This window comes from Arthrobacter sp. Y3221160 (assembly GCF_059092585.1).
This window is the reverse complement of sequence record NZ_JBNHHU010000002.1, coordinates 399793-456853: the sequence shown is the minus strand read 5'-3', so window position 1 is coordinate 456853 and position 57061 is coordinate 399793. Positions and strand designations below refer to the sequence as shown.

The following is a 57061-nucleotide window of genomic DNA, read 5'->3' as shown; positions in this document are numbered from 1 at the left end:
CCGTGGGCGGCCCACAAGTGGGGGTTGAAGCAGCCGGGACACCGGATGGAGCAGCCTTGCAGCCAGAGCGCGGCCCGCCGGCCCGGTCCCTCGGCCTCGGTGGCCGGGAGGAACCGCGCGTGCCGAATGAGGCCGGCATCGGCCGGCGCCGGAGCGCAGCCGTTGTGGATGCGGGGCTCCGGGGCCGGGCCGCGCGGCTGGCCGGGCGCTCCGGGGCTATCGGTCTGCGGACTCATTGTGGACGTAGTCGCTGGTGGTGACGGCGGTGCGGTGGTAGTCCTCCGTGTAGGAGCTGGAGACGCTCTCGGCCTCCAGCAGATCCTCCAAAACCGTGATGTATTCCAGGCACTCGGCGCCGAAGATGTTGCGGGTCTCGGCCGATACCGCGCCGTCGGGCCTGACCGTGACGATCAGTTGTTGCTGGTCCATCGCTCTTCCTTCGGGGGAGGTCGGGTGTTGTCTAAAAGTCCACGGTGCGGCCGCCGCGTACCGGCTGCCCGGCGGCTGCTGCGGGCAGGCCACCGGCAGGTGGCGCCGGGTCGATCGGCTGTCGAATGTCCGCGTCCAGATCCTCGCTGCCGGTGGCACCGACGGCACGCAAGGCAGCCCACTGCCGGATGGCGCCCACTTCCTCGGCCTGCGTGATGGCCAACGGAATCATGTTGGCGACGGCCCGCTGCAGGTCGTTCAGGCGGACCGGGCGGTCTTCGGCATAGGCATCGAAAAGCGCGGCGACGACCGCCTGTTCGATTTCCGCACCGGAATAGTTTTCCGAGGCATCGGCGAGGAGTCCGACGGCGGCCGGATCGTTGGCGACGGCGTGCAGCTGGTTGGCGGCGGTGCCCTTGCCGGCCATCTGGATCTGCCAAATCACCCGGCGTTCGGCGTCGCTGGGCAGATCGACGAAGAAAATTTCGTCGAACCTGCCCTTGCGCATGAACTCCGGGGGCAGCCGGTCGATGTTGTTGGCGGTGGCGACCACGAAAACCGGATGGCGCTTTTCCTGCATCCAGGTCAGGAACGAGGCGAACACGCGGGCGGAGGTTCCGGAATCCCCCTCGCCGCTGGTGCCGGAGAAACCCTTTTCGATCTCATCGATCCACAGGATCGCCGGCGAGATGGCTTCGGCGGTGGCGATGGCGTTGCGCATGTTCTGTTCGCTGGAGCCGACCAGGCCGGAAAAGACCCGGCCGATGTCCATCCGCAGCAACGGCAGCCCCCAGGCCGACGCCATCGCCTTGGCCGTTAGGGACTTGCCGCAGCCGGGCACGCCGGTGATCAGCACGCCCTTGGGCGCGGGCAGGCCGAAGTCGGCAGCGGCATCCAGCCAGGATCCCTTTCGCTTGGCCAGCCACCGCTTGAGGTTGTTCAGCCCGCCGACCTCGTCCAGGCTGATGTTCACGTCCACGTAGTCCAGCAGCCCGGACTTGCGGATGGTCTGGCGCTTCTCGTCCAGCACCACGTGCACGTCGTGCGCGGTCAGCTCGCCGTCGTCGACCATCGCCCGCGCGAAGGCGTTCTCGGCTTCGGCCATGGTCAGGCCCAGGGCCGCCTGCACCATGTTCTCCTGGTCGGCTTCACCCAGGCTGACCTTAATCCGTCCGCCGTCGGAATTCTGGCTGATCATGTGCGCCAGCATGGCCTTGATTTCGTCATGACTGGGCAGCGGAAAGTCGACCAACGTGACGGCCTTGTCCAGTTCGGGCGGAATGCGCAGCACCGGGGCGACGATGATCAGCACCCGACCGGTGGTGCCCTGCCGGAAGGCGGCAGAGACCTCGCGGACCTTCCGGACCACCTCGGGGTCCGCCGGGCGCTGGTCGGTGCCGAAGTAGGCGTGCAGGTCGAAGAAGATGAAGACGCCCGGATCGTGCGCGCCGAGCACCCGGTCCAGGGCACGCGCCGGGGCCGTGGTGTTGGACTGCTGGCCGTCGCTGGGGGAGAGGAGCCCGCTGCTGGCGTTCCACGTCCAGACGGGGCGCGGGGTGCGCAGCGCGGCGGCGCACTTGAGCACTTCGGCGTGCACGCGTGCTTCTTCATGGCTTTCGACATACAGCACGGGGATGCGGGCCTTGAACGCTTGGTCAAGCGTTTCAGCAAAAGACATGGTCTCTCCCCTTAAGGAACGGATCGGGATCTGGCTCTACTTTAGGCACAGTTGCAGGGACTGGGCGCTTTGGCCGCGGGTTTGGCGCAGTTCTCAGCGCCCGATGTCCAGGCTCCAGCTGCCCTCGCTGGTGTCCACCAGGAAATACGTCACCGGGTACGGCTGCCAGGAGAACCGTGTGGTGCTGGTGCCGATCTTGTTGACCACCAAGTTTCGACGCGATTCCTGCCAGGTGTAGACGGCGATGTTGGCGTCACCGGTGTAGGTGAATTCGGCCAGTACCTCATCGCCCTCGTAGCGCACCAGGGCAGGGCCGGAGCCGGCGACCCTACCGTCTTCCGGTACGGCGTAAGCGACCGGGCGGACCTCCAGGCGCCAGTCGCCGTCCGCCTCGACATGCAGTGAAAATTCTTCCCGCGCGGTGGCCAGGAGACCGGCCGAGGGTTCGTCCCGGTCGCCGGACTTGTAGAGGAAGTGGACCGGCCAGTCGGGGTTCTCCGGGTCGTCCACGGCTACGCTGGCATCCACGCCGCTGTCGATGACGATCTCGAACGGACCGTCGTAACCGGCCGGCCGCTGGTAGCCGAGGACCGCGTTGCCGGATCCTGCATAGCTGCCGGGGCCGCCGGCTTCTGCCACGGTTCCCTCCCCGGCCGCCGCCGACGCCGTGCCGGTCGCTTCCCCGGCGCCGGGCGCCGGATCCGCTGCGTTCCCTGCCGCCGGTCCGTCCGCCGGACCGGGGTCAGCACCCGTGGCGGCCGCGGCGGTGAAAAGGTGAGGCAGCAGCCGGGGGACGGCGAAGCCGAGCGCGCCGCACAGAACCAGGAGACCCAGCAGCCAGACCACGAGCGAAAAACGACCGATCCGCAGTGCCGCGTCCTCAGTCATCGGTGCCGACATGTTGTGCTGTTCTCCTTTGTATGTCCCCATGAGGTTACCCACACCGCGGATCCGCTTCACACTCGGTGCCCGGCAGTAGCCCGACGCTAGACTTGGAGCATCCCCGAATCCATTCTTCCTTGGAGATTTGTGTGAGCCTGAAGCAGCTTGACCGTGTTCCCATCCGCCGCGCGTTGATCTCGGTGTACGACAAGACCGGGCTGGAGGAGCTGGCGGAAGGCCTGCACAGCGCCGGGGTCGGCATCGTTTCCACCGGCTCGACGGCCAAGAAGATCGCCGCCGCAGGCATCCCCGTCACCGAGGTTTCCGAAATCACCGGCTTCCCCGAGTGCCTGGACGGCCGGGTCAAGACGCTGCACCCGCGCGTTCACGCCGGCATCCTGGCCGACCGCCGCCTCGATGACCATGTCCGGCAGCTCACCGACCTCGAGATCGAGCCCTTCGACCTCGTGGTGGTCAACCTCTACCCGTTCGTGCAAACGGTGCGTTCCGGCGCCAGCCAGGACGAGGTCGTGGAGCAGATCGACATCGGCGGCCCTTCGATGGTGCGGGCCGCGGCGAAGAATCATCCGTCCGTGGCGGTCGTGGTGGATCCCGCCTCGTACGCGGACGTGGTGAAGGCGGCGGGTTCCGGCGGATTCGACCTGAAGACCCGCCGCCGGCTGGCGTCGTTGGCCTTCGCCCACACCGCCGCTTATGACACCGCCGTGGCCAAGTGGACCGCCGAGCAGTTCGGCGACGACGCCGAGGCCGTCGAGGCGGCGCCGGCGCTCCCGCCGTACGCCGGCCTGGCACTGGAGCGCTCGGAGTCGCTGCGCTACGGCGAGAACCCGCACCAGGCCGCCGCGCTGTATGCGGAGACCGGCGCCGAGCCGGGCATCGCGCAGGCCGAACAGTTGCACGGCAAGGCCATGAGCTTCAACAACTACGTCGACGCCGACGCCGCCGTGCGCGCGGCCTTCGACTTCGCCGAGCCGGCCGTCGCGGTGGTCAAGCACGCCAACCCCTGCGGCATCGCCGTCGCGTCCCCGGGCGCCGCCGATCCCATTGCGGATGCGCATGCGAAGGCCCACGCGACCGACCCCGTGTCCGCATTCGGCGGCGTCATCGCCGCAAACCGCACGGTGACCGCGGGCATGGCCAACACCGTCAAGGACATCTTCACCGAGGTGGTTGTCGCCCCGGGCTTCGAGCCGGAGGCCGTCGAGATCCTGTCGAAGAAGAAGAACATCCGGCTGCTGGTCCTGCCGGACGGCTTTGCCCGGGACACGGTCGAGTACAAGCAGGTCTCCGGCGGCATGCTGCTGCAGGCCTCCGACCGGATCGACGCCGACGGCGACGACCCTGCCAACTGGACGTTGGCCGCCGGCGAGGCCGCCGACGAGGGGACCTTGGCGGATCTGGCCTTCGCGTGGCGCGCTGTCCGGGCCGCGAAGTCCAACGCCATCCTGGTCGCGGCCAACCGCGCCGCGGTGGGCATCGGCATGGGCCAGGTTAACCGGCTGGATTCCTGCCGCCTGGCCGTCGAGCGGGCCAATACGCTCGGCGTGGCGGTCGACGGCGGGGCGGACGCTGCCGGGGGAGCGGCCAATGTGCAGGGCTCCGGGGCGCCCGAGCGGGCCCGCGGTGCCGTGGCGGCATCGGACGCGTTCTTCCCGTTCGCCGACGGCTTGCAGATCCTCCTCGATGCCGGCATCCGTGCCGTAGTGCAGCCCGGCGGTTCGGTCCGGGACGAAGAAGTGGTGGCAGCGGCAGACGCCGCCGGCATCACCATGTACTTCACCGGGGCACGCCACTTCTTCCACTGACCGGTCCCCCCGCTGGGCAGCGGGGCCTCGTCAACGGGCGAAAATCCTTGCCGGCAGGGTGCCGGGGGCGCAGGTTCAAGGGAACCTGCGTGCCCGGCACCGGCCGCCAGGCGTCGCGCCCCTCGGGAGTCGGTGCACCGCCGTCGTGCCGGGCGCGGGACCGGTCCGGACGCGTGTGGCTTCTGCGGCACGGCGGCTTCCCGTCGTCCTCGCGATCTGCGGTGTGCGCGTCTTCAACCGGCGCCCGGCTGCCCTCCTCGGGTAAATTGGAGGAGTTGAGTAACCAAAGAGACCCACTTTTGCAGGGAGACGCCTCACCCATGGCCAAGATTATCTATACCCACACCGACGAAGCGCCGATGCTGGCCACCTATTCGTTCTTGCCGATCGTTGAGGCCTACGCCTCCACGGCTGGTGTGGAAGTGGAGACCCGCGACATCTCGCTCGCCGGCCGTATCATCGCCGTCTTCGGCGACTACCTCACCCCCGAGCAGCGGATCGGCGACGCCCTGGCCGAACTGGGCGAACTGGCCAAGCAGCCGGAAGCCAATATCATCAAGCTGCCGAACATCAGCGCCTCCGTGCCGCAGCTGAAGGCTGCCATCAAGGAGCTGCAGGGCCACGGCTACGCGCTGCCCGACTACCCGGACGATCCGTCCTCCGACGAGGAGAAGGACATCCGCGCCCGCTACGACAAGATCAAGGGCTCGGCGGTCAACCCGGTGCTGCGCGAGGGCAACTCGGACCGCCGCGCGCCCCTGTCGGTGAAGAACTACGCGCGCCAGAACCCGCACAGCATGGGCGCCTGGACCGCCGACTCCAAGACGAACGTGGCCACCATGGGCGCCGATGACTTCCGCTCCAACGAGAAGTCGGTCGTCATGCCGGCCGACGACAAGATCAAGATCCAGCTGGTGGCCGAGGACGGTACCGTCACGGTCCTGAAGGAGGCCTTCCCGGTGCTGGTCGGCGAGGTCATCGACGGCACCGTCATGCGCGCCGCGGCGCTGGACGAATTCCTGGCGGCCCAGGTGGCCCGCGCCAAGGAAGAAGGCGTGCTCTTCTCGGCGCACCTGAAGGCCACCATGATGAAGGTCTCCGACCCGATCATCTTCGGCCACGTGGTCAAGGCCTACTTCTCCGAGCTGTTCGCAACCTACGGCGACAAGCTGGCCGCTGCCGGCCTGAGCCCGAACAACGGCCTGGCCGCCATCCTGAACGGGCTGGCGGCGCTGGACCCCGAAGACCGCAAGGGCGTCCAGGAACTGATCGACAAGGGCCTGGACGAGGGCCCGGCCATCGCCATGGTGGACTCCGACAAGGGCATCACCAACCTCCACGTTCCCTCGGACGTGATCGTGGACGCCTCGATGCCGGCCATGATCCGCACCTCCGGCCACATGTGGGGGCCGGACGGCCAGGAAGCCGACACGCTGGCAGTGCTGCCGGACAGCTCCTACGCCGGGATCTACCAGGTGGTTATCGACGACTGCCGCGCCAACGGTGCCTACGATCCGACCACCATGGGCACCGTCCCCAACGTCGGCCTGATGGCCCAGGCGGCGGAGGAATACGGCAGCCACGACAAGACGTTCGAGATCCAGACCGCCGGCACCGTGCAGGTAGTCGACGGGGCCGGCACCGTGCTCATCGAGCACCAGGTGTTCCCGAACGATATCTGGCGCGCCTGCCAGACCAAGGACCTGCCGATCCGCGACTGGGTGAAACTGGCCGTCACCCGCGCCCGCGCCAGCCAGACCCCTGCCGTGTTCTGGCTCGACGAAACCCGCGCCCACGACGCCAACCTGATCGCCAAGGTGAACGAGTACCTCAAGGACCACGACACCGACGGCCTGCAGATCGAGATCATGGCCCCGGAGAAGGCCACCGCCTTCACCCTGGAGCGCCTCCGCAAGGGCGAGGACACCATCTCGGTGACCGGAAACGTGCTGCGCGACTACCTCACGGACCTGTTCCCGATCCTGGAGCTCGGCACGAGCGCCAAGATGCTCTCGATCGTCCCGCTGATCAACGGCGGCGGCCTGTTCGAGACAGGTGCCGGCGGCTCCGCTCCGAAGCACGTCCAGCAGCTGCTGGCCGAGAACCACCTGCGCTGGGATTCGCTCGGCGAGTTCCTGGCCCTGGCCGTGTCCTTCGAGCACCTGGCCACCTCCACGGGCAACGCCCGCGCGCAGATCCTGGCCGACACGCTGGACGCCGCCACGGGCACGTTCCTGCTGGAAAACAAGTCGCCCAAGCGCAAGGCCGGCGAGCTGGACAACCGCGGCAGCCACTTCTACCTGGCCCTTTACTGGGCGCAGGAACTGGCCAACCAGACCGCCGACGCCGAGCTGGCCGCGGCCTTCTCCGGCATTGCCTCCGAGCTGGCCCAGAACGAAGGGGCCATCGTCGGCGAGCTCAATGCCGTGCAGGGATCCCCGGTGGACCTGGACGGCTACTACCGGCCGGATGCGGCCAAGGCCGCTGAGGTCATGCGCCCGTCGGCCACGCTGAACAGCATCGTGGCCACGCTGACCGAAAAGAAGTAGGCCGCGCCGGGCGCCCGTCCGGCAGCAGCCACCCGTTGCGACGGCGGACGGCGCACCTCCCGCGGGAAGGTGCGCCGTCCGCCGTCGTGCTGTCCGGGCCGGTCCGCTGCCGCCGTGTCGGCCGCTGCTCTTCGGCTCAGTCCGTCACCGGCACCGCACGGTCATTGGCATAGCTGACCCCCAGCTGGGCGCGGACCCCGTCGAAGAGCCGCATGGTGTCCACGGTGTCCGCCCAGGGCATGGTGGGGCTCTGCTGCAGGCCGGACTGGACGCAGCGGGTGACTTCACGCAGCTCGAAAACGTAGCCGCGGCCGACGCTCGGGAAGGTTTCCACCCGGGGCTGGCCCAAATGCGGTTGGACCGCCAGCTCGGTGGGGTTATGCAGCGGCGCGTTGCTGCGGAGCCACCCGCCGGTGCAGGCGACGGTGGCCGTGCGCGGCGAGGCGGCCTGCAACGAACACGCGAGCTGCGCCTGGGCACCCGAACGGTAGCTGAGCGTCATGGCGTTCTGCGCGTCGATGCCGTCGTCGTTGACATGGCCGGAGGCGGCCACCGTCTGCGGGAAACCCAAGGTCCCCAGCGCCCAGGTCAGCGGATAGACCGCCAGGTCCAGCAGCGCTCCGCCGCCGGCTGCCGGATTCCACAGCCGGGCGGCCGGGTCGTAGACCGCCGGAAATCCGAGGTCGGCCTGCAGCCAGCGGACCTCGCCGAGTTCGCCAGACGCGAGGATGTCCCAGACGCGGTTGATGATCGGCAGGAAGCGCGTCCAGACCGCCTCCATCAGGAACAGTCCCCGCGCGGCCGCCAGTTCCGTCAGCTCCAGGGCTTCCCGGGCGTTGATGGTCAGGGACTTTTCGCACAGCACGTGCTTGCCGGCCTGCAGCGCCCGTCCCGCGATCTCGTAATGCTGGCCGTGCGGAGTGGCCACGTAGACCACGTCGACGTCCGGGTCGGCGAAAAGCTGGTCGTAGCCCTTGCCGGCGTCGCCGTCGAAATAGGCGGTCGCGAAGCCGAAACGCCGTTGGAAGGCCACCGCGTTGGCCTGGTTGCGGGAACTGACCGCCTGCAGCACGGCATCCTCCAGCCGGGCGATGTCCTCGGTAACCCGGGTGGCGATGGTCCCGGTGGCGACCACGCCCCAGCGCAGCGTCCGGCCGGTGGCTGCGCGCGGATCCGGGGCGCCGGGCCGGGCGCAGGGCGGGGTGACGATCCGGGGCGGTTGTCCCATGGCTCCATCTTGGCGGCCGGCGGCCGGGACGTCCATGGGCACCGATTGCCCTTTGTCCCGTCCTGACGCGCGCCTCGCTGCCCTACCGATGTGGACCTATCGATGGTACAAAGTAAGCAGGCTCAGTAATTCACAACGAGGAGGAGCCCGCACCATGGATACAGGCATGATCGTCGGAATCATCATCGCGATAGTTGTACTCCTGATCATCATCGGAGTCATTGTCTTCTTTGCGCAAAAGCGGAACACCAAGCGGAAGTTCGAGAAGCAGGAGGAGAACCGCAGGGAGGCAGCGGAGTTGCGGCAGAACGCGCAGGTGTCCTCGGTGGAGGCGCGGGAACGCCAGGCGGACGCCACCCAGGCGCAGGCCGAGGCCCAGCGGGCGGACGTCGAGGCCGAGCGTGCCAAGATTGAAGCCGACCGCCTGCGCCAGGCTGCCGAGCAGCGGCAGGCCGACGCCCAGGGAATCCGGCAGGAGAGCGAAGAGCAGTTGCGCCGCGCCGATGACCTGGACCCCGACGTCAACACCAAGGACCGGGACGCCCGGAAAGACCGCAAGCACGACGGCGGCGCCCACCGCGGCGACGCCGACCCCGACCGCGGTGTAGACGCGGCCGCGGGGTACGGCGACGACGGCGGCCGGCATGTCGATGACGCGCGCAACGACGGCGCCCGGGCTGCCGACGACACCCGCCGCGGCGAGGGCGGCAGCCACAACATCTAGGCCCGATCACAACAACACCTGGCGCCTGCTTCCCCCGGGGAGGCAGGCGCCAGGTGTTGTTGGGGGAGCCGCTCAGCCCTTGACGGAACCGCTCATCAGGCCGCCGACGAAGTACTTGCCCAGGATGATGTAGACCAGCAGCGTGGGCAGCGAGGCGATCAGCGCGCCGGCCATCGACGCGGCGTAGTCGGTCAGCTGTCCGCCGGCCAGGAAGCTCAGCGCGATGGTGACCGGGCCGTTGGAGCCGGAGGAGAAGAACGCCGCGAACAGGTAGTCGTTCCAGGCGGAGGTGAACTGCCAGATGAGCACCACCACGAAGCCCGGGGCGGAGACCGGCAGGATCACCGAGGCGTAGGTGCGCAGCAGCCCGGCTCCGTCCATGCGCGCCGCTTCGATCAGCTCGGCCGGCACGGATTCGTAGTAGTTGCGGAAGATCAGGGTGCAGATCGGCAGGCCGTAAACGATGTGCAGCACCAGCAGCGAGGGGATGCCGTTGGGCACCCCGAGACCCTGCATCAGCTGGGTCAGCGGGATCATCACGGCCTGGTACGGGATGAACATGCCGAACAGGATGAGGGTGAAGACCACGTTGGCGTAGGGGAAGCGCCAGCGGGAGAGCACGAACCCGTTCATCGATCCGAGCAGGGCCGAGATGATCGAGGCGGGGATGACCATGGCGAAGGTGCGGCCCAACGCCGGGCCCAGGGTGTCCCAGGCCTTGGCCCAGCCCGCGGTTTCCCACGTCGTCGGGAAGAGCCACGCGGTGGAGGGATCGGCGTCGGACGGGCCCTTGAAACTGGTAATGAACAGGACGTAGGCCGGAATCAGCACCACAAACACGAAGAGCAGCAGGATGGAGTATTTGAGCGTCCGGTTCATCCTCTGCCGGCCGGTGCGGGGAGCCGCCGGCCGGGGCCGGGCAACCTCGACGGGTGGCGGGACAGTTGCAGTGGCCATCAGCGCTTCTCCTGCCGTGAGGTGTAGACGAGGTACGGGACGACCACCAGCGCGACCAGCACCAGCATGATGGTGCCGATGGCGGCCGAGTCGGCGTAGTCGCTGCCGATGTACTTGACCCACATCATGGTGGCCGGGACCTGGATGTCGTAGGTATTGGCGTCGGGAACGATCGCCCGGATCAGGTCGAACAGCTTCAACGACATATGGCCGATGATGATGACAGCCGAGAGCATCACCGGGCTCAGCTGCGGAAAGATCACGTGACGGTAGAGCTTCCACTCGCTGCAGCCGTCGATCCGCGCCGCCTCGCGCAGTTCTTCCGGGATGCCGCGGAATCCGGCCAGGAACAGGGCCATCACGTAGCCGGAGAGCTGCCAGATGGCCGGCACGGCGATGGCGGCAATGCCCCAGTTGGGATCGGACCACCAGCTGTTCTGCAGGAAGCCGAGCCCCGTGCTGTCCAGCAGCCGGTTCAACCCTGTGGCACGCTCACCGCCGGGCTCGCTGGTCTGCAGGCTTGACAGCAGCCAGCGCCAGACCACGCCCGAGGCGATGAAGGACACCGCCATCGGGAAGAGGTAGACCGAGCGGAACAGCCCCTCGCCGGCGCCGGGCCGCTCCAGGATCCAGGCCCAGAGGAAGCCGAAGATCAGCGTGCCGGCCAGGAACACCACCGTCAGCAGGAGCAGGTTGCGCAGTGCGTGCTGGAAATCTGCGTCCCCGAACAGCCGGAGGTAGTTCTCCAGGCCGACGAATTCCGACGACGGCCGGGCCGTGTGCTGGTTGGTCATCGAGATGCGGACGTTTTCCGCGATCAACGCGTAGACGAAGACCGCCAGCAGGATGAGGGTAGGGGCGATCAGGGCCAGCCCCGGTCCCCAGGTCTTCACTTTCTTGAACATGGACTTCTCCTAGTGCCGCCGTACACGCCGGTGTGACATGGAAGGGCGGGCGCGGTGGTGGTGCCGCGCCCGCCCTTCCGGGGCGTCCTGGCTACTGCATGAACTTCTCGGCGATGGACGCCAAGGATTCCTGCAGGGCAGCCACGTCCTGCGGGCCGCCGAACTTGCTGACGGCGGTGCTCAGCTCGTTCAGCCAGGCCACCGGCACGGCGGCGCCGTGGGCCAGCGAGGACACGATGGTGTCGGACGAGAAGTCCTCGATGGCGCTCTGCTGGTATTCGCCGAACTCGTCGGACGGCACGTCGGTGCGGGCCGGGATGGAGCCCTTCGCCGCGTTGAATGCCTGCTGGCCCTCAACGCTGGAGATGGTGGTCAGCCACGCCTCGGAACCGGCCGGGTTGGGAGCACCCTTGGGCAGCGTGAACGAATCGGCCAGGAAGTCGAAGACGCCGTCGGTGCCCGGGGTGGGGAAGTAGACGTAGTCCTCACCGGGCTTCTTGCCGTCCTGCGCGAACTTGGCTTCGGCCCAGTCGCCCATCACGTTGTAGGCGGCGGCGCCGTCCTCCACCAACTGGGTGGCAGGACCCCAGTCGCTGAGGGTGTCACGGTCGGAGTTGGTGTAGCTGAGGGTCTTCTTGTAGTTCTCGATGGCTTCGGTCACGTCGGGGCCGGACCAGTCGGTGGTGCCGTCCCAGAGCCCGTTGTAGCCCTCGGCGCCAAGGGTGGCGAGCAGGATGTTCTCGAACAGCTGGACCTGGGTCCAGGTGCCGGCCACGGCCAGCGGGGTCTTCCCCGCCTCCTTGATCTTGTCCATGTCCGCGAACCAAGCGTCGAGATCGGCCGGCGGGCTGTTCGGATCCAGGCCGGCGTCCTTTAACACGTCCACGTTGGCCCACACCACGTTGGCCCGGTGGATATTCGACGGCACGGAGTAGATCTTGCCCTCAACGGTCAGCCGGTCCAGCAGGTCCTGGGGGAACGCCTCGTTGAGCTGGGCGTCCTCGTAGAAGGAAGTCAGGTCCTCCAGCTGGTCGGCGGCGATGTAGTCCTGCAGCTCGGCTCCGGCATGCGCCTGGAACGAGTCCGGCGGATTGCCCGACTTCAGGTTGGCCGCCAGCACACTCTTGGCCTGGCTGCCGGCGCCGCCGGCGACGGCAAGGTTGTCGAACTTCAGCTCCGGATACTGTTCGGTGAAGATTTCCACCAGCGCATCCAGCCCGACCTTCTCGGAACCGTCCGCCCACCAGGTGAAGACTCCTACCGACCCCGACGCTTCCTCAGGGTTGGCTTCGTCCACCGCGCTTCCGCCGCCGCACGCGGACAGGAGCAAACCCGCGGCCGCAACGCCGGCGAGCAAAGATTTGCGTCGCATAAACGCCTCCATCAATCAGCAGTCATGGCCACGGGGTCGGCAAAAGACCCGCACACGGATGTGTGGCTTAGTACCGAAGTTAACTCCGTCACACACCTTGTCGTCAAGAGTTGAACGCAAACACGATCCCGGGAGGGTCCCGTCCGTGCTTAGGCGACGGGGAGTTCGGCCTGTTGAAGCACCAGCGTCGCGGCGCCCAACGCCTCGGCGCGGCTGCCCAAGGTGGACATCGCCAACTCCGTGGATTCTCCGACGACCGGAACCGCGTGGCGCAGCAGCCCGCGCCGTATCGGGTCCAGCAGGATGCTGCCGAGGCCCGTCAGCGAACCGCCGACCACGATGACCTCGGGATTGAGCAGGTTGCAGACGTTGGCGAGGGCGCGTCCCACGGCCAGGCCCGCATCATCGATCACGCGCAGGACGGCCGGGTCGCCCTCCAGCGCGATCCGGACGATGTCCTCGGTGCCGATGGGCTCGCCGCGGCCGCGGCTGAGCAGATCGATCATGGTGGAGGTGGAGGCCACCGTCTCCAGGCACCCGCGGTTGCCGCACCGGCAGATGATGCCGTGTTCGGCGACCGTGGCATGGCCTACCTCGCCCGTGACGCCGACATGGCCGTAATAGAGCTTGCCGTTGAGGACCAGGCCGGCCCCGATCCCGGATCCGATCTTCAGGAAGACCAGGTTCTGCGCGTGCTGGTAGGGGCCCCAGCTGACTTGGGCGAGGGCGCCCAGGTTTGCGTCGTTGTCCACGAAGACGTCGGTGCCGAACCTCTCCCGCAGCCGGGCCAGCAGATTGATGCCCACCCATTCGGGCAGGATGGCACCGTGGATCACGGTGCCGGTCCTCCGGTCGATCGGGCCCGGTATGCCTGCACCCACGCCTATCACGGCCCGGGGGGAGACGGAGTTTTCATCCAACAGCCGCTGCGCCAGCCGGGCGGCGGTGTCGATGCCCTGCTCGGCCCCGTGGCCGAGCGGCAATTCGACGGCGCCTTCGGCGAGCACCTGGTGGTCGAGGCTGACCAGCACCACGTGCACGTGCCGGCGGCCGAAATCCACTCCGACGGCAACCGCGCCACGGCCGTCGAGCAGGACCGACAGGGCGCGGCGGCCGGAACTCGTGGTGGGCGCGGTGCTGACCAGTCCGTCGTCGGCCATCGCCTTGACGATGTTGGAGACCGTGGCGGTGGACAGCCCCGTTTGCCGGGACAGTTCGGCCTGGGTAAGCGGACCGCGTGACATCAGCGCCTGCAGGACCCGTTGGCTGTTCCGCCGCCGCAGGGCGCTTTGGGACCCCGGCCGGAGCTGGGGTGTGCGCGGCACCGGAGGCTGCGGGGCCTCGAGGGTGGACGGGTGATCGGCTCGCATACAGAAAAGCGTGCGGCAGCGCCGCCTTGTAGTCAAGAAGTTAACGCAACTGCCTCACGCGGCACCGTGGGCGGCCGGGCCTTGCCACGGATCCGGCCGGCCTTTCCCGAGCGTAGACTGGCCGCAACGCGCGGAGGCGAATGACATGGAAGACCTCAGGCTCACTGTCAACGATCTGGAACGCAACGCACGGCTTCCCGCCGGCGACGACGAACGGTTCTTCGGTTACGTCGTGTCGGGGCTGACCTTCTCTTCCGGCCATGTGCTGGGGCTGCGGCGGTTTCCGGTCACCTCGGTCGGCCCCGGCTACACCTCCGTGTGGCTGCGTGACCCTGCCGAAAACTGGAGCATCTTCACCACGGTGCCGGCGGAAAAATCCTGTCCCCGGTATTTCGGCAGCGGACTGCGGCACACCTCGGTGCACGCCATCGCGGTTGATTGGACCGGGCCGCGCGGTTTCACCGTGTCCATCCCGGACATCGACTTCTCTTGGGACGCAACCGTCTCGGACACCCCGGTCACCCGGCTCATGTCCGGAATGACGGCCAAGACGCCGGACCGGCTGTGGCAGAGTGGCCCCTTCCTGGCCGCCATGGGCGGCGTGTCAGGCCCGGCACTGCGGCTGGGGCGGATGCGGCTGGCGGGGACCGCCCCGAACCGGCAGCGGTTCCGCGCCGCCCCGCGCCGGCTGTGGTTCATCGACAACAGCAGTGCACGGCTGGGGGCAACGGACTTCGGGCCGCCGGGACCGCTTCCCGAGCAGGCCAGGCTGGGCGGCTTCTGGGTCCCGCAGCGCGGTACGTTCATGATCGGCACGGCCGCGTTTGAGACCCTCGATCCGGCCAGGCACCTGCAGCAATCCACGGCCTGACCGGGCTCTCAGCGGCTATGCCTCCGCGGCGTCGTCGATCGCGTCGCGGTGCAAGGCGGCGATTTCCACGTAGCGGGCGGCATTGTCCAGCACCGACTGGTACTCGTCCTCGCTCAGTTCGCGGCGGACCTTGGCCGGGACACCCGCGACGAGCGAACGCGGGGGAATCTGCGTGCCCTCCAGCACGACGGCGCCGGCTGCCACCAGCGAACCCTCACCGACCACCGCGCCGTTCATGACCGTGGCGCTCATGCCGATCAGGCAGTTGTCCTCGACCGTGCAGCCGTGGATCACGGCGGCGTGGCCGACGCTGACGCCGGCGCCGACAGTGCAGGGGAAACCGGGGTCCGCGTGCAGGACCACGTTGTCCTGCAGGTTGCTGCGCTCGCCGACGCGGATGGGAGCGGTGTCGCCGCGGACGCTGACGCCGTAGAAGGCGCTGGAGTCGGCTGCCAGCGCAACGTCGCCGCTGAGCGTCGCCGTGGGGGCGACGAAGGCGGACGGATCGACGGTCGGCAGCATGCCGGAGATGGTGATGATGTGGGCCATCCCATCAGCCTAGCGACACCGGACCCGCCGCAGGAGCTTCGTGACGGACCTTCCGTGCCGCGGAGCCTGCCGCTCACGGCTTGGTCAGGATAAAGAACTGATAATGCCGGTCGGACTCCGGCCGCTCCCAGGTGGTGAAACCGGAGATCAGGCCGTGCTCCCCGAAGAGCCGCCGGACGGTTGCGTCGCTGCGGCGGCTGTAGAAGCGGCGCGGTTCGAAGTCGTCGTCGGCAACGATGCCCTCCTCGTCGTCGCCGGACCAGAGCCCGACCGCCAGCGGAGCGCCCGAGGCCAACACCCGCATGGTTTCGGCGAGAACATCCGGCAGGTCCTGGTCGGGGATGTGCAGCAGCGTGCTCATGGTCCAACCGGCGGAGAACGTTCCCCCGGCGAACGGCAACTCCCGGGCCGAGCCGACCACTGCCTCCAGGTGCTTCGTCCGGGCCAGCCGGACGTTCTGCTCGGACAGATCCACGCCGGTGTAATGGATTCCCGCGGCCTTGAACGCGAGCCCGTCCGTGCCGGTGCCGCAGCCGATCTCCAACACGCTGTGCCGCCGGGCTGCGACCAGGGAGGCAATGAATTCCTGCCGGGCTGCGTCCCTGCGGGGATCCCTCCAGCGCCGGTCGCGCTCGGGCGCCTGCCGGTCATAGAACGCCTTCAGTTCAGGCTCATGGTTGCCCATCCGATGAGAGTACGCCCTGCGCCGGGCCGGGCACAGGGGCGGACACCGCCGTCGTAAATGGACCACGGAGCGGGCCCCGACGAGAGGAGCCCGGCGCGTGGACGCCGGCGTCGAACTAGTTGAAGACGACGGTGCGGGTGCCGTCGAGGAGCACGCGGTGTTCGGCGTGCCACTGCACGGCGCGGGCCAGGGTGCGCGCCTCGCCGTCCCGGCCCAGGGCCACGAACTGCTCGGCGGTGTGGGCGTGGCGGACCGGAATGACTTCCTGGTCGATGATCGGGCCCTCGTCCAGGTCCCCGGTGACGTAGTGCGCCGTGGCGCCAATCAGCTTCACGCCGCGGGCGTGCGCCTGGTGGTACGGCCTGGCGCCCTTGAAGCTGGGCAGGAACGAGTGGTGGATGTTGATGGCCTTGCCGGCCAGTTCGGTGCAGAGCTCGTTGCTGAGCACCTGCATGTAGCGGGCCAGCACCACCAGTTCCACGTCGTGTTGCTCGGCCAGGTCCCGCAGGGCCTGCTCGGCCTGCGGCTTGGTGTCCGGAGTGACCGGAATGTGGTGGAAGGGGATGCCGTAGAACGCGGCGAGCTCGGCCAGGTCCTGGTGGTTGGAGACGATGGCGGGGATCTCGATCGGCAATGTGCCGGAGCGCTGCAGGAACAGCAGGTGGTTCAGGCAGTGCGCCGACTTGGACGCCATCAGCAGTGTGCGCATCTTCACGCCGTCGCGGCGCAGCTTCCAGTCCATGCCGAACTCCTGCGCGACCGGCTGCAGCCGGTCATGGAGTTCGGTGTAGGAGAGGTCCGTGGCCACAGCCACCCGCATGAAGAACCGGCCCGACTGCGGGCTGCCGTACTGCTGCGAATCGGTGATGTTTCCGCCGGCCCCGGCCAGGGCGCCGGCGACGGCATGCACGATGCCGGGGCGGTCCGGGCAGGAGAGGATCAGGGTGTAGGCGGTGGCGGCGGGGGCTTCAGTCACGCATCCTAGGCTACCGGCTGCGCTTCGGCTTCCGCGGCAAGGTACCTGCCCGCGGCCACGGCAGCCGCCCGGCCGGCGCGGGTGGCCCCGACCGTGGACGCGGATGCGCCGTATCCCACCAGGAACAGCCGCGGCTCCTTCACCACCGAGACGCCGTCGTCGCCCATCCTGATCCCGCCGCCCGGTTCACGCAGCCGAAGCGGCGCCAGGTGGTCCAGTGACGGCCGGAATCCGGTGGCCCAGAGGATGACGTCCACATCTTCGGCCGAGCCGTCGGCGAATTCGACGCCGTGCTCCGTGATGCGGGCCAGCTTTCCGCGCGAGACGAGCACGCCGTCGTCGATGCCCTTCCGGTACGTCTCGGTCAGCGGCAGCCCGGTGGCGGCAACCACGCTCAGGGTGGGCAGGCCCGCGCGCGTGCGCTCGCTGACGCGGCGTTCCACGTCGACACCCCATTCCATGTCGAACGGGGCGGCGGTAAAGTCGGGGTCGCGGCGGGTGGACCAGAGCGTGTCCGCGCCGGCCGCGTCCAGTTGGAGCAGGAACTGCAGCGCGGACGTCCCGCCGCCGATCACCAGCACCCGCTGCCCACGGAACTCGTCCGCCGACCAGAAGTTCCGGGTGTGCAACTGGCGGCCGCGGAACGTCTCCCGGCCCGGGTAGTGCGGCCAGTGCGGCTTGTCCCAGGTGCCGGTGCCGCTGATGACGGTCCGCGCCAGCCACTCGCCGCCGGTGGCGCTGCGCACGCGGAGGAAGGCACCGTCGTCGTCCACCGAGGTCACGCGCACGGGGCGGTGCACGGGGAGATTGAACCGCCGCTCGTAGGTGCCGTAATAACGGTGCACGACGGCGGAGGACGGCTCCTGCGGGTCCGGAACCCCGAGGGGCAGGCCGGGGAGGTCGTGCAGGCCGTGCGCCGCGTCGAAGGTCAGCGAGGGCCAGCGGTGGCGCCAGGCACCGCCGGGGCCGTCGTTGGCGTCGAGGACCACGAAGTCCTGGTCCGGGACCAGGCCGCGGCGGGCCAGTTGGTAGGCGGCGCTCAGCCCGGCCTGGCCCGCGCCGATCACCACCGCCTGCAGCGGCTGTTGCCCGGTGCCGATTGCCTGGTCCGTCACGATGCCCCTCCGATTTGTTGACACTTCAACTTCTGTCCGGTGCAACGATGGCCGCCGGCCTGGTATTCCGTGGCGGGCGGCCGGGACGCTGAGGCGGGCGGCGGTGGACCGTGGCGGGCGGGCACGGGAGTGCAGCGAACCAGCCGGGTATTCCGTCGCGGCCGGGTGAGGTTTCCGGAGGCGGGCGGCTGGGGAGCGTGGCGGGCGGGCCGAGAGCGCACCGGACCAGCGGGACGAGTGTCGCGTGCCGGATCCATCCGATGGCCGAAAGGCGTTTTCTGCCAATCCCGATGGGTCTAGGGTGGCAGAAGCGACGACGGAAGGTCCGGGCCATGACGCATTTGGAACGGGAGAAAACGCTCCGTAGTGCAGGGCGCGTGCTGCTGGCCGCCGCGCTCCTGGCTGGCCTGGCCGGGTGCACCGGCGAGACCGGCGGGGAGCCGGCCGCGACCGGCGGAGGGGACCCGGCCGCGACCGGCGGGACCACGCAGGCGCCGGGTGATGCAGGAGGACAGCCCGCGGGGGCCCAGCCTGCCGGCGGCATTCCGGAGATCGTGGAGAACGTGCAGCCGTCCGTGGTGACGGTCTTTACCGACAACGGCCTGGGCAGCGGCGTGGTCTATTCCGAAGACGGGCTGATCCTGACCAATGAACACGTGGTCGGCGACAGCACCACCGTCGAGGTTGGCTTCGCCGACGGGCAACGCAGCGCGGGCAAGGTCCTGGCGACGGATGCGGTGTCCGATCTGGCCTTGGTGCGGACCGAGCGCGACGGGCTCCCGGCCGCCGAGTTCAACACGTCGCTGCCGACGATCGGCGAACTTGCCGTGGTGATCGGTTCGCCGCTGGGCTTCGAGAATACTGCCACGGCAGGCATTATCTCCGGCCTGCACCGTTCCATCCCGGGCTCCGCCTCGTCGAGCCTGGCGCTGGTGGACCTGATCCAGACCGACGCGCCGATCAGCCCCGGCAACTCGGGCGGCGCCGTCGTCAATGCGCGGAGCCAAGTGGTGGGCATCAGCGAGGCCTACATCCCGCCGGAGGCCGGCGCGGTGTCGCTCGGTTTCGCCATTCCCGCCGCCACCGCCCGGGAAGTGGCCGAGGAACTGCTCGAAGACGGGACCGCCGACCACGCTTTCATGGGCCTGACTCCCGCCAGCATTACGGCGGCGATCGCCGAGCAGCTTGGCGTGCCCCAGGCGGAGGGCGTCCTGGCCCTGTCCGTAGGCGACGGCGGCCCGGCCGACGAGGCGGGAATCCGCGCCGGCGATGTGCTGCTGAGCGTGGACGGCGAGGCGCTGGCGAGCGCGGAAGACCTGCTGGCCGCAATCCGCCAGCACAACCCGGGCGACACAGTCAGCGTGGAAGTGCGCCGCGACGACGAGACCCGGAGCGTGCAGGTTGCGCTCTCGGACCGCCCGGTGCCGTGACCGGCTGCTAGGATTGGCTCGCCGCGACTGGCGTTAGGTGGGACACCACCAGGAAGCGGCAGCAGGGCCGGAGACCTTCGGTTACCGCTCCTGCATATACCGACCTCGGATCGCACGCCTGGGACGTAAGGTCACGTTCGGGCCGGAGTGTGTCCGGGGCAGGTCATGCGTCATGCGTGCGGGTGCCTGCAGCCGGTAATCTGGCCTGTAGCAGTGAGATAAGCCCCACCACCCAGGAGATTCTCCCTTGACTTCTACGCCCTCTGTGACCGATCTGCCGCTGTCCCAGGTGGATCCTGAAATCGCCGCCGTGATCGACGCCGAACTCGGTCGCCAGCGCGACACTCTCGAAATGATCGCCTCCGAAAACTTCGCGCCGCGTTCGGTGCTCGAAGTCCAGGGCTCGGTCCTGACCAACAAATACGCCGAGGGATACCCGGGACGGCGCTACTACGGCGGCTGCGAGCACGTAGACGTCGCCGAGAACCTGGCCATCGAGCGGGCCAAGTCGCTCTTCGGCGCGGAATTCGCCAACGTCCAGCCGCACGCCGGCGCCCAGGCCAACGCGGCCGCCCTCTCCGCCCTCATCCAGCCGGGCGACAAGATGATGGGCCTGTCCCTGGCCCACGGCGGCCACCTGACCCACGGGATGAGGCTGAACTTCTCCGGCAAGCTCTACCAGGTCGCCGCCTACGAGGTTGACCCGAAGACCTTCCGGGTGGACATGGATAAGGTCCGCGAGCAGGCGCTGGCCGAACGTCCGAACGTGCTCGTGGCCGGCTGGTCCGCGTACCCCCGCCAGCTGGACTTTGAGGCCTTCCGTTCCATCGCCGACGAGGTCGGAGCCTACCTCTGGACCGACATGGCGCACTTCGCCGGGCTGGTCGCCGCCGGCCTGCATCCGAACCCGGTGCCGCACTCGGACATCGTCACCTCCACGGTCCACAAGACCCTGTCCGGCCCGCGCTCCGGCGTGATCCTGGGCAAGGAATCCTTCGCCAAGAAGGTCAACTCGGCCGTTTTCCCGGGTCAGCAGGGCGGCCCGCTGATGCATGTGGTCGCTGCCAAGGCGGTGGCCTTCAAGATTGCCGCCGGCGAGGAATTCAAGCAGCGCCAGGAACGCGTGCTCGAAGGCGCCCGGATCCTGGCCGAGCGCCTGGCCGCCGCCGACGTGGCCGAGGCCGGCGTGTCCGTGCTGACCGGCGGCACCGACGTCCACCTGGTCCTGGTGGACCTGCGCAATTCCCAGTTGGACGGCAAGCAGGCCGAAGACCTGCTGCACGAGGCTGGCATTACGGTGAACCGCAACGCCGTGCCGTTCGACCCGCGCCCGCCGATGGTCACCTCGGGGCTGCGCATCGGTACGCCGGCGCTGGCCACCCGGGGTTTTGGGGCGGCCGAATTCACCGAGGTCGCAGACATCATCGCCACCGCGCTCAAGGGCGGCGCCGATACCGCCGCCTTGCGGGCCCGCGTGAAGAAGCTCGCCGACGACTTCCCGCTCTACCCCGGCCACGAGGAGTGGTGACATGAACCTCTACACGACCCCGCCGACCGCCCGCGTGCTGGACGGCAAGGCCACCGCGGCGCAAATCAAGACCGAGCTCACGGAACGGGTAGCGGCGCTCAAGGCCAGGGGCATCGTGCCCGGCCTGGGGACTGTGCTCGTCGGTGAGGACCCGGGCAGCAAATGGTACGTCGGCGGCAAGCACAAAGACTGCGCCGAAGTGGGCATCGAGTCGATCCGGCGCGACCTGCCCGACTCCGTTTCGCAGGAGGAACTCGAAGCGGTCCTCGATGAGCTCAACGCCGACCCGGCCTGCACCGGTTACATCGTGCAGTTGCCGCTGCCCAAGCACATCGACACCAACCGCGTCCTGGAGAAAATCGACCCGGCCAAGGACGCCGACGGCCTGCACCCGATGAACCTGGGCCGGCTGGTGCTCAACGTGGGCGAGCCGCTGGACTCGCCGCTGCCCTGCACCCCGCACGGCTGTGTCGAGCTGCTGCTGCGCCACGACGTCCAGTTGGCGGGCAAACGCGTGCTGGTCGTCGGCCGTGGCGTCACCGTGGGGCGCCCTTTGGGCCTGTTGCTGACCCGCAAGGAAATCAACGCGACGGTGATCCTGGCCCATACCGGAACGCTCGACCTGGCGGCGGAACTGCGCGAGGCCGACGTCGTGATTGCCGCCGCCGGGATGCCGCACATGATCAAGGCATCCGACCTCAAGCCCGGCGCCGTCGTGCTGGACGTCGGGGTCAGCCGCGTCGAGGACGAGGACGGCAAGGCCCGGGTGACCGGCGACGTGGAGCCCGAGGCACGCAACGTCGCCAGCTGGCTCTCGCCCAATCCGGGCGGCGTCGGCCCGATGACGCGCGCCATGCTGCTGGCCAACGTCGTGGGAGCCGCCGAGCGCCAGGCCGGCTGAACCTTGCGCTGAACGTCAAGAGGGCGGTGTCCGGACTCCGGACGCCGCCCTCTGACGTTTCCGGCCACGCTGCTTGGTACAGGTGGCCTTTTCGGGTAAAGCCGGCGGCCGGGGATTGGCCCCGCGCGCGATGGACAGTCAGCGGTGGCCGGGGGTTACCTCGTGCGCGGCCGGAGAATCAGCGGCGGCCGGGCTCTTGGGCTCACCGGCCGGGCGCTTGGCCTCCGCGCGCGATAGACAGTCAGCGGCGGCCGAAACTGTTACGGCGGCCGGGGGTTGGCCTCGCGCGCGGCGGAGAGTTAGGGGCGGCCGGACTGAGCCGGCGGCCAATCATGAGCGGCGGCCGAAACTGTTACGGCAGCCAATCGTCAGCAGCCCCCGGGGCGGCGGCAAGTTTGGCGACAATCGACTGGTGGAAAGTTGCAGCGACACGCCGACGTTCGCTGCAGCTTTCCGCCACTCGATGACCCTGTGAATAACTTCCGCACACCCTAGCGCCGGCTGTAGATAATGTCCGGATGAGCCCAGCACACCGACCGGGACCGGAACAGCGCCTGCCACGGCTGAGGCCGCTCCCGCCGCACCTGCAGGCCGCCGCGTTCACGATTGAGGACGGCCTGAAATCGGGGCTGAGCAAGAGCCAGTTGCGTCACCCACGCCTCATCCGCCTAAGCCGGGGCATCTGCACCGTCCAGCCGGCCGGCCTCGACCTTGCGGCCCGCGTGCGCCCGTTCACGCGGATCAGCGATTCAAGCGCTGCCTCACATGACACCGCGGCACGCCTTTGGGGCTTTCCCGAACCTGCCGCCGGCTTCGATCGGCGGGTTCATATCTCGCGTCCAAGCGACCGCGCACGGATGCAACGCCCGGGCGTGGTCGGCCACCGGTCCCGGCTCGTTCCGGATGAAGTGGCTTGGGTGGATGGACTGTGCCTCACGACGCGCACGCGGACATGGCTGGACCTGGCGGAAACCCTCGATCTTGCTGACTTGGTGGTGATAGCCGACTACCGCCTGCGCATTCCGCGGCCGGACTTCGAAGGGCGCGTGGCTCCATTCGCCACCCGGGAAGATCTTCAGGCCCTGCTGAGCCGCCACCCCGGAAAGCGGGGCCTGCGCAAGGCTCGTGCAGCCTTGGCGTTGGCCCGGGTCGGAGCGGACTCTCCGCCCGAGACCAGGCTTCGGCTGGCCATGCTCAGCGCGGGATTGCCGGAACCCGAGGTGAACAAGCCGATCAGGGACGACGACGGCGCTATTCTGCACAGCCCCGACCTGTCGCTGCCTGAATACCGGATCGCCATCGAATACGAGGGCGAAGGCCACGGCCAGGCCGACCAAATCGCGCGGGACATCGAACGGGCGGAACGGGCCCGGGCAGCAGACTGGGACGAAGTCCGGATCTCCAGGCGGCACATGGCCAACGGCGCAGACCGCGCGATCCGAAAAATCACCGCGGCACTGCAGCGGCGTGGTTGGTCCGCGGAGCAGGCTGCCTGAGCTCACAATCAGCCCCCGCAGCATGTTCTGGTGCAAAAAGACGACGCCGGTCGGGGCGCCGAAGAGGTCGACGGACCGGCCGGACACGACCGAGGCGGGCGTCCGGCCGGAATAGCTCCGGCAGGACACCCGCCTCGGTGTTGAGTCAGCTGGGGTTGCTCCAGCACAACCTTGGTGGCTTAGACGCCGGCCTTGACGGCGTCGTCGGTGGAAACTCCGCGGCGCTTGTCGAAGACGGTGGCGCCGACTTCTTGCTCGGCCTGGTTGTTGATCGACAGATCGATGCCGGGTCGGTCGCGCAGGATCAGCACGGCGATAATGGAAATGATCGTCATTCCGAACAGGTACGCCGAGACGGAACTGCTGGTTCCGGTGGAATTGATCAGTGCCTGGGCGATGGTCGGGGCGAACGCGCCGCCGAGAATCGCGCCCAGTGCGTAGGCGATCGAGACACCCGAGTATCGCACGGAGGCCGGGAAGATCTCGCTGTACCAGGCCGCCTGCGGGCCGTAGCTCAAGCCCAGGCCGAAACTGAACAGCGCCAGCGCCAGGTACAGCATGCCCAGCGAACCGGTGTCGATCAGCCAGAACAGCGGGAAGACCGTCAGCAGCTGGGCGCCGAAACCAATCAGGTACGTGCGCTTGCGACCGATCTTGTCGGCCATGATGCCGGCCAGGGCGGTGAAGATGAACCACATGGCCGAGGCGAACGTGATGGCCAGCAGCACGTCGGTGCGCTCCATGCCCACTGCCTCGCTGGTGGCGTAGCTGGGGATGAACCCGCCGGTGGCCATGTAGCCGGCAGAGTTGTTGCCGGCGAAGATCAGTGCGGCCAGGATGACCAGCAGCCAGTGCTTGCGGAACAGTTCCACGATGGGGACCTTCTGCTGCTGCTTCTTGTCGGCAATCTCCTTGAACACTGGGGACTCGTCCACCGAGCGGCGAACCATGTAGCCGATGGCGATCAACACGACGCTAAGCAGGAACGGGATGCGCCAGCCCCACTCAAGGAAGGCCTCGCCGGGGGAGATCACGCCGGTCATCAAAGTCATGACGCCCGAAGCGAGCAGCATGCCGAGCGGAACACCCAACTGGGGGAAGGAGCCTGCACGGCCGCGGCGGTCACGCGGGGCGTGCTCCACGGCCATCAGGACGGCGCCGCCCCATTCGCCGCCGGCGGAGATGCCCTGCAGGATGCGCAGCGAGAGCAGCAGCACCGGGGCCAGGATTCCGGCCGTCTCGTAGGTTGGCAGGATGCCGATCAGCGTCGTCGCTGCACCCATCATCATCAGCGTGATGACCAGCATGGCGCGGCGTCCGAGCTTGTCGCCGTAGTGGCCCGCCAGGAAGGCGCCCAGAGGCCGGAACAGGAAGCTGATGCCAACGGAGGCGAAGGCAAGGAGCAGCCCGATGGATTCGCCGGCCGGCTCGAAGAACAGGTGCGCGAAGACCAGGCCCGCTGCCGTGGCGTAGATGAAGAAGTCGTACCACTCGATGGTGGTGCCGATGATGGTGGCAAACGCGACGCGACGCTGATTGGCGGCGGACGATTGCCCGGAAACTGTAGTGCTCATAGTTGTCCTCTTGGGTCGGTCACACCGAGGAGGCCGGCGCGACCAGATGGGTGGAGCTTAGGCAGGCGGGAACAACGAGGCCGGGGTGTTCGGCCCGGGTCGTGTGGTTCCGCCGCCGGGTCTGCTTAGCAGCCCGGCGATGCCCGCCGGTTGGGATCAGCCACCATTCGGGGCAGAACGTTGAACGTGACAACCATTGTGACACGCCTCGCAATCCTCGGTAAACTTCAGATAAGCGGCGAACTTCTTTGATTGGACTGAAGTACTGTGGTCGATTTCACCTTGCGACAGCTTCAACTCTTCGCTGCCCTCCCGGACCATCCGACACTGAGCTCGGCTGCCGCCAGCCTGAACATCTCGGAGTCCGCGCTGTCGCAGGCCATCACGGCCCTCGAACGGGCCGCGGGTGAGCAGCTCTGCGTGCGGCGAAAGGCTCGCGGCCTCCAGCTGACGCCGTCGGGCCAGTTCTTCGCGCAACGGGCCCGACTGCTGCTGCGCGATGCGGAAGCACTGATCAGCGACCTCTCAGGCGCAGCGGGCGAACTGAAGGGACCGGTGCGGTTGGGGTGCTTCGCGAGCTTCGCCAGCAGCGTCCTGCCCTCGGTGCTCGATCGCCTGCCCGAACAGTACCCGGGTATCAGCGTGGACGTCACGGTCGGCTCCCACGACGACCTGCTGCCCGCATTGGACGCCGGGCTGCTGGACCTGGCCATGGTCTACGACATGGAACTCCCGGCCGGGTACAGCCAGCGCACCATCTATCAGACCGAGTTGCAGGCGGTGCTGCCGCCGGAACATCCCTTGGCCGAGCAGCCAACGGTGGATCTGGCGGACCTCGCCGCCGAACCCCTCATCATGTACGAGTCGAGTCCGAGCACGGCGAATACGTATCGCGTCTTTGAGGAACGCGGCCTGCGCCCGTACGTCGCCACGTCCATGCCGCAGGCGGTGCTGGTGCAGGCACTCGTCGGGCGGGGGCTGGGGTACGCGCTGCTGATGTCACGGCCGGCTGCCCCGGCCGTGACGGTCGAAGGCAGGCCGGTCGCGGTGCGGCCGCTATCGCCGCCCGTATCGCAGACGACCATGTGTGCGATCTGGCCGGACACCATGGTCCTCAGTCCCAGGGCCGAGGCCGTGTTGAGCCATGCCGTGCAGGCACTGGGCAGCGGCGGAGGCACCTGACCCGCCGCCTCGACCTGACCCTGCCGCTACGACCTGAGCCGACACCCGCGACCTGACCCGACACCCGCAACCTGACCCGACACCCGCAACCTGACCCGCCGCCGCCGCCGCCTGCCTTGCCGGCGGTGTTGCTGGAGCGCCGCCACTGCCTGCCGCACCGGCGGTGTTGCTAGAACGCCGCCGGCTGCAGTTTGGAGTGTGCCTTGAGGTCGAAGGTGGGGTCGGCGGCCTGTTCGGGGGTGAGGGTTGCGCCGGCGGCGAGGAGGCGGCGGGCGGCCATGTGGTCCGCGGGCTGGCTGACTGATTCGACGGCGGCGAGGGTGCCGTTGCGGAAGCAGAAGACGGAGAACTTTTTGTCGGCGGGGTTGCCGCGGAGAACTACCTCGTCGCCGGGGGCGGCCAGTCCGGCGATCTGCAGGCGCAGCGGCCCCTGGTTTGACCAGAACCAGGGGAGGTCCGCGTAGCCGCCGGTCCCGGTGCCGAGGATGGCGCGGGCGGCGTGCCGGGCCTGGTCGGTGGCGTTCTGCACGGATTCGAGCCGGGTGTGGGCGCCGGCGTGGGCGTTGGGGAAGGAGGCGCAGTCGCCGATGGCGTAGATGTCCGGGTCGGAGGTGCGCAGGGTGGCGTCGACGGTGATGCCGTTGTCCACCTCGAGGCCGGCGGCGGAGGCGAGTTCGGTGCGGGGGATGACGCCGACCCCGACCAGGACCAGGTCCGCGGGGTAGCGTTCGCCGGTGGTGCTGACGGCGGCGGTGACGTGCCCTGTCTCGTCGGCGTCGAAGGAGGCGATGCCTTCGCCCAGGCGCAGGTCCACGCCCAGGCGGCGGTGGGCGGCGGCGAAGAACGCGCTCATGGTGGGGGTCAGGGCCCGGCCCATGGGCCGGTCGGCATATTCGAGGACGGTGACGTCCAAACCGCGGGCGCTGGCGGCGGCGGCGAACTCCAGGCCGATGAAGCCGGCGCCGATGACGACGACGGAGCCCACGGTGTCGAGGCGGGCGTGCAGGGTCTGGGCGTCGGTGAGGGTGCGCAGGCCGTGGATGCCGGCCAAGCCGGCGCCGGGGACGCTCAGTTCGCGGTTGGCGGCCCCGGTGGCGAGCACCAGCTTCGTGTAGGACAGGGTGGCGCCGTCGTCGAGGGTGACCGTCTTGGCGGCCCGGTCGATGGAGGTGGCGCGCACGCCGAGGCGGGCATCGACGTCGTTGGTGGTGAAGAATTTTTCCGGGCGCAGCGGGAGCGGGGCCGGGGTCTTCCCGGCGGCGAGGTAATCCTTGGACAGCGGGGGCCGCTGGTAGGGGCGGTGCGGCTCGTCGCCGAGCAGGGTGATGGCCCCGGCGTGGCCTTCCTTGCGCAGCGAATCCACCAGCTGGATGCCGGCCTGGCCGTTGCCAACAATGACGATGTTGCCTGACGTTTGCCTCATGGTCCGCCCTTAGATCTGGTCGTCGGGGACGTCGACTTCGATCTGTTCGAGGCCGTTGCCGACCGTGATCTGGCAGCCGAGCCGGCTGCGGGTTTCGTCGCGGGGGTCGGCGGTGCAGTCGAGCATTTCGTCTTCGTCGTCGCCGATTTCGGGCAGGCCGTCGAGGTATTCGGGGCGGACGTAGACGTGGCAGGTGGCGCACATGGCCTGGCCGCCGCATTCGCCGACGATGCCGTCGACGCCGTTGGTCACGGCGGCGCGCATCAGGGAGGTGCCGGGGTCGACGTCGAGCACGTCCACGCTGCCATCCGAGTGGTGGAAGCTGATCTTTGCCATGGGGAAGTGTCCTTGCTGTGGGCGCTGGTTTGGGTGGAACGGAAGGGTGAGCGGGCCGGTCTTAGCCCCAGAGCACCGGGAATTTGGTCATGCCGCGGAAGACCCAGCCGGCGTCGACCGGAGCGTTGTCCGGATCCAGGCGGAGGTTCGGCAGTTCGCGGAAAACCTTCGGCATGGCAATGTGTGCCACCGAAGCGCGTGCCACCCAGGCGCCCGCGCAGAAGTGGTTGCCGCCGCCGAATGCCAGGTGCGGCTTCTTTTCCCGGTTGATGTTGAAGGATTCGGGGTCCTCGAACACCGCCGGGTCGCGGTTGGCTGCGCCGACGACGATGCCCAGCCGCGCACCGGCCGGCAGCTGCATGCCTTCCACGACGGTGTCGCGCGTGACCTCCCGTGGGTACATGCCGATGGGTGCGACCCAGCGCACGGACTCCTCGAAGGCGCGCGCGTAGAGGGATTCGTCAGCGAGCACCTGCGCCAACTGGTCCGGGTTGGCCAGCAGCGCCCACACGGTGGTGCCCAGGACGTCGCGCGGTTCGTTGAGGCCGCCCCCGATGGTCATCTTCATGTTCGCCCGGATGGCCTCGAGCGGGATCGGCATGGAGGTGAGCCCGGACAGCAGGCTGGCATCCGGATTCTTGCGCAGGTAGGGCAGGATTTCATCGATCGCGTCGTCGACTTCGTTGTACGACTGCTCCGACTTTCTCCAGACGTCCGGGTCGTCCGCGTAGTTGCCGGTACCGTCGATCATGGTCTGCGACCAACGCTGCATGTCTTCCTGGGTGGCATTGTGGAAGCCCATGATCAGCCGCAGGTTTTCCGCGGCGTAGGGAGCGGCATACTCCCAGACAAAGTCGGCGCCCGGGCCGGCCGCCTTTAACTGCGCCAGGTATTTGTCGCTGTTGGCCTGGAAGATGGCGTTCCAGTGCTCCTTGATGGCTTTGGGCCGCAGCACGTTCCCGTAGGATTTCCGGTCCACCTCATGCTCCGGGTCGTCCTTGCGCAGCATCGAGTGGCCCATGGCCCGCTTCATGAGCGAATTGGTCTCGTTGGCCGAAAAACGCTCCTGGTCCTGCTCGATCACGTGGCAGGCCTGGTAGCTGGTAACCATGTACCGGTTGACGGCGGGCACCCAGTGCACGGGCGCTTCGGCCCGCAGCTTCTGATAGATCGGATACGGGTTCCGGTAGAGATCCGGGATGGTGACCCAATCCGCGGTGGGAACCGGGCGGGCTTCGGTGGCGGCGGTCATTCTCGCTCTCCTCGTCGTGTTGGTCCGGAAACGGGTTGCCGGATCCTTGCCGGCGGGCCTCGCACCGTGTCCGGCGTGAGGATTGTCTCCCACGAGTGTGACAGCAGACATATCCGCCGGTAAAGTGCATAAAGAGGGGAAATATCCCCCGAAAAGCTTTGGTTCACATCCCTGCGGCGCAGGAGGCGCTTTGGTCCGGTACACGCTGCGGCAGTTGGCGTACTTTGTCGCAGTGGCAGAGGCCGGCACGATTGCCGCCGCCGCCGCCGAACTCCATGTCTCCCAGACGGCAGTGGCCGCGGCCGTAAAGGAACTGGAGCGTATTTTCGGCACGCAGCTAACGGTCCGCCGCAAGGCACACGGCGTCAGCCTGACACCTGCAGGCCGGCAGCTGCACGCCCGCGCCGCAACCTTCCTGCGCGAGGCGGAGGAGCTGGAGCTAAGCACCAGCAGTGGCGGGGGAGAGTTGGCCGGCCCGCTGGTGGTGGGCTGTTACCTGACGTTGGCGCCGACTGTCCTGCCCGGGCTGCTGGAGCGTTTCGCCGCCGAGCATCCCAAGGTGCAGTTGGACTTCGTTGAAGGCACCCAGGATGCCGTGCAGGACAAGCTGTTCACGGGGGAGCTGGACCTGGCCATCGTCTATGACATGGATCTGCGGCCGGGGCTGGAGTCGGTGCAGCTGGACGCCATGCATGCCTACGCGCTATTGCCGGCCGACCACCGGCTGGCCGGCCGGGAGGCGGTGAGCTTGGCCGACCTGGCCGAGGAGCCAATGATCCTGCTCGATGCACCGCCGAGCAGCCATCACACGATGTCGGTGTTTCGTGACGCTTCCGTCGTGCCGAAAATCAAGTACCGCACCACTGACTTCGAGCTGACCCGCTCGCTGGTCGGGCGGGGTATCGGCTACTCGGTCCTGGTGCAGCGGCCGTCCGGCGATGCCACCTATGAAGGCCGGACTTTCACCGCGTTGCCAATCGAGCCGGCGGTCCGACCGGTTGGCGTGAAGATCGTCTGGCCCGAAGGGGTCAGGCTGACCGACCGGGCCGCGGAGGTGGTCAGGTATGCGGTCGAGGCCCATGCGCCCCGCCAGAGTGGTGGCTCTGGCCGATGAGTGCGCCCCCGGCGGCCGCGAGGCGCCTAACCGCCGGCGGCCACGGTGCCTCACCGCCGGCGGCCGCGCCGGGGAGCCACCGCCTGCGGCCGCTGCGGGCGCAACCGCCGGCGGCACCGCCGGGGCGCAACCACCGGCGGCCGCGGCGCCTCAGCTTGGTCAGGCACCGCTGCCAATCGGACACGCCGGAGGCTGAATCCCGATTGGCTTTCCTCAATCGCTAGTGTGATCTAGGCTATAGCAGTGCCTCAAACATCTCTCTCACACCGGTTGCCTCAGCGAACCTCCGCGGCCGTCATTTCCGCCCGGGACGTCGTGAAGACCTACGGCAATTTCAACGCCGTCGACGGTATCTCCTTCGAAGTCCCGGCGGGGGAGTCGTTCGGGCTGCTCGGCCCCAACGGTGCGGGCAAGTCCACGACGATGCGGATGATCGGCGGCGTGTCGCAGCGGACGTCCGGCGAACTGAGCATCATGGGCCTGGACCCGGACCGACACGGGCCGGAGGTGCGGGCGCATCTGGGCGTGGTGCCGCAGCAGGACAACCTGGACGAGGAACTGAAGGTCCGCGACAACCTGATTGTTTACGGCCGCTACTTCGGGCTGCCGTACTCCTACCTGCGGCCCAAGGCGGACGAACTGCTGGAGTTCGCGCAGCTGACGGACAAGGCCAAGGCGAAGGTCGATGCTCTCTCCGGCGGCATGAAACGGCGGCTGACCATCGCCCGTTCGCTGATGAACGATCCGAAGGTGCTGCTGCTCGACGAGCCGACCACCGGACTCGATCCGCAGGCGCGCCACATCCTCTGGGACCGGCTCTTCCGGCTCAAGGAAGCGGGCGTGACCCTGATCCTGACCACGCACTACATGGACGAGGCCGAGCAGCTCTGCGACCGACTCATCGTGGTGGACAAAGGAAAGATCATGGCGGAAGGGTCGCCGGCAGCCCTGATCCGCGAACATTCCACCCGAGAGGTCCTCGAGCTTCGGTTCGGTTCCGAGCGGAATACCACCGTGGCCCCGGAGCTCGCCGGCATCGGGGAGCGGCTTGAAACGCTGCCGGACCGTGTGCTGGTCTATGCCGACGACGGCGAGGCGGCGCTCGAGCAGGTGTCCAACCGCGGCCTGCGCCCGATCACGTCCCTGGTACGGCGCTCCAGCCTGGAGGACGTCTTCCTCCGGCTGACCGGCAGGAGCCTCATTGACTGAGCAACAGCCCCCGCAGGTGCCGGGCGGGCAGGACATGGAGACCACGGCGCGCCCGGCCGAGAAAACCACCGCGCGCGCGGGCGAAGACACCACGGCGCGCGCGTCCCAAGAAACTCCGGTCCGCGCGGCCGAAGAATCACCGGCGCCCGCGGCCCAAGAGTCCGGGCGAACCGCGACCGCTGCAGCCTCCGTGCCGGACGCCGCGGCCGCCGCGGGCTCGGTCGATGCGCGGGCCCCGGAGCAGCTGTCACTGCGGGAAATCGACGCGCTGACGCGGCCAGTCACCGGCCTGCGCTCGCCGCTGACCCCGCTGCAGTCGGCCGAGCGCGCCCGGAACTTCGGTTCCGTCTACTTCCTGGAGCATTGGCTGCGGCAGTTGCGCGGCTACGGCTGGACCGTCTTGATGACGGCGGTCGGCACGCCGCTGGTATACCTGTTTGCCATGGGCGTGGGGCTCGCCACGTTGGTGGACGCCAACACCAACGCCTCGCTCGACGCCGGAAACGGCCAGTCCGTGCCGTATCTGGTCTTCGTGGCGCCTGCCCTCCTGGCGACCGCCGCGATCATGGTGGCCAGCGAAGAGAACACGTACTCGGTGATGTCGGGGTTCCGATGGCGCAAGACCTACTACGGTCCCAACGCCTCGCCGCTGCAGAGCCACCAACTGGTCAACGGGCACTCGTTGGGCGTGCTGGCCCGCCTGCTGCTGACCACCGGCTTGTATTTCCTCTGCCTGGTCATCTTCGGCGCGGTAACCGAGGCCACCGCCTGGCTGATGGTCATCACGGCGGCCCTGGGCGGGATGGCCTTCGGGCTGCCGCTGATGGCGTACTCGGCCAGCATCGAAGAAGACCGCGGCCAGTTCGCGCTGGTGCAGCGGTTCATCGTGATGCCGCTGTTCCTCTTCTCCGGCACGTTCTTTCCGCTGGAGGCCATGCCGCTGGTGGTGCGCTGGATCGGATGGATCTCGCCGCTGTGGCATTCGACGGAGCTGGGCCGGGTGCTCAGCTACGGCTACGTTGAACCGGTTTGGCTGACCGTGCTGCACGTCGCCTACCTTGCCGTCCTCTGCGCGGCCGGCTGGGTCTTCGCGCGCCGCATCTATATCAGGAGGCTGGGCAAATGAGCCAGCACGTTCTCCCGCAGCCGCCGCGGCTCGAGCCGGCGCGCCGCCCGTTTGGCTCGCTCTATGCCGGCAATGTGCGGGCGGTCTTCGCCCGCGGCGTCAAGGCGACCTGGGGAACCAACTGGGCGATCATGGTCAGCGGCTTCGTCGAGCCGGTCCTCTACCTGGTGGCGATGGGGATCGGACTGGGCTCGCTGATCGGCACGATAAGCGGCCCCGGCGGAACCGAGATCGGTTATGCGAACTATATTGCGCCGGCGCTGCTGGCCGTCTCGGCGATGAACGGCGCGGTGTACGACTCCACCTGGAACGTCTTCTTCAAACTGAACTTTGCCAAGCTCTACGAAGGCATGTTGTACACCTCTTTGGGACCGCTGGACGTGGCGCTCGGCGAGATCCTGCTGGCGCTGATGCGAGGAGCGCTCTACGCCACCGGCTTCACCGCTGTGATGGGGGCGATGGGGTTGATCACCTCGCCCTGGGCGCTGTTGATGATCCCCGCAGCCGTGGTGGTGGCCTTCGGCTTCGCTTCCTTCGGCATGGCGATCACCAGCTACATGAAAACGTTCCAGCAGATGGACTGGATCAACTTCATCATGCTCCCGATGTTCCTGTTCTCCGCGACTTTCTACCCGCTCAGCGTCTACCCGGAGCCGATCCAGTGGCTGATCCAGGCATTCCCGCTCTGGCACGGCGTGGAACTGCTGCGTCAGCTCAGCGTCGGCGCCTTCACCGCCGCCACCTGGATCCACGTGGCGTACTTCCTGGTCATGATCGTGCTCGGGCTGATCCTGACCACTGGCAGGCTGCGCAAGCTCTTCCTGAACTGACCGCGGACCGACGTGCGGCGGGCGGGCTGCCGCCTTGTCCTTGCCACACCCTTGCGGCGCATCAATGATGGAGACACCGTCCAAAGGCCCGAATTAAGTAAGGAGCTGGCACATGATCGGCACGTGGCAGGCACTGGTCATCGATTGTCCGGACAGCGATGTACTGGCTACCTTTTACGAGGAGCTGCTGGGCATGATCCGGGTCCAACAGGACGACGACGGCTGGATCAGCATCGGGGATGCCCCGGACCGGCCGGCCATCGCCTTCCAGCAGGTCCGGGATTACGAACCGCCCCAGTGGCCGGGACAGGAGCATCCCCAGCAGATGCATGTTGACGTCAGGGTCCGGGACCTGGACATCGCCGAAGGACTGGTACTCCAGCTGGGAGCCACGAGCATGGACTCGGGCAGCGAGACCTTCAGGGTGTACCTGGACCCGGCCGGGCACCCGTTCTGCCTGGTGCAGTGGTAGCGCGCTGAGCCGTGGGCGGACACGGCGCACGCAGGCGCACGGATTTGAGAGAATAGGCCCATGCGATCAATTGGTCCCGAGTCTTCCGTTTCGTCCACCGCCCGCCAGCTGCCGTTCAAGGCCGGCAACATCAGTCTGGCAGTGCTGGTGCTTGTCTTCCTGGTCGCGGTGATCTTTGCCGCCAATGAGAACGACGTCATCGGCTGGATCGTCGTCGCGGTGTCGCTGGCATGGCTGGCCCTGGCCGCCTTCGTGGTGTTCAGCGTCCGCGGTGCCACGCGCAAGGCGAAGGAGAAGCTGGCCAACGTGCAGGCGGATTACGCCGGGCGGGTCAACCCCGCTCCCGGCGGCGGCACCGCCCTCGTCGAGGAAGAAATCTCCAGGGCGAATGCCGTGCGGGACGAAAAGCTGGACCACAGCTTCAAGATCATCCAGGTGCAGGCCAAGGTGATCCGCGACTACCGCGGCAAAGACGAGGGCATGGTGGACCGGGCGCTGGAAACGGTAGAGATCACGGCCCACAACGGCCGCGGCATGATCCGCAAGGAAGACGGCGGCGGAACGGTCAGCGGCACAGTTGTTGGCTGAACTGAAGGGTTGGGTAAGGTAGTCGGGTGACTTTGGCAACCGTTTCCACCGCACCGACCACCTCCCGCGACGCCGCCGGCGGACTGATCCAGGCAGGCAAGACACTGCGGATTGCCAGCGTCAACGTCAATGGCATCCGCGCCGCCTACAAGCGCGGGATGGCCGACTGGCTGGCCGTCCGGGACGTGGACATCCTCTGCCTGCAGGAGGTGCGGGCACCGGACGCGGTAGTACGTGAGCTGCTGGGCAGCGACTGGCACATTCTGCATGCCGAAGCCGAGGCCAAGGGCCGCGCCGGTGTCGCCATCGCCTCACGCGTGGAGCCCACTGCCACCCGCAGCCACATCGGCGATGAGTACTTTCTCTCCGCCGGCCGCTGGGTGGAGGCCGACTTTGCGGTGGACGGCGTCGACGGCGAAAAGACCCTGACGGTGGTGAGCGCCTACGTCCATTCCGGCGAGGTGGACACCCCCAAGCAGGTGGACAAGTACCGTTTCCTGGACGCCATGTGCCACCGCCTGCCGCAGCTGAAGGCCGAGCGGGACTACGCGCTGGTTGTCGGCGACCTGAACGTGGGCCACACCGAGTTGGACATCAAGAACTGGAAGGGCAACGTCAAGCGTGCCGGCTTCCTGCCCGAGGAACGGGCCTACTTCGACCGCTTCTTCGGCGAGGAGATCGGTTGGCGCGATGTGCACCGGTCGCTGGCCGGGGATGTCAGCGGTCCCTACACCTGGTGGTCCTGGCGCGGCCAGGCCTTTGACAACGACTCCGGCTGGCGCATCGATTACCAGGTGGCCACCCCGTCGCTGGCCGATCTCGCGACGACCGCCGCCGTCGACCGTGCCGCCACCTACGACGCCCGATTCTCCGACCACGCACCGCTGGTCGTCGACTACCAGTTCTAGGAAGCATCCCGATGAGCACAGGAACCACAGAACCGACAGAAACCGCCGTGCGGGCCGCCGGGCAAGCAGGCCGGCCGCAGGCCGAGCGTCCGCGGCTGCTCTCCGGCATGCAGCCCTCCGCCGACTCCCTGCACCTGGGCAACTACTTGGGCGCACTCGTCAATTGGGTCAAGCTGCAGGACGAGTACGAAACCTTTTACTTCATCCCCGACCTGCACGCCATCACCGTTGACTACGATCCGAAGGATCTCGCCCACCGCACCAGGGTCACCTGCGCGCAGTACATCGCCGGCGGCATCGACGTCGACCGCACCGCGCTCTTCGTTCAGTCCCACGTGCCGGAGCATGCCGAGCTGGCCTGGGTCCTGAACTGCGTGACAGGCTTCGGCGAGGCCTCCCGGATGACCCAGTTCAAGGACAAGACGCAGAAGAACGGTACCGACGCCGCGACCGTGGGGCTGTTCGCCTACCCGGTGCTGATGGCCGCGGACATCCTGCTGTACCGCCCCTACGGCGTGCCCGTCGGCGAGGACCAGCGCCAGCACCTGGAACTGGCGCGGAACCTCGCCCAGCGGTTCAACCACCGGTTCGGGGAAACTTTCGTGGTGCCCGAAGCGGTGATCCCCAAGGAGGGGGCGAAGATCTACGATCTCCAGCACCCCACCGCGAAGATGTCCAAGTCGGCCGAGTCGACCGCCGGCCTGATCAACATACTCGACAACCCGAAGCAGGCCGCCAAGAAGATCAAGTCGGCCGTCACCGACGACGGTACGGAAATCCGCTTCGACCGCGAGGCCAAGCCGGGCATCTCCAATCTGCTCACCATCTACTCCACGCTGTCGGGCAAGACCGTCGGGCAGCTTGAGCAGGAGTACCAGGGCAAGATGTACGGTCACCTGAAGGTCGATCTGGCCGAGGTGGTCGTCGAAACGCTCGCCCCGGTGCAGGCGCGGGCCCAGGAGCTGCTGGACGATCCGGCCGAACTGGACCGGCTGCTGGTGCGGGGGGCCCAGAGGGCTCGTTCAATCGCATCGGCTACACTCGCTGATGTGTACTCCAAGGTAGGTTTCCTGCCCGCCGGAGGCGGGCGCTAGCCATGCGCCAGCAGGACCAGGACAGCATCGCCCGTGTGGAACACGACGGCGGTGCTGGCCGCGGTGCCCGGACGGCGGTCGGTTGCGTCGGCGTGGTCATCGGGGTCCCGGAGCCGATGGCCAGTGAGCTGCAGGGCTGGCGGGCCTCGTTCGGAGACCCGCTGGCCTCGGTGATACCGCCGCACATCACCCTGGTCACCACCACTCCGGTGCTTGACTGGGACGAGGCCGTCCAGCACGTCCGGGCCGTGGCCAGTTCGCAGTCCCCGTTCACCCTCTCCCTGCGCGGCACGGGCAGTTTCCGCCCGGTTTCGCCCGTGGTCTACCTGAGCATCGACGAGGGCTTCGACGAGTGCGTCGCGCTGCACCAAAAACTCCAGTCCGGGCCGCTGGAACGCGACCTCGAGTTCGGCTTCCACCCGCACCTGACCGTGGCGCACGACGTCAGCGAAGCCAGCATGGACTCGGCCGAAAGCAAGCTCGCTGATTATGACGCCGCATTCCGGGTCAGTAGCATGGGGCTCTACGAGCACGACGAGACTGGTGTGTGGATACTACGGGAAGAGTTGACCTTTGGCGCCGGACCAGCAGGAGCAGGCTGAGGCAACGCCGGATCCGCTGGAACGGCAGCAACTGCTGCTCGCCGCCGTAAGGCAGCGGCGGGAAGCAGGCCGCGCCAAGCGCGAAGAAGGCACCCTGCAAAGCGTCCTGGCCGCGGCCAGGTACAGGCTGGCAACGCTCAACTCCCGGCGCCTGATGCGGGTCATGAATCTCTACGCCCTGAGGCACGGGTCGCTGCTGGCGGCCGGGTGTGCCTACAAGATGTTCTTCTCCGTGGCCGCGATGCTGGTGGCCGGTTTCTCCATCCTGGGCCTGGTGGTTTCCGGCAACCGCGACCTGCAGATGGCCATCATCCGGGTGGTGAACGACTTCATCCCGGGACTAATCGACACCGGAGACGGGGGCCTGGCCACACCCCAAGAGCTCTTCTCCCGCAGCGAGGCATTCGGGGTCAGCCTGATCATCTCTACCGTAGTCATGATCTGGACCTCGTTGGGCTGGATCGCCGGGCTGCGGACGGGGATGCGGGGCATCTTTGACCTGCCCCCGCTGGATACGAACGTCGTCCTGGTCAAGCTCAAGGACACCGGCACGCTGCTGATCGTGGGCGTGGCCTTGATCGTGACGTCGCTCGTCGCGGCCATAGCCAATACCGCGCTGGACCTGATCGTGGAATTGCTCCGTATCGAAGGCGATGCCGTGGTTCCGCTGACCCGGATTGCCGGCATCGTGGTCATGCTGTTGCTGGATACGGCGGTTGCCGTGGTCCTTTTCCGCGTGGCCTCAGGGATCCGGATGCCACGCCCGGTGATGCTCCAGTCCGCCTTGCTAGCCGGCGTCGGCAGTACGGTCCTCAGGTACTTCTCCTCGACGCTCCTGGGCAACGCCGGCAGCAATCCGCTGCTGGCTTCTTACGCCGTCATCCTGGGTTTGTTCGTGTGGTTCTACCTGCTGAGCCAGGTCTACCTGATCGCTACCGCCTGGGGAGCGGTCGGCACGGCGGACGCGCTGGCCCGGCAGGCGGCCGGGGGAGGCCGGTCGCTGCGGCAGCGGGCGTGGGGCCTGCGCCGGCGGAGGCCCCTGCCGGAACCTTAAACACCGGTGGCGCCGACTCCCGGAAGGAATCGGCGCCACCAGTACCGCGCAGTCCCGAAGGGGACCGCCGAGATTGGCTAGACGGAGCGGTGCAGGATGGCCTGGCGCACCTCGGTGATCGCCTTGGTCACCTGGATGCCGCGGGGGCAGGCCTCGCTGCAGTTGAAGGTGGTGCGGCAGCGCCACACGCCTTCCTTGTCGTTGAGGACCTCCAGGCGCATGTCGCCGGCATCGTCACGGGAATCGAAGATGAAGCGGTGCGCGTTCACGATCGCCGCCGGCCCGAAGTACTGGCCGTCGGTCCAGAACACCGGGCAGGAGGAGGTGCAGGCGGCGCAGAGGATGCACTTGGTGGTGTCGTCGAACCGCTCGCGGTCCTCCTGCGACTGCAGCCGCTCGCGGGTCGGCGCGTGGCCGTTGTTGATCAGGAACGGCATGATCTCGCGGTAGGACTGGAAGAACGGCTCCATGTCCACGATCAGGTCCTTCTCCACCGGCAGGCCCTTGATCGGCTCCACCGTGATGGGCTTGGCCGTGTCCAGGTCCTTCAGCAGCGTCTTGCAGGCCAGGCGGTTGCGGCCGTTGATGCGCATCGCATCCGAGCCACAGACGCCGTGGGCGCAGGACCGGCGGAAGGAAACGGAACCGTCATGCTCCCACTTGACCTTGTGCAGGGCATCCAGCACGCGGTCGGTGCCGTACATGGTGAGCTTGAACTCGTCCCAGCGGGCTTCCTCGGAAATCTCCGGATCGTAGCGGCGGACCTTCAGCGTAATGTCAAAGCTGGGGATTTCGCCGCCGCCGCCGACCCCGGGAGCCAGCTCGACCTTGGACGGTCCTTCGGGAATTTCGGTCGCGGTGCTCATCAGTATTTCCTCACCATCGGTTCGTAGCGCGTGAATACCACGGGTTTGGTATCCATGCGGATGCCGGCCGTCTGATCGGTCACGGCGTCGACGTCCAGGTAGCACATCGAGTGCTTCATGAAGTTCTCGTCGTCGCGGTCCGGGTAGTCCTCGCGGAAGTGTCCGCCGCGGGACTCCGTGCGGTGCAGCGCCGCCACGGTCATCACCTGGGCCATGTCCAGCAGGAAGCCGAGTTCCACGGCCTCCAGCAGGTCCAGGTTAAAGCGCTTGCCCTTGTCCTGGACGCTGATGTTCTTGTAGCGCTCGCGCAGCGAAGCAATCACGTTCAGCGCCTCGGTCAGGGACTTCTCGTCGCGGAACACCTGCACGTTGGCATCCATGATGTCCTGCAGTTCCTTGCGGATCTGGGCGACCCGCTCGGTACCGGTACCGCCGCGCACCGTCTCGAGCAGCTCCATCGTGTACAGCTCCGGGTTCTCCGGCAGCTCGACAAAGTCCGCGGTCTTGGCGTACTCGGCGGCGTTGATGCCGGAGCGCTTGCCGAAGACGTTGATGTCCAGCAGGGAGTTGGTTCCCAGACGGTTCGAGCCGTGGACGGAAACGCAGGCCACCTCGCCGGCGGCGTACAGGCCCGGCACCACGGTGTCGTTGTCCTGCAGCACCTCGGCCTTGATGTTGGTGGGAATTCCACCCATGGCGTAGTGGGCGGTGGGGAACACGGGCACCGGCTCGGTGTAGGGCTCGACGCCGAGGTAGGTGCGCGCGAACTCCGTGATGTCCGGCAGCTTCGCGTCAATGTGCGCCGGCTCCAGGTGGGTCAGGTCCAGCAGCACGTAGTCCTTGTTCGGACCGCAGCCGCGGCCTTCCCGGACCTCCAGGGCCATGGAGCGGGCCACGATGTCACGCGGCGCCAGGTCCTTGATGGTGGGGGCGTAGCGCTCCATGAAGCGCTCACCGTCGGCGTTGCGGAGGATGCCGCCTTCGCCGCGGGCGGCCTCGGAGAGCAGGATGCCCAGGCCGGCCAGGCCGGTCGGGTGGAACTGGACGAACTCCATGTCCTCCAGCGGGAGGCCGCGGCGGAACGCGATGCCCATGCCGTCGCCGGTGAGAGTGTGCGCGTTGGAGGTGGTCTTGAAGACCTTGCCCACGCCGCCCGAAGCGAAGATGACGGACTTGGCCTGGAAGACGTGGAGCTCGCCGGAGGCCAGGTCGTAGCTGACGACGCCGGCGACGCGCTTCTGCTTGTAGGGGGTGCCGTCCGCGCGGGTGGCGTCTTCCTCGACCAACAGCAGGTCCAGCACGTAGTACTCGTTGTAGAACTCAACGTTGTGCTTGACGCAGTTTTGGTAAAGGGTCTGCAGGATCATGTGTCCGGTGCGGTCGGCGGCGTAGCAGGCGCGGCGCACCGGGGCCTTGCCGTGGTCGCGGGTGTGTCCGCCGAAGCGGCGCTGGTCGATCTTGCCCTCGGGCGTCCGGTTGAACGGCAGGCCCATCTTTTCCAGGTCCAGCACCGCGTCGATGGCTTCCTTGGCCATCACTTCGGCGGCATCCTGGTCAACCAGGTAGTCGCCGCCCTTGATCGTGTCAAAGGTGTGCCATTCCCAGTTGTCCTCTTCGACGTTCGCCAGTGCGGCGCACATGCCGCCCTGGGCCGCGCCGGTGTGGGAACGGGTGGGGTACAGCTTGGTCAGTACTGCGGTGTGCGCGCGCTGGCCTGATTCGATCGCGGCGCGCATACCGGCGCCACCGGCACCGACAATGACGACGTCGTACTTATGGACCTGCATACTGGATGCTCTTTCTGTTGAAACTGGGTTTTCTTCGCCGTGTGGGGTTCACGACGGGCAACGGCGCCGCGGTCTGTCGCGGGGACGGTTAGGGTGCCGGGCAGAACGACGGCAGCAGATCGGCGGTGGCGTTCGCCGGGCACGGATCGAAGGTGAAGATCACCAGGGTGCCGAGCACGATGATGACGGCAGAGGCCACGTAGAGGACCATCTTGAACCAGAAGCGGGTGATGTCCTTTTCCGCATAGTCCTCGATGATGGTCCGCACGCCGTTGGTGCCGTGCAGCATGGCCAGCCACAGCATGGCCAGGTCCCAGATCTGCCAGAACGGGTCGGCCCACTTGCCGGCCACAAAGCCGAAGTCGATGGCGTGGACGCCTTCGCCCACCATCAGGTTGACGAACAGGTGCCCAAAGACCAGCACCACCAGGATGAGGCCGGAGAGCCGCATGAACAGCCATGCGTACAGTTCGAAGTTGCCCTTGCGCCCCTTGTTGCGCATGTACTCGGGAGCGATGCGGGCGCTGCGGGGAGCCTGGATTTCAGAGTTGACCGACATGAGTTAGTGACCCCCGGTGAAAGCGAGCGTGAGGTGGCGGATGAGGAACGGAACCATGACGACGACCCAGAGGCCGACAACCCCCCACAGAAGCTTGGCCTGGTACTTGGGCCCCTTCTTCCAGAAGTCGATGAGGATGACGCGAAGCCCGTTGAAGGCGTGGTAGACGATGGCCGCTACCAGGCCGGCTTCCAGAATGGCCATGATCGGGTTCTTGTACGTGGCCATAACGGCGTCGTAGGCGCCCGGGGATACCCGGACCAGCGCGGTATCGAGCACGTGGACCAAGAGAAAGAAAAAGATTGCGACGCCCGTGATGCGGTGTCCTACCCAAGACCACATGCCTTCACGGCCGCGGTATAAGGTCCCTGCTGGTGTCTTCGACACTGAATTACCCTCCCTGCATCGCAGAGGCGCAGCGTGGCTTCCACGCAAGAGTTGACGCCGGTGCGAGAGCGCTCTATAGCTCAAGACTAATCTAGGCTTCGCTGAGGGCTTATTCAATTTAGGTACGGCAGGGTGTGACCTTTTTAACAGCAGGGGCTTAACCGCCCGTGCTGTACCGGCTTCCACGGGGCGGATGAGGCCGGTCCACGCCCCCGCAGGACCTGGATTTTGACGCGGCGCCGGTTGGCGCCGATACGGCACCGGCAAACCACCCCGATGGGAGAAATCGGCCTCCAGGATGAAGGCGGTACCCACGAGGCTGGATTACCGTGGAGAGCGTGAACACTCAAGCAGCAGGCCGGGGTGCGGCCGACGACGACGCCGTGCTGGACCGTTTTCATGCCGTTATACCGGCCGGCGGGACCGGGACGCGGTTGTGGCCGCTGTCCCGCGCGGCGGCCCCGAAGTTCCTGCACGACCTGACCGGTTCCGGGTCCACACTGATCCGCGCCACCTATTCCCGTCTTGAGCCGCTGTGCCAGGGGCGGACCCTGGTGGTGACCGGCAAGGTGCACCGACATGCGGTGTGCGCGCAGCTGCCCGAACTTCAGGATGCGAACCTGGTGCTGGAGCCGGAACCGAAGGACTCGGCGGCGGCGATCGGTCTCGCCGCGGCGATCCTGTACCGGCGGGACCCGCGGATCATCATGGGCTCCTTCGCCGCGGACCAGGTGATCACCCCGGTGGAGGAGTTCCAGCAGGCTGTTCGCGAGGCGGTGTACACCGCGGCCGAGGGCTACATCGTCACGATCGGGATCACCCCGACGCATCCGGCCACCGGCTTCGGGTACATCCGTTCCGCCGGGGCGCTGCAGGTCCCCGGCGCGCCCTCCGCGCAGGCGGTGGCCGAGTTCGTGGAGAAACCCGACGAGCAGGTGGCCCGCGGCTACCTGGCGACGGGGGAATATTCCTGGAACGCCGGCATGTTCGTGGCGCCGGTTGACCTGCTGCTGAAGCACCTGGAAACCAACGAACCCGAACTCTTTGCCGGCCTGACCGAGATCGCCGAGGCCTGGGACACCCCGGCCCGCGGCGCGGTGATGCGCAGGATCTGGCCGGACCTGCCCAAGACGGCGATCGATTACGCGGTGGCCGAACCCGCGGCGGCCGCCGGGGACGTGGCGATGATCCCCGGTTCCTTCTCCTGGGACGACGTGGGCGACTTCGCCGCGATCGGGCGGTTGAATACCGCCAGCGAAACCTCCGGGCTTACGGTGCTCGGCGAAGGGGCGAGGGTGTTCGCGGAGTCGGCCACCGGCGTCGTGGTCTCCGATACCAAACGCGTGATCGCGCTGATCGGCATCGACGACGTCGTCGTGGTCGACACCCCGGACGCGCTGCTGGTGACCACCAAGGAACACGCGCAGAAGGTGAAGTCCGCCGTCGAACACCTCAGGGCCAGCGGCGACACCGACGTCCTCTAAAGCCGCAAGGCGCCCGGGACCGGCGGCGAAAGCCTGATCCTGTGCAAGGCCGGCGACCGTCCTCGGAACGTCGCTCAAATCGATAGAGTGCAGGTGTGCAGAAGATTTCAGAAACTCCGCTGGCCAATCTCAATATCGGCGTCTGGGCATCGCCGCTGCTGGATGAACTCCGGCGGTTCCGGCGGGACCTGCACCAGCATCCCGAGCTGTCGCACAAGGAATTCCTCACCACCCGGAAGCTGGCCGAGCGGCTGACGGCCGCAGGACTCGAGCCGCAACTGCTGGACGGCACCGGGCTGTTCGTCGACATCGGGGAGGGCCCGCTGGCCATCGGGCTGCGCGCGGACATCGACGCCCTGCCGATCATGGAAGAAACCGGCCTCGACTACGCCTCGGTCAACACCGGCATCAGCCATGCGTGCGGACACGACATCCACACCACGGTGATGCTCGGCGTCGCGCTGGTCCTGCGCAAACTAAATCTGGAAGGCGAACTGTCCGCCCGCGTGCGGGTCATCTTCCAGCCGGCCGAGGAGACCATGCCCGGCGGCGCGTTGGCCGTCATCGAGCAGGGCGTGCTGGAAGGGCTGCCGCGGATCCTGGCACTGCACTGCGACCCGCGCATCGACGTCGGCCTGGTCGGCACGCGGATCGGAGCCATCACCTCCGCCTCGGACACCATCCGGATCGAACTGCGCGGGCGCGGCGGCCACACGTCCCGCCCGCACCTGACGGAGGACCTGGTGTTCGCGCTGGCCGAGATCGCCGTCAGCGTCCCGGCCGTCATCAACCGGCGGATCGATGTCCGCAGCGCCGTCTCGCTCGTCTGGGGGCAAATCCAGGCGGGCGCCGCCCCCAACGCCATCCCGGCCGTCGGCTACATGGCCGGCACCATGCGCTGCCTGGACGGGGAAGCCTGGCAGGCCGCCGGTGAGCTGGTGGACGAGGTGGTCAACCAGGTGGCCGCACCGTTCGGCGTGGACGTCAAGCTCGAACACATCCGCGGCGTGCCTCCCGTGATCAACACCGAGCGGGAAACCACGCTGCTCGAGGCGGCGGCCCGGAGCGAGCTGGGGGAGGACGCGGTGACCCTCACGCCGCAGTCGATGGGCGGGGAGGACTTCGCCTGGATGACCCAGGAAGTGCCCGGCGCCATGATGCGGCTGGGCACCCGGAGCCCGGGCGGCGAAACCTTCGACCTGCACCGCGGCGACTACGTTCCCGACGAGCACGCCATCGGCGTGGGCGTGCGCGTCATGGCCAAGGCCGCCGTGCTGGCCGCCCGGCGTCACCGGGACACGGCAGCCGGTGCTACCCAAAAGTAACAACTTTTGAACAATCTGCGCGCGCCGGTAGCGATTGCTTCGCCGGTGGGGCGCGTGGGAACTACTGTAGGGTCATCAACTGTGCACCTGCAGGACAGGTGCTGTGCCACGCGGAGTACAAGTCAAACGCCGCACTTCTTGTGAAGCGACCATTGAACTGTGGCGGGGCAGACATTCTTTTATGGAGGAACATTGAAGACTTCACTGCGCAAGATTAAGCGCGGCACCGGCCTCTCCGCCGCGGTGCTGGGCGCGTCCGCACTGGTTCTGACCGCTTGCGGCGCACCGCCGGCCCAAGAGGGCGGCGCCAGCGGCAGCCCGGCAGCGGAAGGCACCGACTACCTCGGCTGCATCGTCTCCGACTCCGGTGGATTCGACGACCGCTCGTTCAACCAGTCGAGCTACGAAGGCCTGAAGATGGCCGAGGAAGAGCTGGGCATCAAGATCCGCGAGGCCGAGTCTCAGGCCGAGACCGATTTCGGTCCCAACGTGGATGCCATGGTGCAGGCCAACTGCGACATGGTCCTCACGGTCGGCTTCCTGCTGGGCGACGTGACCAAGGAGGCGGCTGCGGCCAACCCCGAGACCAACTTCGCGATCGTCGACTACAACGACCCGGAGTTCGGCGACAACGTCAAGCCGATCATCTATGACACGGGGCAGGCGGCGTTCCTGGCCGGCTACGTGGCGGCCGCAACCAGTGAGACCGGCAAGGTGGCCACCTACGGCGGCATGAACATCCCCACCGTCACCATCTTCATGGACGGTTTCGCCGACGGCGTGGAGTACTACAACGAGCAGAAGGACGCCAACGTCGAACTGCTCGGCTGGAACAAGGAAGCCCAGAACGGCACCTTCGTCGGCAACTTCGAGGATCAGGGCAAGGGCAAGACCAACACCCTGAACTTCATCAACGAGGGCGCCGACATCATCATGCCGGTGGCCGGCCCGGTCGGCCTGGGCACGCTGGACGCCGTGCTCGAAGCCAACGCCGACGGCAAGGATGCCAAGGTTGTCTGGGTCGATTCGGACGGCTACGAAAGTGCCGGCAAGGCTGAGGAGTTCATCCTTACTTCGGTTGTCAAGGAGATGGGCGCCTCGGTAGAGGACGTTATTCGGACCGACGCCGAGGGCAACTTCGACAGCACCCCGTACATCGGAACCCTGGAGAACGGGGGCGTGGCACTGGCCCCGTTCCATGACCTCGACGCAGCGGTTTCCGATGAGACCAAGGCGGAACTGGAAACCATCAAGGAATCGATCATCTCGGGCGAGATCAAGGTCGAATCCAAGTCCACCCCGCAGCAGTAAGCACGCAGCGGACCGCCGCCCTCCGTACCGGACACCGGTGCCGGGGGCGGCGGTCCGCGCTGTAAGCGGCCGAACCGGTTTAGGCTAGGCACAGCGTCCGGGCAGCAGCACCGCTCGGCACCGCGCCGCTGGATGACGACCGTCGTACCTACGGACAAAGAACAGGTGGGTTGGGGTTTGAAACTCGAGCTCAAGGGAATCACCAAGCGATTCGGCTCCCTGGTCGCCAACGACCACATTGACCTGGTGGTGCAGCCGGGACAGGTGCACAGCCTGCTGGGTGAAAACGGTGCCGGGAAATCGACGCTGATGAACGTCCTCTACGGGCTTTACGAGCCGAGCGAAGGCCAGATCCTGGTCGACGACAAGCCCGTGACGTTCGACGGCCCCGGGGACGCCATGGCGGCCGGCATCGGCATGGTGCACCAGCACTTCATGCTGGTCCCGGTGTTCACCGTGGCCGAGAACGTGGCGCTGGGCAATGAGGCGACCAAGGCCGGCGGCCAACTCAACCTGGAGGACACCCGGGCCCGGATCAGGGAGATCTCCGACCAATACGGTTTCGAGGTGGATCCCGACGCGGTGGTCGAGGACCTGCCGGTCGGGGTGCAGCAGCGGGTCGAGATCATCAAGGCCCTGGTCCGGGACGCCGAAGTGCTGATCCTGGACGAGCCGACCGCCGTCCTGACGCCCAAGGAAACGGATGAGCTGCTGGGCATCATGGGCCAGCTCAAGGCCGACGGCAAGGCCATCGTCTTCATCTCCCACAAGCTGCGTGAAGTCAAGGCGGTTTCGGACATCATCACGGTCATTCGCCGTGGCAAGGTCATCGGCGACGCGCCGCCCTCGGCCTCCACGACCGAGTTGGCGGAAATGATGGTGGGCCGCGCCGTCAGCCTGACCCTCAACAAGGAACCGGCCCGGCCGGGCGAGGAAACGTTCACCGTCGAGAACCTCACCGTTCGCTCGGCCACGGGCCAGCGCGTGGTGGACGGCATCAGTTTTGGCATCGCGCGCGGCGAGATCCTCGCGGTCGCCGGCGTTCAGGGCAACGGGCAGACCGAACTGACCGAGGCGATTCTGGGGCTGCAGGACCACGTGTCCGGCTCCATCAGGCTCGAAGGCCGCGAACTGGTGGGGCGCAAGGTCAAGGACATCATCGAGGCCGGCGTTGGTTTCGTGCCGGAGGACCGCAGCGTCGAGGGCCTGGTCGGGACCTTTTCGGTGGCCGAAAACCTCATCCTCAACCGCTACGACCAGCCGCCGTTTGCCCGCGGTTTGGCCATGAAGCCGGCCCTGGTCGCCCAAAACGCCGAGCAGTACATCTCGGAGTTCGACGTCCGCACCCAGTCCGCGGCGGCGGCGGCCGGTACGCTCTCCGGCGGCAACCAGCAAAAGGTGGTCATGGCCCGGGAACTGTCCAGGCCGTTGAAGCTCTTTATCGCTTCCCAACCCACCCGCGGCGTGGACGTAGGCTCCATCGAATTCCTGCACAAGCGGATCGTCGCCGAGCGCGACGTCGGCACGCCGGTGATGATCGTTTCCACCGAACTGGACGAGGTGCTGGAACTTGCCGACCGGATCGCCGTGCTCTACCAGGGCCGGCTGATGGGCATCGTCCCCGCCGGCACCTCGCGCGGCGAGCTGGGCCTGATGATGGCCGGCATGAGCGCCGAGGAAGCACAGGCACACCGGACGGACGCCGAAGTACAGCAGACGGACGCCGAAGGAGGCGAGGAATGAGCGCGGACGAGTCCGGCAAGCACAGGAAGCGGTCGAAACACGCGGGAACGCCCGCGGCGGAGGGCGACGAGCAGCGGCTCGAGGCGGCTGCCGCCCTCGGCGACGGCACCCAGGCACCGCCGGCCGTGTTACCCACGGGGGAGAGCCTGCACCCCGAGTTGCGCGCGCATCAGACCATCATGCAGCGGATCGTCTCCGGCAACGCGCTGGTGGCTGTCCTCGCCATTGTGCTGTCCCTGATCGCCGGCGGCATCCTGATCGCGTTGACGAACGAGGAAGTCGCCCGGACCTCCAGCTACTTCTTCGCCCGCCCGCAGGACATGCTGGCTGCCGGCTGGACGGCCGCCGCCAACGCCTACGCCGCCCTGTTCCAGGGCTCGATCTTCAACTTTGAGGGCGCCTCGTTCGCCCGGATGATCTACCCGTTGACCCAGACGCTGACCGTGGCCACGCCGCTCATCTGCGCAGGCCTGGGCGTGGCGCTGGCGTTCCGCGCGGGACTGTTTAACATCGGCGCGCAGGGCCAGATCATCATCGGCGCCACCCTGGCCGCCTGGGTCGGTTTCAGCTGGCACCTTCCGGTGGGCCTGCACCTGCTCCTGGTCATCATCGCCGGCATCATCGGCGGCGCGTTGTGGGGCGGCCTCGTCGGCCTGCTGAAGGCCAAGACCGGTGCCCACGAAGTGATCCTGTCGATCATGCTCAACTACGTGGCCATCAACCTGGTGCTGTACCTGCTGACCATGCCCGCGTTCCAGCGACCGGGCTCCACCAACCCGATCAGCCCGCAGCTGGATGCCACGGCCATGTATCCGCCGCTCTTCGGCGACACCTTCCGGCTGCACTGGGGCTTCGTGGTAGCCATTCTGGCCACCGTTTTCTGCTGGTGGCTGCTCAACCGCTCCACCATCGGCTTCGAGCTGCGCGCGGTCGGCTCCAATCCGCACGCCGCGCGCACCGCCGGCATCAGCGTCACCAAGGGCTACGTCGTGGTGATGGTGCTGGCGGGCGCCCTCGCCGGCCTGGCCGGCGTCGCGCAGGTGGCCGGCACCGAACGCGTTCTGACCGCGGGCGTCGCTGCCAGTTTCGGGTTCGACGCCATCACCGTTGCACTGCTGGGACGTTCGACGCCGTGGGGCACCTTTGCGGCCGGCCTGCTGTTCGGCGCCTTCCGCGCCGGCGGGGTGACCATGCAGACCAACACCGGCACCGGCATCGACATCGTGCTGGTGGTCCAGTCCATGATCGTGCTGTTCATCGCGGCGCCGCCGCTCGTGCGCGCGATCTTCCGGCTCCCCGAGCCGGGCAAGCTGACGGCAAAACCCCGTAAGACCGCAAGCACCGGAGGTGCAGCATGAGCACGGTTACCGCCACCGCCCCGCAGCAAAGCCCAGCCGCCGCGGACACCGTGCGGAACTGGAAGACGCCGGTCATCCTGGCCGTCCTGGCCTTCGCGGCCGTCCTGGTTTTCGCGGTCGGGGCACCGGACAACTCGGTGACCTTCCGGCTGTCGGACCCCAACGACCCGGTGGTGCTGCCGTCGGTGGTGCTCTCGGCCGTCGTCACCGGCTGGGTCACGGCCGTCCTGATGCTCGCCGCCGCCGTCTGGTCGTTCATGCTGGTCCGGTCCGGACGAAAGGTCCCCGGCTGGCTGGTGGCCGTCTTTGCCGTGCTGTTCGTGGTCGGATTCCTCACTTGGGTGGTCGGCAGCGCCCGGACCCCCAACGTGGCCCTCTACGGGCTGCTGGCCGGTTCGGTCACGCTGGCCGTGCCGCTGATTTTCGGCTCCCTCTCCGGCGTGCTGTGCGAGCGCTCCGGCGTCGTCAACATCGCCATCGAAGGACAGCTGCTGTTCGGTGCCTTCTCCGCCGCGGTCGCCGGATCGCTCTCCGGCAACGCGTTCATCGGCCTGGCCGCAGCGGCCGTCGGCGGCGTGCTCGTCTCGGCGGTACTGGCGGTGTTCAGCATCAAGTACATCGTCAACCAGGTGATCGTCGGCGTGGTGCTCAACGTGCTGGTTTCCGGCCTGACCGGTTTCCTGTTCTCCACCGTCCTCTCGGCCGACTCGGCCACCTGGAACTCTCCGCCGCGGCTGCCGATCATCAGCATTCCGGTGCTGTCCGACATCCCGATCATCGGCCCCATCCTGTTCGAACAGTCGGTGGTCGGCTACCTGATGTACGTCGCGGTGGCCGTGATCTACTTCGGCCTGTTCCACACCAAGTGGGGCCTGCGCACCCGTGCCGTCGGGGAGCACCCGAAGGCGGCGGACACCCTGGGCGTAAAGGTCAACCGGATGCGGTTCATGAACGTGCTGCTGGCCGGCGTCGTCGCCGGTTTCGGCGGCGCCTTCTTCACCCTGGTCCTTGTTTCCAGCTTCGGCCGCGACATGACCGCCGGGCAGGGCTACATCGCCCTGGCGGCGCTGATCTTCGGCCGCTGGAACCCGCTGTACGCGTTCTTCGCGGCGCTGCTGTTTGGCTTCGCGACCAACCTCCAGTACGTGCTCAGCGCCCTGGGCTCCACGGTGCCGAACCAGTTCCTGGCCATGCTGCCTTACGTGGTGACCATCTTCGCCGTCGCCGGCCTGGTGGGCCGCGCCCGACCCCCGGCCGCCAGCGGCGTGCCATACATCAAGGGATGACCGTGGAAGCACCAACGACGGCCCAGGTGGACTGGCACGCCCTCCAGCAGGCCGCGGAAGCCGCCATGCGGCTGGCCTACGTGCCGTATTCGGGCTTCCCGGTCGGTGCCGCCGCGCTGACCGACGACGGCCGGATCGTCTCCGGCTGCAACGTGGAGAACGCCTCCTACGGCTTGACCCTGTGCGCGGAATGTTCGCTGGTGAGCCAGTTGAACATGACGGGCGGCGGGAAACTGGCCGCCTTCAGCTGCGTGGACGGGGAGGGCAACGCCCTGATGCCGTGCGGCCGGTGCCGTCAGCTGCTGTACGAGTTCCGCGCGCCCGGCATGCTGCTGATGACGCCGGCCGGCGTCAGGACTATGGACCAGGTGCTGCCCGACGCCTTCGGACCGCAGCACCTGGCCTGACGGCCGGAACGCATCACCTAAGGAGCAGGACATGACCGAAACATTCGACGCCGTCGACATCATCCGGACCAAGCGGGACAAGGGAACGCTTAGCCCGGAGCAGATCGCCTGGACCATTGACGCCTACACCCGCGGGACCATCGCCGACGAGCAGATGTCCGCGCTGAACATGGCCATCCTGCTCAACGGCATGGACCGGGAGGAGATCGCTCACTGGACGACGGCGATGATCGCCTCCGGCGAGCGGATGGACTTCTCCTCGCTCGGCAAGCCGACCGCGGACAAGCATTCCACCGGCGGCGTGGGGGACAAGATCACCCTCCCGCTGGCCCCGCTGGTGGCAGTCTTCGGCGTGGCGGTGCCCCAGTTGTCCGGCCGCGGCCTCGGCCACACCGGCGGCACCCTGGACAAGCTCGAGTCGATCCCGGGCTGGCGGGCCCTGCTCAGCAATGACGAGATGATGAGCCAACTGGCCGGCATCGGCGCCGTGATCTGTGCGGCCGGGGCCGGTCTGGCTCCCGCGGACAAGAAGCTCTACGCGCTGCGCGACGTGACCGGGACGGTCGAGGCGATCCCGCTGATCGCCTCCTCGATCATGAGCAAGAAGATTGCCGAAGGCACCGGCTCACTGGTGCTGGACGTGAAGGTCGGCAGCGGCGCCTTCATGAAGGATGAGCGCAACGCCCGGGAACTGGCCGAAACAATGGTCGCCCTGGGCCAGGACGCGGGCGTTAACACCGTGGCGCTGCTGACCGATATGAGCACGCCGCTCGGGCTGACCGCCGGCAACGCCATCGAGGTCGAGGAATCCGTGGAGGTGCTGGCGGGCGGCGGCCCCGAGGACGTCGTGGAGCTGACCGTGAGGCTGGCCGAGGAGATGCTGCACGCCGCCGGCGTGACGGATGCCGACCCTGCTGCCGCGCTGCGGGACGGCCGCGCCATGGACGTCTGGAAATCCATGATCCGCGCACAGGGCGGGGATCCCGACGCCGGGCTGCCGGTGGCCAGGGAGTCGGAAGTCGTCTACGCCGAGGCCGACGGCGTGCTGATGCAGCTGGACGCCCTGGCCGTCGGCGTCGCCGCCTGGCGGCTCGGTGCCGGACGTGCCCGCAAGGAAGACGCCGTGCAGGCCGGGGCCGGCGTGCGGATGCACGCCAAGCCCGGGGCGGTGGTCCGGGCAGGCGAGCCGCTGATGACGCTGCTGACCGATACCCCCGAAAGGTTCGACCGCGCCAAGGAGGCGCTGCGCGGCGCCGTCGTTATTGCCCCGGAGGGGAGCCGGCCCGCCCGGCGGCTGATCATCGACCGGGTGGCCTGACCCACCCAGAACCCCAGCTGAAAACAACTGGGGCAGCACGGATATATATCCACCGGGGCAAGCTCTTCCCGGCGTTCCCCCGGCCCCGCTACGATGAAATGGTGCGGCCGGAGCGGGGGATGCCCCGGCGCACCGCGGGGTCTGCGGCGTTGAGCGATGGGGGCCCGGTCAGGGATCTACCCGATAGCGGCACAAGATGCGGCATGGCATCGTTGGACTAGGTATCCAGCGGACAGGAACACTTCGTGCAGACTTTCATGGACGCGCTCAGCGTCTTCATCATCGACGCGGCAGCGCAATGGTGGATTTACCCACTGCTTCTGGCTCTCTGCCTGATCGACGGGATCTTCCCGCCGGTACCCAGCGAATCGGTGGTCGTGGCACTGGCTGCGATCGCGGTATCCGCCGGAGCCCCGAATATCTGGCTGGTGGCCGCCGTTGCTGCCGTCGGCGCGATAGCGGGGGACAACATCGCCTACCTGATCGGGCGCCGGATCGGCGCAGACCGTTTCCGCTGGATGCAGCGTCCCCGGGTTGCTGCGGCCTTCGCCTGGGCCCGCAGGGAACTGGACCGGCGCGGCGCGCTGCTGATCCTGAGCGCACGCTACATCCCGGTGGGCCGGGTGGCCGTCAACATGACCGCCGGTGCCACCGGGTACAACCACCGCAAGTTCGTCCTCTTTTCCGTGGCCGCCGGCATCTCCTGGTCCTTGTACTCGGTAGCCATCGGGGCGCTGGCCGGGCGATGGTTCCATGACAACAGCCTCCTGGCCGCGGGCCTGGCGATCATCCTGGCGCTGCTGCTGGGCCTGGCGCTGGACCACGGCGTGAAATTGGCCAACCGGCGCCGTGCCGCGCGGCTGCGCGCTGCTGCCCCGGCCGGGTACCGCGGAGCGGAGCCGGCAGCCGAAGCGGGGACGGCGGCGGAAGCCGGGTCGACGGCGGAAGCCGGGCCGACGGCGGAAGCCGGCCTCTCCGCGGCGGCAGGGGATGCCGGCGCGGCCGCCGAGAGCCGGGACCCAGCAGTGGCGGCACGGCGCGATCCCGCCGACCAGCTGCCGGCAACGGGTTCGCGGACCGTCCGCTTCGAACCGTACGTTCCCCTGGCCGTGCCCTCCCGCAACCGTTCCGCCGCCGGACTCGACGACTGAACCCGGCGAGGGGATCCGCGCCGGTTCAGGCGTGCCCGGTGCTCGCGTAAGGTGGTGCCTGTGACTGAGCCTGAATACTCCGAAGACACCGCAGCCGACCTCGACGTCGACATCCGCAGCCTGCCGAAGGTTTCGCTGCACGACCACCTGGACGGCGGACTGCGCCCGGCCACCATCATTGAACTTGCCGCCGCCGAGGGCCACGAGTTGCCCTCCACCGACCCGGTGGCGCTCGGGGAGTGGTTCCGCGCATCGGCGGATTCCGGCTCGCTGGTCCGCTACTTGGAGACCTTTGACCACACCATCGCCGTGATGCAGACCAAGGAAGGCCTGTTCCGCGTGGCCCGCGAATTCGTGGAAGACCTGGCCGACGACGGCGTGGTCTACGGCGAGGTCCGCTGGGCGCCCGAACAGCACCTAACCAAGGGCCTGACCCTGGACGAGGCGGTAGAGGCCGTACAGGCAGGCCTGGAAGCCGGCGTGGACGCCGTGGAAGCCAGCGGCCGCCCCATCCAGGTGGGCCAGCTGGTCACCGCCATGCGGCATGCCGACCGCTCGCAGGAGATCGCAGAACTCGCCGTTCGCCACCGTGACCGGGGCGTCGTCGGATTCGACATCGCCGGAGCCGAAGACGGCTTCCCGCCCTCGCGCTTCAAGGACGCCTTCACCTACCTGGCCGAACAGCAGTTCCCGGTGACGATCCACGCCGGCGAGGCGGCCGGAGTGGACAGCATCGTGGACGCGCTGGTCAGCGGCCGCGCGCTGCGGCTGGGCCACGGCGTCCGGATCGCCGAGGACATCCAGGTGGACTTCGGTCCCGACGACGAGGACGGCGAAGAGGTTGGCATGGTCACGCTGGGCCGGGTCGCCTCGTGGGTCCGCGACCGCGGCATCCCGCTCGAGTGCAGCCCGTCATCGAACCTGCAGACGGGCGCGATCGCCGTCTTCGGCGAGGGTATCCAGTCCCACCCGTTCGACCTGCTCTACCAGACCGGGTTCAAGGTCACGATCAACACCGACAACCGGCTGATGAGCGGAGTCACGCTCTCCGACGAATACGAGTTGCTGGTGGAAACCTTCGACTACGACCTGGACGACCTGCTGGAGATCACCCTCAACGCGGCCGAGGCCGCTTTCCTGCCGCTGGAAGAGCGTGAGGCGCTCATCGAGTTCATCGGCGAGGGCTTCAACAGCCAGTTGGGCTGACGCCGCGATGCCGCACGCCGGACACTCGTATGAGCGGGGGCCGCTCCCGGACGCCCCCGCTCAGTCCGGCCGGGGGGAGCTCCCGGACGCCGCCGCTGAGCCCGGCCGGGGGGAGGCGCTCGCCAGGCTGCTGGACGTCGTGGCACAACTGCGCGAACACTGCCTGTGGACAGCGGCGCTGACCCACGAGTCGCTGCTCGAGTACCTCGTGGAGGAAGCCCACGAACTGGCCGAAGCCATCGAAACCGGCCACACCGGCCGGGCCGATGTTGCCGAACTCAAGGGCGAACTGGCCGATGTGCTCTACCAGGTAGTGCTGCATGCCCGTCTGCAGGAAGAGCGGGGACACTTTGATTTCGACGCCGTGGCCGCGGAACTGACAGCCAAACTCATCCGGCGGAACCGGCATGTCTTCCGGCCGGACGGGTCCCTGCAGGACAAGTTTCCGGAGACCATCGCCGAGATCGTGGCCGGCTACGACGCGGTCAAGGCGGCGGAAAAGCCGGAGCGGACCACGCCGTTCGACGGGCTTCCGCACTCGCTGCCGGCGCTGGCGTTGGCAGCGAAATCGCTGGACCGCGCGGCCCGGGCGGGCAGCGCGGCGGCGGAGCCGGAGCAAGCCAGCGCGTCGGCGGCCGGGCCGGAGCGGGCCAGCGCGGCCGCGGGCACCGGCGCGGCCGGTGCTGCCCGGGCAGAACGCGACGTCGGCGAGGAGCTGTTCGCCGTCGTCCGCCGGGCAGTCGAGGCGGGCGTGGATCCCGAGCAGGCCCTGCGGGGTGCCGTCCGCAGATTCCAGCAGCGCGTAACGGAAGAAAACCGCGGCGGGTGATCTCGATTAGTCTTAAGCCGGACCTTGCAGCCGGCCCCGGCCTCGCCTGCAGACATTCCATCTTTCGTTCCAACGAACAGGAGCTACTCCATGGCGCTGATCGATGCCATCCACGCGCGCGAAATCCTTGATTCCCGCGGCAACCCCACCGTAGAAGTTGAGGTGCTGCTCTCCGACGGCTCGATGGGCCGGGCCGCGGTTCCGTCCGGCGCCTCCACCGGGGCGTTCGAGGCGGTGGAACGCCGCGACGGCGAGAAGGACCGCTACCTGGGCAAGGGCGTCGGCCAGGCCGTGGCCGCCGTGGTGGACACCATCCAGCCGGCGCTGGCGGGCCTCGACGCCACCGACCAGCGGCTGATCGACCAGACCATGCTGGATCTGGACGGCACCTCCAACAAATCCGATCTGGGCGCCAACGCCATCCTCGGTGTGTCGCTGGCCGTGGCCTCGGCCGCCGCCGAATCCGCCAACCTCCCGCTGTACAAGTACCTGGGCGGCCCCAACGCGCACGTGCTGCCGGTCCCGCTGATGAATATCCTCAACGGCGGATCGCATGCCGACTCCGACGTGGACATCCAGGAATTCATGGTGGTGCCGCTGGGCGCCGCCACGTTCTCCGAGGGGCTGCGCTGGGGCGTGGAGGTCTACCACAGCCTCAAGACCGTGCTGAAGGAGAAGGGCCTGTCCACGGGGCTGGGCGACGAGGGCGGCTTCGCCCCGAACCTGCCCAGCAACCGGGCCGCGCTGGACCTGATCACCGAGGCGATCACCCGTGCCGGTTACGCCCCGGGCAAGGACATCGCCCTGGCCCTGGACGTGGCGTCCTCCGAGTTTTATCAGGACGGCGCCTACCAGTTCGAGGGCAAGTCCCTGACGGCGGCGGAAATGAGCGCCTACTACGCCCAGCTGGTGGCCGACTTCCCGCTGGTCTCCATCGAGGATCCGCTGGACGAATCCGACTGGGAGGGCTGGGCCGCCCTGACGGCCGAGTTGGGCGACAAGGTGCAGCTGGTCGGCGACGACCTGTTCGTCACCAATCCCGAGCGACTGCAGCAGGGCATCGATGCCAAGACCGCCAATTCCCTGTTGGTCAAGGTCAACCAGATCGGTTCGCTGACCGAAACCCTGGAGGCCGTGGCCCTGGCCCAGCGCAACGGCTACACCACGATCACCTCGCACCGCTCCGGCGAGACCGAGGACACCACGATCGCGGACATCGCCGTGGCCACCAACGCCGGCCAGATCAAGACCGGAGCCCCGGCCCGTTCGGAGCGCGTGGCCAAGTACAACCAGCTGCTGCGCATCGAAGAGGAGCTCGACGACGCAGCCCGCTACGCCGGTCGCGGCGCCTTCCCGCGTTTCACGCCGTAGTTCGGCCCGACCCTCGGTAATGTCTTAAGCGGGGCCCGGCGGCAAAGCCGGAGCCCCGCACGACGACCACGGTGAGGAGCCGCGAATGTCCACCCGACGCCCCAACATGCCCCGGGCCGGCCGCCCGGCCGGCAGCGGGCCTGCTTCGGGCGGCGTGGACGGCAAGGACACCGACGCGCGGGAACCGGAGACCGGACAGGTGATCCGGGCCGACTTCGGCCGGCCCCCGACCAGCTCCGCTCCGCAGCCGGATGCCCGCACCCCCCGCGCGCCGGACGCCGGCCAGCAGCGAAAGCCGAAGCCGCCGGCGAAACCCAAGCCCTCGCCGTCGGAAGCCCGCGCGGCCGAACGCCGGCAGCTGTCCGAGGCCATCCGGCAGCCGGCCGCACCGGCTGCCGGCCAAAAGCCGCGGCTACCGGCCAGGGAAACCCCGGCCGA

53 protein-coding genes (2 of these 53 running past the window's edge) are annotated in these 57061 nt (G+C 67.8%); 32 read left to right on the top strand and 21 right to left on the bottom strand.

The features are described 5' to 3' along the window. The 4 genes from AC5RWG_RS15020 to AC5RWG_RS15005 all read right to left on the bottom strand — a co-directional run. On the bottom strand, nt 1–236 hold the beginning of the coding sequence (locus AC5RWG_RS15020; RefSeq protein WP_494014435.1) for a 4Fe-4S single cluster domain-containing protein. Its footprint begins 574 nt before the window's first position; the window shows 236 of its 810 coding nt (coding positions 1–236); it begins with the start codon at nt 234–236; its stop codon lies off the left edge, out of view. Continuing rightward, nucleotides 217–429 (bottom strand): DUF2997 domain-containing protein, encoded by a 213-nt coding sequence (locus AC5RWG_RS15015; RefSeq protein WP_494014434.1) that lies wholly within the window; start codon nt 427–429, stop codon nt 217–219. The genes AC5RWG_RS15020 and AC5RWG_RS15015 overlap by 20 nt, the downstream gene beginning before the upstream one ends. A gap of 31 nt (nt 430–460) precedes the next feature. Beyond that, a complete protein-coding gene (locus tag AC5RWG_RS15010; protein ID WP_494014433.1) occupies nt 461–2107 on the bottom strand; it encodes an AAA family ATPase in 1647 nt (548 codons plus the stop codon). Nucleotides 2108–2200: 93 nt separating this feature from the next. Continuing rightward, complete coding sequence (locus AC5RWG_RS15005; RefSeq protein ID WP_494014432.1) at nt 2201–3007, bottom strand: hypothetical protein; 807 nt, start codon at nt 3005–3007, stop codon at nt 2201–2203. Between the two features lie 131 nt (nt 3008–3138). Between AC5RWG_RS15005 and purH the strand changes: the two genes are divergently transcribed. Both purH and AC5RWG_RS14995 read left to right on the top strand, forming a co-directional pair. Continuing rightward, entirely contained in the window at nt 3139–4815 is a 1677-nt protein-coding gene (purH, locus tag AC5RWG_RS15000; RefSeq protein WP_494014431.1) for a bifunctional phosphoribosylaminoimidazolecarboxamide formyltransferase/IMP cyclohydrolase, read from the top strand. A 320-nt stretch (nt 4816–5135) separates the two neighbouring features. After that, nucleotides 5136–7364: an NADP-dependent isocitrate dehydrogenase gene (locus AC5RWG_RS14995; protein WP_494014430.1), complete on the top strand. Its 2229-nt coding sequence runs from the start codon at nt 5136–5138 to the stop codon at nt 7362–7364. Nucleotides 7365–7500: 136 nt separating this feature from the next. Here the strand turns inward: AC5RWG_RS14995 and AC5RWG_RS14990 are convergent, their stop codons facing one another. Continuing rightward, nucleotides 7501–8592, bottom strand: coding sequence for a Gfo/Idh/MocA family protein (locus AC5RWG_RS14990; protein WP_494014429.1), 1092 nt, complete (start codon nt 8590–8592; stop codon nt 7501–7503). Nucleotides 8593–8746: 154 nt separating this feature from the next. Here AC5RWG_RS14990 and AC5RWG_RS14985 point away from each other — a divergent pair, with 154 nt between their 5' ends. Continuing rightward, a complete protein-coding gene (locus AC5RWG_RS14985) occupies nt 8747–9316 on the top strand; it encodes a hypothetical protein (protein WP_494014428.1) in 570 nt (189 codons plus the stop codon). A gap of 72 nt (nt 9317–9388) precedes the next feature. Here AC5RWG_RS14985 and AC5RWG_RS14980 read toward each other — a convergent pair whose 3' ends face one another. From AC5RWG_RS14980 to AC5RWG_RS14965, 4 genes are all read right to left on the bottom strand, one after another. Beyond that, complete coding sequence (locus tag AC5RWG_RS14980) at nt 9389–10273, bottom strand: carbohydrate ABC transporter permease (protein ID WP_494014427.1); 885 nt, start codon at nt 10271–10273, stop codon at nt 9389–9391. Then, nucleotides 10273–11178 (bottom strand): carbohydrate ABC transporter permease, encoded by a 906-nt coding sequence (locus tag AC5RWG_RS14975; protein ID WP_494014426.1) that lies wholly within the window; start codon nt 11176–11178, stop codon nt 10273–10275. The genes AC5RWG_RS14980 and AC5RWG_RS14975 overlap by 1 nt, the downstream gene beginning before the upstream one ends. A 91-nt stretch (nt 11179–11269) precedes the next feature. Further along, a complete protein-coding gene (locus tag AC5RWG_RS14970) occupies nt 11270–12550 on the bottom strand; it encodes an ABC transporter substrate-binding protein (RefSeq protein ID WP_494167253.1) in 1281 nt (426 codons plus the stop codon). A gap of 149 nt (nt 12551–12699) precedes the next feature. Further along, nucleotides 12700–13920 (bottom strand): ROK family transcriptional regulator, encoded by a 1221-nt coding sequence (locus AC5RWG_RS14965; protein WP_494023606.1) that lies wholly within the window; start codon nt 13918–13920, stop codon nt 12700–12702. Nucleotides 13921–14065: 145 nt separating this feature from the next. Here AC5RWG_RS14965 and AC5RWG_RS14960 point away from each other — a divergent pair, with 145 nt between their 5' ends. Continuing rightward, the gene (locus AC5RWG_RS14960; RefSeq protein ID WP_494167252.1) at nt 14066–14791 is read left to right on the top strand and encodes a hypothetical protein; all 726 of its coding nucleotides are present in this window, start codon (nt 14066–14068) and stop codon (nt 14789–14791) included. A gap of 15 nt (nt 14792–14806) precedes the next feature. On the opposite strand, the gene AC5RWG_RS14955 is transcribed toward AC5RWG_RS14960, so the two are convergent. From AC5RWG_RS14955 to AC5RWG_RS14940, 4 genes are all read right to left on the bottom strand, one after another. Then, the gene (locus tag AC5RWG_RS14955) at nt 14807–15340 is read right to left on the bottom strand and encodes a gamma carbonic anhydrase family protein (protein WP_494167251.1); all 534 of its coding nucleotides are present in this window, start codon (nt 15338–15340) and stop codon (nt 14807–14809) included. 73 nt (nt 15341–15413) lie between these two features. Next, on the bottom strand, nt 15414–16025 hold the full coding sequence (locus AC5RWG_RS14950; RefSeq protein WP_494023609.1) for a class I SAM-dependent methyltransferase: 612 nt from the start codon (nt 16023–16025) through the stop codon (nt 15414–15416). A 115-nt stretch (nt 16026–16140) separates the two neighbouring features. Beyond that, nucleotides 16141–17001 carry a formyltetrahydrofolate deformylase gene (gene purU / locus AC5RWG_RS14945; RefSeq protein ID WP_494167250.1) on the bottom strand — a complete coding sequence of 287 codons (861 nt, stop codon included), beginning with the start codon at nt 16999–17001 and terminating at the stop codon, nt 16141–16143. A 5-nt stretch (nt 17002–17006) separates the two neighbouring features. Further along, complete coding sequence (locus AC5RWG_RS14940) at nt 17007–18116, bottom strand: FAD-dependent oxidoreductase (protein ID WP_494167249.1); 1110 nt, start codon at nt 18114–18116, stop codon at nt 17007–17009. 332 nt (nt 18117–18448) lie between these two features. On the opposite strand from AC5RWG_RS14940, the gene AC5RWG_RS14935 reads away from it, so the two are divergent. The 4 genes from AC5RWG_RS14935 to AC5RWG_RS14920 all read left to right on the top strand — a co-directional run bounded on the left by AC5RWG_RS14935 (nt 18449) and on the right by AC5RWG_RS14920 (nt 23471). Continuing rightward, nucleotides 18449–19546, top strand: a complete 1098-nt coding sequence (locus AC5RWG_RS14935; RefSeq protein WP_494167248.1) for a S1C family serine protease — start codon at nt 18449–18451, stop codon at nt 19544–19546. 247 nt (nt 19547–19793) lie between these two features. Then, complete coding sequence (glyA, locus tag AC5RWG_RS14930) at nt 19794–21074, top strand: serine hydroxymethyltransferase (protein WP_494026109.1); 1281 nt, start codon at nt 19794–19796, stop codon at nt 21072–21074. Nucleotide 21075: 1 nt separating this feature from the next. Beyond that, nucleotides 21076–21975, top strand: coding sequence for a bifunctional methylenetetrahydrofolate dehydrogenase/methenyltetrahydrofolate cyclohydrolase (locus tag AC5RWG_RS14925; RefSeq protein ID WP_494167247.1), 900 nt, complete (start codon nt 21076–21078; stop codon nt 21973–21975). Between the two features lie 518 nt (nt 21976–22493). Further along, a complete protein-coding gene (locus AC5RWG_RS14920) occupies nt 22494–23471 on the top strand; it encodes a putative endonuclease domain-containing protein (protein ID WP_494167246.1) in 978 nt (325 codons plus the stop codon). A gap of 179 nt (nt 23472–23650) precedes the next feature. On the opposite strand, the gene AC5RWG_RS14915 is transcribed toward AC5RWG_RS14920, so the two are convergent. After that, complete coding sequence (locus AC5RWG_RS14915; RefSeq protein WP_494001507.1) at nt 23651–25045, bottom strand: MFS transporter; 1395 nt, start codon at nt 25043–25045, stop codon at nt 23651–23653. A 267-nt stretch (nt 25046–25312) separates the two neighbouring features. Between AC5RWG_RS14915 and AC5RWG_RS14910 the strand changes: the two genes are divergently transcribed. After that, nucleotides 25313–26227, top strand: coding sequence for a LysR family transcriptional regulator (locus AC5RWG_RS14910; RefSeq protein ID WP_494167245.1), 915 nt, complete (start codon nt 25313–25315; stop codon nt 26225–26227). A 169-nt stretch (nt 26228–26396) separates the two neighbouring features. Here the strand turns inward: AC5RWG_RS14910 and AC5RWG_RS14905 are convergent, their stop codons facing one another. From AC5RWG_RS14905 to AC5RWG_RS14895, 3 genes are all read right to left on the bottom strand, one after another. Further along, nucleotides 26397–27650 carry an NAD(P)/FAD-dependent oxidoreductase gene (locus AC5RWG_RS14905; RefSeq protein WP_494167244.1) on the bottom strand — a complete coding sequence of 418 codons (1254 nt, stop codon included), beginning with the start codon at nt 27648–27650 and terminating at the stop codon, nt 26397–26399. A gap of 9 nt (nt 27651–27659) precedes the next feature. Then, a complete protein-coding gene (locus AC5RWG_RS14900; RefSeq protein WP_494167243.1) occupies nt 27660–27986 on the bottom strand; it encodes a 2Fe-2S iron-sulfur cluster-binding protein in 327 nt (108 codons plus the stop codon). 61 nt (nt 27987–28047) lie between these two features. After that, complete coding sequence (locus tag AC5RWG_RS14895; protein ID WP_494167242.1) at nt 28048–29238, bottom strand: cytochrome P450; 1191 nt, start codon at nt 29236–29238, stop codon at nt 28048–28050. Nucleotides 29239–29428: 190 nt separating this feature from the next. Here AC5RWG_RS14895 and AC5RWG_RS14890 point away from each other — a divergent pair, with 190 nt between their 5' ends. The 10 genes from AC5RWG_RS14890 to AC5RWG_RS14845 all read left to right on the top strand — a co-directional run bounded on the left by AC5RWG_RS14890 (nt 29429) and on the right by AC5RWG_RS14845 (nt 38235). Then, on the top strand, nt 29429–30352 hold the full coding sequence (locus AC5RWG_RS14890; RefSeq protein WP_494109900.1) for a LysR substrate-binding domain-containing protein: 924 nt from the start codon (nt 29429–29431) through the stop codon (nt 30350–30352). A 270-nt stretch (nt 30353–30622) separates the two neighbouring features. Continuing rightward, nucleotides 30623–31561 carry an ABC transporter ATP-binding protein gene (locus AC5RWG_RS14885; RefSeq protein ID WP_494023851.1) on the top strand — a complete coding sequence of 313 codons (939 nt, stop codon included), beginning with the start codon at nt 30623–30625 and terminating at the stop codon, nt 31559–31561. Continuing rightward, a complete protein-coding gene (locus AC5RWG_RS14880) occupies nt 31554–32687 on the top strand; it encodes an ABC transporter permease (RefSeq protein ID WP_494167241.1) in 1134 nt (377 codons plus the stop codon). The genes AC5RWG_RS14885 and AC5RWG_RS14880 overlap by 8 nt, the downstream gene beginning before the upstream one ends. Continuing rightward, on the top strand, nt 32684–33517 hold the full coding sequence (locus tag AC5RWG_RS14875; RefSeq protein WP_494001500.1) for an ABC transporter permease: 834 nt from the start codon (nt 32684–32686) through the stop codon (nt 33515–33517). Before AC5RWG_RS14880 ends, AC5RWG_RS14875 begins: the two co-directional genes overlap by 4 nt. 112 nt (nt 33518–33629) lie before the next feature. Then, on the top strand, nt 33630–33989 hold the full coding sequence (locus AC5RWG_RS14870; RefSeq protein ID WP_494014413.1) for a VOC family protein: 360 nt from the start codon (nt 33630–33632) through the stop codon (nt 33987–33989). A 60-nt stretch (nt 33990–34049) separates the two neighbouring features. Next, nucleotides 34050–34577, top strand: a complete 528-nt coding sequence (locus AC5RWG_RS14865; RefSeq protein ID WP_493978594.1) for a hypothetical protein — start codon at nt 34050–34052, stop codon at nt 34575–34577. Nucleotides 34578–34660: 83 nt separating this feature from the next. Further along, complete coding sequence (locus AC5RWG_RS14860) at nt 34661–35485, top strand: exodeoxyribonuclease III (protein ID WP_494014570.1); 825 nt, start codon at nt 34661–34663, stop codon at nt 35483–35485. An 11-nt stretch (nt 35486–35496) separates the two neighbouring features. Further along, entirely contained in the window at nt 35497–36579 is a 1083-nt protein-coding gene (trpS, locus tag AC5RWG_RS14855; RefSeq protein ID WP_494167240.1) for a tryptophan--tRNA ligase, read from the top strand. A gap of 2 nt (nt 36580–36581) precedes the next feature. Next, entirely contained in the window at nt 36582–37181 is a 600-nt protein-coding gene (locus tag AC5RWG_RS14850; protein WP_494167239.1) for a 2'-5' RNA ligase family protein, read from the top strand. Next, nucleotides 37153–38235, top strand: coding sequence for a YihY/virulence factor BrkB family protein (locus AC5RWG_RS14845; protein ID WP_494167238.1), 1083 nt, complete (start codon nt 37153–37155; stop codon nt 38233–38235). Before AC5RWG_RS14850 ends, AC5RWG_RS14845 begins: the two co-directional genes overlap by 29 nt. 77 nt (nt 38236–38312) lie before the next feature. Here the strand turns inward: AC5RWG_RS14845 and AC5RWG_RS14840 are convergent, their stop codons facing one another. From AC5RWG_RS14840 to sdhC, 4 genes are all read right to left on the bottom strand, one after another. Continuing rightward, complete coding sequence (locus AC5RWG_RS14840) at nt 38313–39101, bottom strand: succinate dehydrogenase iron-sulfur subunit (RefSeq protein WP_494014411.1); 789 nt, start codon at nt 39099–39101, stop codon at nt 38313–38315. Further along, nucleotides 39101–40888, bottom strand: a complete 1788-nt coding sequence (sdhA, locus tag AC5RWG_RS14835; RefSeq protein WP_493978599.1) for a succinate dehydrogenase flavoprotein subunit — start codon at nt 40886–40888, stop codon at nt 39101–39103. Before sdhA ends, AC5RWG_RS14840 begins: the two co-directional genes overlap by 1 nt. A gap of 88 nt (nt 40889–40976) precedes the next feature. Next, nucleotides 40977–41447, bottom strand: a complete 471-nt coding sequence (locus AC5RWG_RS14830) for a succinate dehydrogenase hydrophobic membrane anchor subunit (RefSeq protein ID WP_494001494.1) — start codon at nt 41445–41447, stop codon at nt 40977–40979. 3 nt (nt 41448–41450) lie between these two features. After that, the gene (sdhC, locus tag AC5RWG_RS14825) at nt 41451–41834 is read right to left on the bottom strand and encodes a succinate dehydrogenase, cytochrome b556 subunit (RefSeq protein ID WP_493987889.1); all 384 of its coding nucleotides are present in this window, start codon (nt 41832–41834) and stop codon (nt 41451–41453) included. 338 nt (nt 41835–42172) lie between these two features. Here sdhC and AC5RWG_RS14820 point away from each other — a divergent pair, with 338 nt between their 5' ends. The 13 genes from AC5RWG_RS14820 to AC5RWG_RS14760 form a co-directional block, all read left to right on the top strand. Beyond that, the gene (locus tag AC5RWG_RS14820) at nt 42173–43318 is read left to right on the top strand and encodes a mannose-1-phosphate guanylyltransferase (RefSeq protein WP_494001493.1); all 1146 of its coding nucleotides are present in this window, start codon (nt 42173–42175) and stop codon (nt 43316–43318) included. A 95-nt stretch (nt 43319–43413) separates the two neighbouring features. Further along, on the top strand, nt 43414–44643 hold the full coding sequence (locus tag AC5RWG_RS14815; protein ID WP_494167237.1) for an amidohydrolase: 1230 nt from the start codon (nt 43414–43416) through the stop codon (nt 44641–44643). 192 nt (nt 44644–44835) lie between these two features. After that, nucleotides 44836–45954, top strand: a complete 1119-nt coding sequence (locus AC5RWG_RS14810; RefSeq protein WP_494167236.1) for a BMP family lipoprotein — start codon at nt 44836–44838, stop codon at nt 45952–45954. Nucleotides 45955–46131: 177 nt separating this feature from the next. Then, a complete protein-coding gene (locus AC5RWG_RS14805) occupies nt 46132–47697 on the top strand; it encodes an ABC transporter ATP-binding protein (RefSeq protein ID WP_494092212.1) in 1566 nt (521 codons plus the stop codon). Continuing rightward, nucleotides 47694–49055, top strand: coding sequence for an ABC transporter permease (locus AC5RWG_RS14800; protein WP_494167235.1), 1362 nt, complete (start codon nt 47694–47696; stop codon nt 49053–49055). Before AC5RWG_RS14805 ends, AC5RWG_RS14800 begins: the two co-directional genes overlap by 4 nt. Further along, nucleotides 49052–50341 carry an ABC transporter permease gene (locus AC5RWG_RS14795; protein WP_494014406.1) on the top strand — a complete coding sequence of 430 codons (1290 nt, stop codon included), beginning with the start codon at nt 49052–49054 and terminating at the stop codon, nt 50339–50341. The genes AC5RWG_RS14800 and AC5RWG_RS14795 overlap by 4 nt, the downstream gene beginning before the upstream one ends. 2 nt (nt 50342–50343) lie before the next feature. Next, nucleotides 50344–50748: a cytidine deaminase gene (locus tag AC5RWG_RS14790; protein ID WP_494001488.1), complete on the top strand. Its 405-nt coding sequence runs from the start codon at nt 50344–50346 to the stop codon at nt 50746–50748. A gap of 31 nt (nt 50749–50779) precedes the next feature. Further along, a complete protein-coding gene (locus AC5RWG_RS14785; RefSeq protein WP_494167234.1) occupies nt 50780–52066 on the top strand; it encodes a thymidine phosphorylase in 1287 nt (428 codons plus the stop codon). Nucleotides 52067–52311: 245 nt separating this feature from the next. Continuing rightward, nucleotides 52312–53217 carry a DedA family protein gene (locus tag AC5RWG_RS14780; RefSeq protein ID WP_494167233.1) on the top strand — a complete coding sequence of 302 codons (906 nt, stop codon included), beginning with the start codon at nt 52312–52314 and terminating at the stop codon, nt 53215–53217. Nucleotides 53218–53277: 60 nt separating this feature from the next. Continuing rightward, nucleotides 53278–54423: an adenosine deaminase gene (locus AC5RWG_RS14775; protein ID WP_494026095.1), complete on the top strand. Its 1146-nt coding sequence runs from the start codon at nt 53278–53280 to the stop codon at nt 54421–54423. A gap of 7 nt (nt 54424–54430) precedes the next feature. Beyond that, on the top strand, nt 54431–55252 hold the full coding sequence (locus AC5RWG_RS14770; protein ID WP_494167232.1) for a MazG nucleotide pyrophosphohydrolase domain-containing protein: 822 nt from the start codon (nt 54431–54433) through the stop codon (nt 55250–55252). A gap of 90 nt (nt 55253–55342) precedes the next feature. Then, nucleotides 55343–56623: a phosphopyruvate hydratase gene (gene eno, locus AC5RWG_RS14765; protein ID WP_494167231.1), complete on the top strand. Its 1281-nt coding sequence runs from the start codon at nt 55343–55345 to the stop codon at nt 56621–56623. 85 nt (nt 56624–56708) lie between these two features. Further along, on the top strand, nt 56709–57061 hold the beginning of the coding sequence (locus tag AC5RWG_RS14760) for an FtsB family cell division protein (protein WP_494014400.1). The gene runs 403 nt beyond the window's last position; only the first 353 of its 756 coding nucleotides appear in the window; it begins with the start codon at nt 56709–56711; its stop codon lies beyond the right edge, outside the window.

What these genes read in the sequence shown, in the direction of transcription:
- AC5RWG_RS15015 (WP_494014434.1), bottom strand. Translation starts at nt 429, where the DNA reads ATGGACCAGCAACAACTGATCGTCACGGTCAGGCCCGACGGCGCGGTA.
- AC5RWG_RS15010 (WP_494014433.1), bottom strand. Translation starts at nt 2,107, where the DNA reads ATGTCTTTTGCTGAAACGCTTGACCAAGCGTTCAAGGCCCGCATCCCC.
- AC5RWG_RS15005 (WP_494014432.1), bottom strand. Translation starts at nt 3,007, where the DNA reads ATGTCGGCACCGATGACTGAGGACGCGGCACTGCGGATCGGTCGTTTT.
- AC5RWG_RS14995 (WP_494014430.1), top strand. Translation starts at nt 5,136, where the DNA reads ATGGCCAAGATTATCTATACCCACACCGACGAAGCGCCGATGCTGGCC.
- AC5RWG_RS14990 (WP_494014429.1), bottom strand. Translation starts at nt 8,592, where the DNA reads ATGGGACAACCGCCCCGGATCGTCACCCCGCCCTGCGCCCGGCCCGGC.
- AC5RWG_RS14985 (WP_494014428.1), top strand. Translation starts at nt 8,747, where the DNA reads ATGGATACAGGCATGATCGTCGGAATCATCATCGCGATAGTTGTACTC.
- AC5RWG_RS14980 (WP_494014427.1), bottom strand. Translation starts at nt 10,273, where the DNA reads ATGGCCACTGCAACTGTCCCGCCACCCGTCGAGGTTGCCCGGCCCCGG.
- AC5RWG_RS14975 (WP_494014426.1), bottom strand. Translation starts at nt 11,178, where the DNA reads ATGTTCAAGAAAGTGAAGACCTGGGGACCGGGGCTGGCCCTGATCGCC.
- AC5RWG_RS14970 (WP_494167253.1), bottom strand. Translation starts at nt 12,550, where the DNA reads ATGCGACGCAAATCTTTGCTCGCCGGCGTTGCGGCCGCGGGTTTGCTC.
- AC5RWG_RS14965 (WP_494023606.1), bottom strand. Translation starts at nt 13,920, where the DNA reads ATGCGAGCCGATCACCCGTCCACCCTCGAGGCCCCGCAGCCTCCGGTG.
- AC5RWG_RS14960 (WP_494167252.1), top strand. Translation starts at nt 14,066, where the DNA reads ATGGAAGACCTCAGGCTCACTGTCAACGATCTGGAACGCAACGCACGG.
- AC5RWG_RS14955 (WP_494167251.1), bottom strand. Translation starts at nt 15,340, where the DNA reads ATGGCCCACATCATCACCATCTCCGGCATGCTGCCGACCGTCGATCCG.
- AC5RWG_RS14950 (WP_494023609.1), bottom strand. Translation starts at nt 16,025, where the DNA reads ATGGGCAACCATGAGCCTGAACTGAAGGCGTTCTATGACCGGCAGGCG.
- AC5RWG_RS14935 (WP_494167248.1), top strand. Translation starts at nt 18,449, where the DNA reads ATGACGCATTTGGAACGGGAGAAAACGCTCCGTAGTGCAGGGCGCGTG.
- AC5RWG_RS14925 (WP_494167247.1), top strand. Translation starts at nt 21,076, where the DNA reads ATGAACCTCTACACGACCCCGCCGACCGCCCGCGTGCTGGACGGCAAG.
- AC5RWG_RS14920 (WP_494167246.1), top strand. Translation starts at nt 22,494, where the DNA reads ATGAGCCCAGCACACCGACCGGGACCGGAACAGCGCCTGCCACGGCTG.
- AC5RWG_RS14915 (WP_494001507.1), bottom strand. Translation starts at nt 25,045, where the DNA reads ATGAGCACTACAGTTTCCGGGCAATCGTCCGCCGCCAATCAGCGTCGC.
- AC5RWG_RS14905 (WP_494167244.1), bottom strand. Translation starts at nt 27,650, where the DNA reads ATGAGGCAAACGTCAGGCAACATCGTCATTGTTGGCAACGGCCAGGCC.
- AC5RWG_RS14900 (WP_494167243.1), bottom strand. Translation starts at nt 27,986, where the DNA reads ATGGCAAAGATCAGCTTCCACCACTCGGATGGCAGCGTGGACGTGCTC.
- AC5RWG_RS14895 (WP_494167242.1), bottom strand. Translation starts at nt 29,238, where the DNA reads ATGACCGCCGCCACCGAAGCCCGCCCGGTTCCCACCGCGGATTGGGTC.
- AC5RWG_RS14875 (WP_494001500.1), top strand. Translation starts at nt 32,684, where the DNA reads ATGAGCCAGCACGTTCTCCCGCAGCCGCCGCGGCTCGAGCCGGCGCGC.
- AC5RWG_RS14870 (WP_494014413.1), top strand. Translation starts at nt 33,630, where the DNA reads ATGATCGGCACGTGGCAGGCACTGGTCATCGATTGTCCGGACAGCGAT.
- AC5RWG_RS14865 (WP_493978594.1), top strand. Translation starts at nt 34,050, where the DNA reads ATGCGATCAATTGGTCCCGAGTCTTCCGTTTCGTCCACCGCCCGCCAG.
- trpS (WP_494167240.1), top strand. Translation starts at nt 35,497, where the DNA reads ATGAGCACAGGAACCACAGAACCGACAGAAACCGCCGTGCGGGCCGCC.
- AC5RWG_RS14850 (WP_494167239.1), top strand. Translation starts at nt 36,582, where the DNA reads ATGCGCCAGCAGGACCAGGACAGCATCGCCCGTGTGGAACACGACGGC.
- AC5RWG_RS14840 (WP_494014411.1), bottom strand. Translation starts at nt 39,101, where the DNA reads ATGAGCACCGCGACCGAAATTCCCGAAGGACCGTCCAAGGTCGAGCTG.
- sdhA (WP_493978599.1), bottom strand. Translation starts at nt 40,888, where the DNA reads ATGCAGGTCCATAAGTACGACGTCGTCATTGTCGGTGCCGGTGGCGCC.
- AC5RWG_RS14830 (WP_494001494.1), bottom strand. Translation starts at nt 41,447, where the DNA reads ATGTCGGTCAACTCTGAAATCCAGGCTCCCCGCAGCGCCCGCATCGCT.
- AC5RWG_RS14800 (WP_494167235.1), top strand. Translation starts at nt 47,694, where the DNA reads ATGAGCGCGGACGAGTCCGGCAAGCACAGGAAGCGGTCGAAACACGCG.
- AC5RWG_RS14795 (WP_494014406.1), top strand. Translation starts at nt 49,052, where the DNA reads ATGAGCACGGTTACCGCCACCGCCCCGCAGCAAAGCCCAGCCGCCGCG.
- AC5RWG_RS14785 (WP_494167234.1), top strand. Translation starts at nt 50,780, where the DNA reads ATGACCGAAACATTCGACGCCGTCGACATCATCCGGACCAAGCGGGAC.
- AC5RWG_RS14770 (WP_494167232.1), top strand. Translation starts at nt 54,431, where the DNA reads ATGCCGCACGCCGGACACTCGTATGAGCGGGGGCCGCTCCCGGACGCC.
- eno (WP_494167231.1), top strand. Translation starts at nt 55,343, where the DNA reads ATGGCGCTGATCGATGCCATCCACGCGCGCGAAATCCTTGATTCCCGC.